Genomic DNA, 57,671 nt, shown 5'->3' on the forward strand with positions numbered 1-57,671 from the left:
CTCCATCATCTTTTGAATCTTTCAAAAACAGGTGATGCAAAATCTCTGAATCTACGGTAATCTGGTATTGAGCCATTGTGAAACCCTCCTTGTTTGGGGATGCTTGCCAACTACTATTCTAACCGAGGAATTTCACCATGGCTCAATTATTTTTCGCAGCTGCCATTTTTACACAATTATACGGACTTAACTCAAAGAATGAAAAGAGGAGATTGAAAAATAAATGAATTTCAGACCGAATGATTTGGTACCCCTGGAAGAGAGAATAACAATGAAAGTATTTAAAGAAAAAATTATCAATCAGTTGGAGTCGCATCGGCGATGGATCCAGTGTCACAGAAGTGTAAAAAATGGATTCACGGAGGGAGTCTCAGGCCGGCGAGCCTAGGGACTGAGGAGCAAACAGATGAAGCGGGCGAGGTTTGCCGTTTGATTGATAGCATGAAGATCTCCTTACAGAAAAACACGCATGGATGAGAAAGTCCCATGCATGTTTTGGTTTTAATAGACAAGGCCTCCGTAGATCCAGGAGGGGTGTCCAGAAACGTTCACGATTTTTATTTTATAGTAGCCGGTTGGGAGGCCGGTGGAATAGCTGAACCGTTTGTGGCCAACAGCTTCGGCCGAGTGGGATAACACGAGTTTTCCGTTTTGGTCATAAAAATCAAAGCGAATTTTTTCTTTTTGGCTCGGATCAATGGGGCTTTGGACGCCTTTCAGGTAATCGTCACCGGTCAGATAAAACGGATTGCCACCGTTGAGCCAAATGGAGTTGGAAAAGTTGTCGCTCCCAAATTCATAGGTTCTGCCATCCGGATGGGAAGAGGAGGCAGAGATGGCTGCACGGACGGCATCAGCAAATTTTTGCATCTTGGCAGAATCGTTCAGGAGCTCATCGCGCTGGGCTGTGGTGAGTTCCATCTGCGCTCCTTGGAGAATCCGATTCTTATTGGCGATGTTTTCCGGGTGGTTCCCGTTGAGATTGTCAGGGGCATTCTCGACACGGAAACCGGCGGCAGTCAACCGCTCTGAGAGATTGCTCATTAAATTTTGGTTGAGTCCTCCCATGTAAACGATTTTTTCCGTGCCCTTGGCTCCATGGAGAGAAACGATGCGGTTTTTTTGTGCCGTCATTTGCAGGGCGGTTGGTTCATCGTAGTGGGAAGCGGTTAAATGTAAATCGTTCCGGTCATCGTTATTGGTGTCTTTATAAATGTTTGCCTTAAATATGTAGTAACTGTAATCGTCCTGCGCGATTGCTTTTGCCAGTTGATCGGTTCCCTTCTCGATCCTTCCGCCATGAATGGCCAGAATCAGCACATCGTTTGGTTTCGACTGGGTTTCAATCGTATAATCCGTGCCCTGTTTATAGTGCGATGACAGTTCCGCATAATTGGCATAGATATCGGTTGCAGCCAGGGCTTGCGGGACTGATGGCCAGAAGACGGCCAATGAAGAAAGAAGAGGCAAAATGAATTTTTTCATCCGAATCTCCTTTCATTTATTTATGAATGATAAAAGTATAATATATTTTTTAATTCTGATAAATACATGTTGTTCAGTTGATGAAAAATGTTCAAAATTCATGCTGGCAGCGTTTTCGCCGCAAGTCGGCATGTTTGTGTTGAAAAATTCATGGCCGGCAGGAATGTCATCAAACAGACGAAAGGATGTTGGATGGCCGGAAATATCCTGGCCCCAACATCCCTTGAGGAAATGTCTGACCGATGGTTGAGAACTCGGCAGGAGGTTGTTTTTGAGTCACAAGTCCCGACTGATGCGGGAAATGTTTTTGAAGGAGGAAAAATGGGTCGCGACTTTGCAAATTGTGACAAAGATCGGCTTAATTCGGATTTGGCGTGGCTATTGCATGATACGGGAGGGAATCCGATGCGAAGTTCATTTGTGTAGCTGTTTTTCTAATTAACATCCAAATCCTCCGCAGATAAAGACAAAGATCGTGGCGATGACGAGCAGGAAGATCAGCAGGCTTCTCCAGCCAAATCCGTAACCGTAGCACGACCCGTAACAGGAACTGTAACACGAACCGCATGAAGCACCCATTCGTTTCACCCCCTAACGGTAATTTCGGTATATCATATTTGACCATGACAAAAAACGACTGTGCATTCTCCTATTTTTTGTAAAAAATGTCCTGGCAGGGGAAGAGGGAGGCTGTTCACAAGCTTAAAAGCAATTGGAGAAGTCCGGCGAGGAGGGGAAATGAAGGGGATCAGTGTGTGGGATGGAAAGACGGCGCCGGCGTTGCAAGTGTGGTTAAATGGTTTTGAAAACCTTGGGGCAATTTTCTGCCGGTTTGTCGTATGATTGAATTAAGCCAGCGGCGGTTGAGGATATCCATTGGATTTGGGGAGAAGAATATGAATTTTGTTCATTTGAACCTGATCTGTTGGGGAATCTTTATCCTGGCCTGGATCGGCGGAGCGATTTACAATCATTATCATGCTCCGGCCGTGCAGCAAAGGCGCCTCCGGTTTGACTGGATGATCCTTCTGCTTTTCTGGGGTGTGATCCAGTACATTGCTGTCCGGTATCCGGGAGCTTTGGCTTTTCACCTTCTCTGGTTGCAGGTTGTCGGCGCGGTTCTGCTGGCTGGGTCGACGTTGTTCACTTTATGGGCCAGATGGAAACTGGGGAAAATGTGGGCATCGGTCGCAGTGGTTAAAGAGGCTCACCGATTATGCACGGAAGGGCCGTACCGAATCACGAGGCATCCGATTTATACCGGAATTATCGGGATGGTGCTTGGCTCTGCGCTCTCGACCGGGGCTGGTGTCTTATTCCTGGGCTTTCTCGGGATTCTGATCCTTTTCCTGATCCGTATTCGTATTGAAGAGAGGTTGATGGTTCAAACGTTTGGTGAACAGTATCTGGAATACAAAAAACGTGTTCCCCGACTTATTCCCGGTTTAAAATGGAGAAAATGACCGCATCCGTTATCGAAGCAGTTCTTTAAAGCCGGAGATGACGGTCTCGATGGCTTCGATGATCGTATGAATGTCTTCGGAAGCGCGCGTTTTTTTCAGCCGGTCGCCGCAACTGACAAAACAGTCGGATAAATGGCTGATGGCAGTTGCCACCTCTTCTGCCATCGGGTCGGAGTCATCGAGGAAACCATTCTCCCATAACTGATCGAGCATGGCATCCAACTCCAGTACTTCCTCATATGCTTCGTCCACATAAGTCCGGTCCAGCAGCGCGTTGATCACTTCCCTCGTCACTTCATCCAATTCAAAACTGTTGATCTCCAGATCCATTTCCCCGAGCATGTGGCTCAATTGTTGCGCCGTTTTTAACACCTGCCCAGTCTCCGATTGATTTTCCCTCATGATTTGCAATGATTGTTCAAGTTTTTCGATCACCCATTGGACCCTGTCCGGCAAATCGGTCAGCTGTGCCCAATACCGTTTGTCCAAATGCACGGGTGGCAACGGATCGTTCACGGTGAATGCCTCCTCTCTCCTGCTTGGTTCCGCTTTTTGCCATGATCCTCAACTTACAAGACGGAGTCAGAACGGATCAGCATGGCAGGTGATACTGACAAATTGTGTTATAATGATTTTGGAATAGAATGACAATGTTTTGATTTCAAATGGGAAAGGTTGATCCGATGTTTGGAAAAGTTGCCGCCGATGTGTTGGGAATCAGTGATGTCGGAAGTGTGATCAAGCCGGAAAATTACGATAAGGTGGACACAGACGATTATGTGCTTCATGAAGATGGCGAGAAAATTTTCTTTCTCATCAAGTCAAAATCGGATGAGTACTGTTTTACGAACAAAGCCCTGATTCATTTGGATGGTACCAGTGCCACGAGCAAAAAGCGGATGCTTCATCGCTATGATTACCATGCTCACAAAATCGCCAATGTGATGCTGGAAACAGCCGGTTCGATTGATCTGGATGTTGAGATCAAGTTTACCATGGGTTCCAAACAATATACAATCGATGTGCACAAAAAGCATCTTGAGGAACTTAAGGATTTATACAAAGCGCTGGTGAAGATTGCGGAACTCTCGCGTGAAAACGAGATTCTTCTGGCATTTGCCAAACAGAGTCTGGAATTGGCCTCCACCACCTTAAGTTCGTTCAAGAATGATGATAACAATTTGGTCGAACAGTTTAAAGGGCTGAACCAGGCGGCATTTAACTGGCTCGTCGAGACCCGTGAGAAATACCATGTGAAAGACTTTGGCTTTGTGTTTGAACGCTATATCAACAACTGACACAGGCAGGCCCGCCGCATTTTGGCGGGTGGTTTTTATATCTTTTGCTCTCTTTGGCCCCTGTTTGTATGTGGGACAAATCCATATTTTAAAATGAATGAATTTTTTAAATAAATTTCCTTATTGGGCAGGAATTTTTGAATCTATTGCTAAATAATAATTATATTGTTGTTCAGCAGTTCATGGTTGGTTTGCAAAAAAAGCTGAGGGAGGAAGCCGCTGATGAGTGTGAAGTTATCCGGTTTTAAAGCGCCAAATACCGAAGGAAGCCTGCTTCATTACAAGCCGCGATACGAGAACTTTATCGGGGGAGAGTGGGTTCCGCCGCTCGGCGGGGAGTATTTTGACAATCCGTCTCCGATCAATGGCAAGGTGTTCACCAAAGTGCCGCGCTCTCAAAAGGAAGACATCGATCTGGCATTGGAAAAAGCGCACCAGGCAAAAGAAAAATGGGGAAACACTTCCGTCGCGGAACGAAGCAATATCCTTTTGAAAATTGCTGATCGTCTCGAAGAAAACCTGGAAAAGTTAGCGCTTTCAGAAACGTGGGATAACGGAAAACCGATCCGTGAAACACTGAATGCGGACCTTCCACTGGCAATTGATCATTTTCGCTATTTTGCCGGCGTGATTCGCGGGGAAGAGGGCGGCGTTTCCGAAATCGATGCCAATACGCTCTCCCTTCATATCAAAGAACCGGTCGGCGTTGTGGGCCAGATCATCCCTTGGAATTTTCCGCTGCTCATGGCGGCATGGAAACTGGCTCCCGCTCTGGCTGCCGGCAATTGCGTGGTGTTAAAGCCGGCCGAACAGACTCCGGCTACCGTCCTTCTGTTTGTGGAACTGATCGCTGATCTGCTGCCGCCCGGCGTGCTTAATGTGGTCAACGGATTTGGTCCCGAAGCCGGCCAGCCGCTCGCCACCTCGCCGAAAGTGGGGAAAGTGGCCTTTACGGGTGAGACGACCACCGGACGCCTGATTATGCAGTACGCTTCGGAAAATATTGTTCCGGTCACGCTGGAACTCGGGGGGAAATCGCCCAACATCTTCACGGAAAGCGTGCTGGCACAAGATGATGACTTCCTCGATAAAGCCCTGGAAGGATTTACGATGTTCGCCTTGAACCAGGGGGAAGTCTGCACCTGTCCGTCCCGGGCCCTGATTCAGGAGTCGATTTACGAAGAATTTATCGAACGGGCTATGGAACGCGTGAAGAAAATTAAAATGGGGGACCCGCTCGACCCCGAAACGATGATGGGAGCACAAGCTTCCAACGACCAGTATGAAAAGATCCTGAACTATATCCAGCTCGGCCGCGAAGAGGGAGCCAAATGCCTGACGGGTGGAAAGCCGTACAAGAACGACAAGTACCCCGACGGCTATTACATTGAGCCAACCGTGTTTGTCGGCCACAACAAAATGCGGATTTTCCAGGAGGAAATCTTTGGCCCCGTCGTTTCGGTGACGACGTTTAAGGATGAAAAGCAATTGCTCGAAATCGCCAATGACACGCTCTACGGCTTGGGTGCCGGTGTCTGGACACGGGATGCGCATCAAGCTTATCAGATTGCCAGACGGATTCAGGCCGGGCGCGTCTGGGTGAACTGCTACCATCTCTACCCGGCACACGCGGCCTTTGGCGGATACAAACAATCGGGAATCGGACGGGAAACGCATAAAATGATGCTGGAACATTATCGCCAAACGAAAAATCTCCTGATTTCCTATGATAAAAAGCCGATGGGCTTCTTTTAAGGACAGTGGAGGACATGGCAACAGTCAAACGCGTTCTGGTTACGCCCGAGGCGAAAAAGGTTATTGATCAGCTGAGCAAGCAGCATGGAAAGCTGGTGTTTCACCAGAGCGGCGGTTGTTGTGACGGCTCCTCTCCCATGTGTTTTAAAGAAGGAACTTTTCGGATCGGAAGCAGCGATGTCCGACTGGGCGAGATTGCCGGATGTCCTTTTTATATGTCCCGTTCCCAGTTTGAATACTGGAAACATACCCAGTTAACCGTTGATGTTGTCAAAGGGAGAGGGGCTTCCTTTTCATTGGAGATTCCGCTGGGGGTTCGGTTTGTCATCCGTTCGAGGCTGTTTACGGAGGAAGAGTTCGCCCGGTTGGAACCGATTCAAAATGGATAAAGCACTGTTGAAAAAAAGGCGATCTGCTCCTGATCAGGGCGGATCGCCTTTTTTCGGGAAAAGCCACCCGCGAGATGAGGAGGTGGCTTTGCAACTATAATGGAACTTTTTTTGTATAAGGTTTTTTCATCAGCATATCAAATTCAATCGGAACACTGTGGTAACCGATCGCATAAAGCCCTTCTGTCGGCTTCCAGATGTTATAGGCTTTGCACGCCCGAAGAAGAATGGCTTTATCGGCCGGATTGCGGAGAACAACCATCTGGCTTCCGGGAACCTTCACTTTCATGATCCGGTCAGTTGTGATCGAGAGATAGGCGACCCAGTGCTTGACGATGTGTTCCCGGAACAGATCATCCATAACCCGGCCGCACATGGCATGGTCAGGATGAACATCATAGCGGGACATCGTTTTAAAGGTTGCATCGGGGAACTTTTTGGCATATGACGCCATAATGGCTCTTACCTGACTGTACAGAAAATTATCGTTTACCACATTGTATACCCGAATTCTGTCCTTGGGAATGCCAAAAGCGGCAGCAGCCAGGTAAAATTCACGAAGGCGCGCATCCCCGAATTCTTTGCGGGTGAGCCATCCGTCTTTGTAATGTTCCTTATAGGGATCGTGATAGGATTTGTACAGATTGTCTTTTAATTTTTTTCCGGCCAATTCTGCACGATTGGATTCAATGTCGTAGGCTCCGTTGATCCGTTCACGTGCAAACGAATGGCTTCCCGGCGACATCAGCACCAGATATACTTCTTTTCCCGCCCGAATGTCGTTAATGAGCGGAACCCCCATGGTCAAAACTTCATCATCAGCATGGGGAGAGAAGTAGATCACAACATTCTTGGAAGGCACCGGTTTTGGCGCAGCAGGTTTTACTGCTTCCATCGCCCGCGTTGCGGCTGCTTGTTCCCCGTAGGTTTTGTATTTGTGCATTGACATCACGGCGACGACCAGTCCTGCTGCCACCAGGGGGATCGATAAAATGAAAAGCCATTTTTTCATCTGATCACCACACTTAAGTGAAATGTCTATCTAAAAAAACCGGCCTTTCCTTGTAGAAACCCATTCATTGCATTGTCGTGCCAAAAGATAGATTTAGACATTGGTCGGGTAAATCCCTATCAAATATTTTAGCGGGAAACCAATGAGATATATAGAATTTTATATGCCTAAATATGACAGATTCATGAATGATGGATTATAATTTTATTAAAGATAAAGATTTCAACCAAGAGCAGGGCGTGGGTTTTCTTCCGGTGAAACCTGAAGGCGGGAAGGAAACACCACGCCCCGCATTTTTGTCAGCCGGCCATATTATTGACTGCGGCCGGGGGATAGAAGACGGAATAATGATCCAGATGCGTCGAACCGGAGATTGGTTCATTAAAAATAAATTTTAATTGATATTTGGAATTCACCTTGTAAACGAGGATTTTTTGGTGGCTGATGCTGTTGACGGATGAAGGCCGGCCCAATGTTTCGGTGATGTCCCGGTACGTGAGCTTTTGGATTTCCGCAGAGTAGGAGCGAATGTCAAAAATCTGCAACCCGTGATTGAAGCCAAAAGCAAGGCCTTGTTTTTTATAAGTATCATAAATCCCTTTTCCCGCCGACTCGGTCGTGTCCGGATTTCCCAAATCTTGATGAACATCGGAATCGATGAGGGATTTGCCGCAAATAAAGCGGTAATGCAAAATCTTCCCCTGCTGGGCGCGCTGTTTGATCTCCAGAACGAGAGCTTTGTTTTTGGCATTGATCGGTGCGGGTTTGTCGCCCGGAGTGGATTGTTGAGGAGAGGGGGTCTGCTGGTGGGAGGGCGGGACGGATGAGGCAGGGGGAGCGGGCTTCGGTTCCGGGGTCGGGGCTTTTTCATGCCCGGTGCAGCCGGTGATAAGGAGAAAACTGATCACCGCCAGGGAGAAAACCTTTCTTTTAAAGGGCATCACAGAACATCTCCATTCATTTGAAAATGATGCATTACAACCCAATAATATCCCATTTTCCTTTTATTTACAATCTTTTGTCAATTTCAAAGGAGAAAAAATACCCCCGCGAACGAGGGCCGGATTCTTGGTTTATTGCACTTTTTTCTTCCAGATTCCGAGCATTGCCGCCGTAACGGCAGAGCCGATGAGAATCGCGAGAATATAGAGCAGTGGTTTGTTGACGAGCGGAATCACGAACAGTCCGCCGTGGGGGGCAGGCAGATGAATGCCGAACAACATGCTGAGCGCGCCGGCGATGGAAGAGCCGATGATACAGCTGGCGATGACGCGTACCGGATCGGCTGCGGCAAACGGGATTGCTCCTTCTGTAATAAAGGAAGCACCCAGCAAATAGTTGGTCAGGCCGGATTTACGCTCGGCATCGGTAAATTTGTGTTTAAAGAAAGTGGTTGCCAGCGCAATGCCCAGCGGCGGTACCATTCCGCCGGCCATGACGGCTGCATGCGGAAGCTGGTTTCCGGTCTGCAGTGCGGCCAGTCCGAAGGTGAAAGCCGCTTTATTGATCGGGCCGCCCATGTCCACGGCCATCATGCCGCCCAGAATCAAGCCGAGGATGGCCGCGTTGGTTCCGCTGAGGCTGCCCAGCCAGGAAGTGAGCGTTTTGTTGAGCAGAACCGCCGGTCCGTTAATGACAGTGATCATCAGGATACCTGTAATCATGATTCCAAATAAGGGATATAAGAGAACCGGCTTGATCCCTTCCAGTTGCTGAGGCAGGATCGAAAACACCTTTTTCAGGCCCACGACGACATAACCGGCCAAAAATCCGGCAATCAGGCCGCCGAGAAAGCCCGCACCCGCGTTTGCCGCCAGAAAACCGCCGACAGCACCAGGAGCAAAACCGGGACGGTCGGCTATGCTGGAGGCGATAAAACCAGCCAGAATCGGCACGATGAAATGAAAAGCTCCATCCGCCCCGCCGATTTGATTCAAGATTTGGGCGATCGGCCCATTCGCGTGAATTCCGCCAAATGCGAATGAAAGCGCAATCAAAATTCCTCCGCCGACAACAAAGGGAAGCATGTTGCTGACCCCGTTCATCAGGTGGCGGTAAAAGCCGAGCCGCTGTTTTCCCGCTGTTTCCTTTTCGACGTTTCCCCGCCCCTGATAAATGGGTGCATCCTGTTTCAAAGCTCGTTCAAGGAGCGCTTTTGCTTTGTGAATTCCATCAGCGACGGGTACCTGAAGTACGTGTTTTCCGGCGAACCGGTCCATTTCCACCTGCTTGTCCGCTGCGACGATAATGGCGGTGGCCTGTTCAATTTCCGCCGGGGTCAGGCGATTTTTGATCCCGGTGGATCCGTTGGTTTCCACTTTGATCCTGATGCCCATCTCCGCTGCTTTGGCCTTGAGGGCATCAGCCGCCATGTAGGTATGGGCGATTCCGGTCGGGCAAGCGGTGACGGCAAGGATCAGTTTTTCCGGTTCTGTTTGTTCTTCTATGCTGTCTTCCTCCTCCTGATCCGCTTCTTTGTTATTGATTAAAGCGATCACTTCCTTTGCTGTCCCGGCCTGATTCAGTTTTTCGCGGAAGTCATGATCCATCAGCAATACCGACAGGCGGGATAATGTTTCCAGATGAGTTTCATCAGCCCCTTCCGGAGCGGCGATCATAAAGAAGAGACGGGCAAGCTGTCCGTCCAGGGATTCATAGTCAATCCCTTTCAGGCTCCGTCCGAAACAGATGGCGGGAGTTTTTACCGCCTTGGTTTTGGCGTGCGGGATGGCAATGCCCTCGCCGATCCCCGTCGATCCTTGAGCTTCCCGTTTCAAAATGGCCTGCTTGTATTCTTCACGGTCATGCAAGCAGCCGGCTCCGGCCAGCTTTTCGACCAGTTCATCAATGACAGCGCTTTTATCGCCAGCCCGGAGTTCCATGATGATCGTATCCTCTTTTAGCAGATCCGTAATCTTCATCGCAGGGCACCTCCCTGAAAGTATCGGTTCCCGGTTTTATCAGCCGCTGAAGGGGATAAAACCGGGTGATTGGTCAGTTGCTAAATTGCTCCCAAATCAATGGGATGGACGACCGGCTTGATTTTCACTTGCGGAAGCAGCTGTTCCACTTGGTTTTTGGTGCACAAATCGGAAGAGAAAGCAGTTGCGCTTCCGGCAGCGATGCCGCATCGGAACGATTCCAGAAGATCCCCCGTCCGGACGTAGGTGGACAGAAAACCGGCAACCAGCGAATCGCCGGCCCCGACAGAATTGATCACTTTTCCTTGGGGGACAGTGGCTTGATAGGTTCCCTCTTCCGCAAAGAGGAGCGCACCCGCCCCGGCCATGGAGACGATCACGTGTCGGGCCCCCTGCTCAAGCAGTTGGTGTCCATAGGGAAGAATCTCCATGGCATTGGTCAGGGTAACGCCGAACAGTTCCCCCAGTTCATGATGATTCGGTTTGATCAAAAAAGGGCGATGGGCGATCACCTTGCCGAGTGCTTCACCGGAGGCATCGACAACCACTTTGACTCCCCGCGGGCTGAGGATCCCGGTCAGATCTTCATACAGACCGGCGGGCAGGGAGCGCGGAATGCTGCCGGCAAGAACGAGCACATCTCCTTCAGCGAGTGCGTTCAGTTTTTCCCGAAGCAGGGCAATCTGTTCTTCGCTGATGGAAGGCCCTTGCCCGTTGATTTCAGTTTCGCCGTCTTCCGTCTTCAGTTTGATGTTGATGCGCGAGTCACCGTCTACCCGGATAAAATCGGTTCCGATTCCTTCCTCGTGCAAAGTGTCGCGGATGAAAGCGCCCGTAAATCCGCCGATAAAGCCGAGGGCCGTTGTCTCCGCTCCCAGCCGGCTGAGGACGCGGGAGACGTTAATCCCTTTTCCTCCGGGAAATTTCTGCTCTTTCTGCATCCGGTTGAGTCCGTTCAGCTGAAAAGATGGTACGTTGACCACAAGATCGATTGATGGATTGAGGGTTACGGTATAAATCATGGCGTTCCAACCTCGATTACATAAGTTTTGTTTTCATAGGCTGCCCGGCTTTCTTCAGGAATCCGGCTTGTTACAAGAACAGCCTCTTCGATCTCGGCGAATTGGGCAAAGGAGATTTCGGCAAATTTGCTCTGATCAGCCAGGACATAGGTTTGGCCGGACAGGGTGCGGGCCAATCTTTTCAACCGGGCTTCCTCGGGATCGGGAGTGGTATACCCCATTTCCGGGTGAATTCCGTTTACCCCCAGAAAACAACGGTCAAAGCGAAAGTGGCGGAGTTGATCGAGTGCCATGCTTCCGATCACTGCCTTGGTAGACGCTTTTACCATTCCGCCCAGAATATGGCATTTGATGTTGGTGGCATCCATCCGGTCAAGATGGGAAAGACCGTTGGTGACCACAACGATTTGTTTGCCGGACAGATAAGGGATGAGCTCCCCGACCGTGCTTCCGGCGTCCAGATAGATGCAGTCTCCATCTTCCACCAAGGTGGCGGCATGCCGTGCGATCGCTTTCTTTTCTTCCAGGTTTTTCGCGAACTTTTCCGCGATGCTGGGCTCGGAACCTTTGCCCTGAAGCAGGGCAGCGCCGCCGTGGACGCGTTTTAACAGCTTGAGTTTTTCCAATTCAATCAGGTCGCGGCGAACCGTCGATTCAGAAGCCTGGGTAGCGTCTACCAACTCCTGCACTTTGACAACGCCCTGTTGTTTTAACATTGTCAGAATCAATTGATGCCGCTGTGGAGTCAACAATTTTGATCACCTCATGAGTTCACCTTTATAATAACGAAAACCCTTTCAAAAAACAATCATTATCTATCAAAATCATTCAATTTCATTCAAAAACATTCGCTGTAATTGCCGGGCTTGCATCACAGCAGGCTTGTTAAATTGCATGATTTTGGAGGGGATTTTTTGAGTTCCGGGCTCTTTCCGCCTTGCTTGCACTATTTCTGAAATGGGCAAATTGCTTTATTCTAGGAAGTGGAGAATTCCTGCATTAAAGCGAGTTAAAGGGGATTTTGAGAAAGATTATAAACACCAACAGCAAATGGCTGTAAAGGGGAAAATCGTGTGTTTTTTGTGCAGCTTACTTTAAATCTCATTTTATATTTGTCGGCCGGCGTGCTTTTTTATAAACAGCAATGGATGGCAGGGGGGATTTTGCTGGCGGCTGCCGTCTTGTTTTCGTTGTTTTGGGGTTACTGTTATTGTCGGAGGAGGAAGCGGAAAAAAGGAAAAAATGACTGCACTGTCTGTGATTCCTGTGATTGTTTACCGATGGATTGCCCTGATTGCAATTGCCATCATTTTCATAAAAATGTGCCGGAATGCAATTGCCATCATTTTAATTGTGATGGGCCGGATTGCGACTGCGATATGCCCAATTGCAGCTGTCATTAGCGGGGAGGGAAAAGGATGGGATGGTGGATGAAGTGGGCGGAATGCGTTCCTTGTCACCGGCGTCCGGAGCGCTGTTTGCGCATCAGGGGAAAACCGATGCCGATTTGTGCCCGCTGTTTCAGTATCCTGCTCGGGTATGGGCTGATCCCGGTGTTCTTCTTTATGCCGCTGCGGTTGCCATGGTATCTGGGAATCATCAGCCAGATTCCGATGCTGGTTGACGGTTTTACGCAAAAATGGGGTTGGCGCGAAAGCAACAATCTTCTCCGCGTGATCACGGGACTTATCAGCGGGGGAGGGTTGTCGCTGCTGGCGGTGGCGGGAGAGCGATTTGTGGTCACTGCCGCAGAACGGGTATTTTGAGCGGATCATGCATATCAATATCCTGATTTACTGTTCGGCAAATTTTACCGTTCAGCTCCAATCTTAAAAGTGGAAAAAACGCACCAAATCTTTGTTTTCGGGTTTGTTCAGTACTTGAAACGGGAGCACCTGGGCGATGGTAATCCAAAGAACGAATCATGTTGAAATTGTGAAAGATTGACCGGGATGTCCAGATGCACCCGGCTTTTTCTTTCAGGTTTTCGACTGGAAAAAATTACACTCCTATATATGGTAATTTTTATTTATTCATTTCTTTATAAAATAAAATAGATGAAGTAATATAGAAATAACAAGTATTCCGAAAGGGAGATCGCCGATGAATGTGATTGAAATGAGTGAAATTGGCAAATTCATCCGTAAAGTGCGCAAAGAACGTGGCTTGCGGCTCGAGGACCTGGCTGATGAGCATATTTCCACGGCGACGATCAGCAATATCGAACGCGGGGTTCCCCATGTAAATAAAGATAAAGTTTTGTATTTAATGAGTAAATTAGGTCTTGATTTAAGTGAAATTCCTGAAATGATCGAAAAAGACAGCGAAAGCTTGGAAAGTATGCAGGTAAAGTTTACGGCGATCGAGACGATGATCGGACTGGGCAATCCCGGACGGGCGCAAGTACTGTTATCCAATATTTCGGAGGAAACGTTTTCCCGGCACCAGGCGACCATTCATTATTTAAAGGGCAGAATTTACGCAGCCAAAAAGGATTGGCGCAAAGCCGAAAGGGAACTGAGCGAAGCGATTCGCCTTGCCTATCAGGACCCCTACTCTCCCAAAAGCAATCTGGAAGCGGTGAGCTATTGCGGTCTGGCACAGTGCCGCGCAACCCACAAGGATTATGAACAGGCGCTGAAATATGTGGAACGCGGTCTGGAAGCATGCCGGGAGCAAAACGAAAGCCCGGAGCAAATTCAGTTTCAGCTGTCCCTGAACCGCGTGATCTATCTGGAGAAACTAGGCCGGATTGATGAAGCGCTTAAGAATCTCGACGAGCTTTGGCAGTATCAATCCGAGATCCAGAACAAAGAGATGGTCATCCAGATGTATTCGCTGAAAGCCGGGCTGTTAAGACGGATGAAGATGTACCATGATGCCATCCGTTATGCCCGTGAAGGGGCGATGATGGCGATGTCCAGCAAAGATTATGATGAGATGTTCCGTCTGTGGAACATTTTGGGTACGTCGTACAAGGAGATTTCCCAGCTGGAGGATGCTGAATCCTGCTTTTTGTTTCTCCTTGAATTAAGTGATCATGTTTCCAATAAAGATGAGGTTGTCCGCGTTCATTGTTCCCTGGGCCATATATACATGTTGCAGGGCAAATTTAACGAGGCTCGCGAAGTGCTGGAGAAGGCGCTCGGCTGGACCGAAAAGTCGCATGATCCCTTTGAGAAGAGTACCGCCTTGCTGATGCTGGGGCAACTGATGAAGAAGATGAAGCACTATACGGATGCCGTTGAGTATTTTAAACGGGCAGTTCAAGTGGCAGTGAAATATAAATTTAAAAAGCGAATCTATCTGATTTATTATGAATTGGCCGATTGCTGTGAAGAAATGGGGGATCTTGAGGGATTCAAAGATGCGACCGAGAAAATGTATCGCGCCAAAAAAGAGATGGAGAAAGAAGAATTATTCTTTTAAATGAGTTGACATAAAACGAAATCATTTATATATTATTTAAATAATTAAAAAGATCTCTTATCCAGAGTGGCGGAGGGACTGGCCCGAAGAAGCCCGGCAACCTGTTGGTTAATCCAATGTGGTGCCAATTCCAGCAGAGAGGACCTTCTCTGAAAGATGAGAGCAATAACCTGGCAAACACACGCCTTCATCTTTCGGAGATGAAGGTGTTTTTATTTTTTACAGGGATGTGGACATTGTGGAAAAAACAGCGATTCACAAACGATTGCAAGAGAAGATTTTGATTCTTGACGGTGCGATGGGGACCATGTTGCAGCGGGCGAACCTGACAGCGCAAGACTTCGGCGGAGAGGAATGGGACGGTTGCAATGAGATGTTGAACCTGACGCGCCCCGATGTGATCCGCTCGATTCATGAAGCTTACTATGAAGCCGGAGCCGATATCGTCGAAACCAATACATTCGGAGCGACACCAACGGTTTTGTCCGAATACGGATTGGAGCAGCGCACGGAAGAGATCAATCTGGCTGCGGCCCGTCTCGCCGTGGAAGCGCGGGATCAATGGTCTACCCCGGATTGGCCGCGCTATGTGGCCGGAGCGATGGGGCCAACGACCAAAACATTGTCGGTTACCGGGGGAACAACCTTTGAGCAGCTGACGGAAGGGTATTATCTTCAGGCCAAGGCGTTGATCGAGGGCGGTGTTGATCTGCTTCTCCTGGAAACCTCGCAGGACACGCTTAATGTAAAGGCTGGCGGAATCGGCATTCAGCGGGCTTTTGCCGAGACGGGAAAACAGGTTCCGCTGATCATTTCCGGCACGATCGAACCGATGGGCACGATGCTGGCCGGGCAGAACATCGAAGCGTTTTACCTTTCGATCCAACATTTGAATCCATTGGCTGTCGGGTTGAATTGTGCGACCGGTCCCGAATTTATGACGGATCACATCCGTACGCTGTCCGGGTTGTCGCAGGCTGCGGTCAGCTGTTATCCCAATGCCGGGCTGCCGGATGAGAACGGCAACTATCTGGAAACGCCGGAACAGCTGGCCCGGAAGCTGGCGGAGTTTGCCGAGGCGGGCTGGCTCAATTTGGCAGGTGGTTGTTGCGGGACCACCCCCGATCATATCCGGGCGATTGCCGGGGCGCTGCGGGACAAGAAACCGCGCCGGCCTGTTCCTTCCTATCTTCCGGCAGTCTCGGGAATTGAACCCGTTTATCTGGAAGAGGACAACCGGCCGATACTCGTCGGGGAAAGAACCAATGTGATCGGTTCGCGCAAATTTAAGCAGTTGATCATTGAGGGCAAGTATGAAGAGGCATCGGAAATCGCCCGCAAGCAAGTGAAGGGCGGAGCACAGGTGATCGACGTTTGTCTGGCCGATCCCGACCGGGATGAACTTCAGGATATGGAGCGCTTTCTCTCTTTTGTGACGAAGAAGATCAAAGCCCCGCTCATGATCGATTCGACCGATGGACAAGTGGTTGAACGGGCGCTTCAATATTCTCAGGGAAAAGCGATCATCAACTCGATCAATCTGGAGGAAGGGGAAAAGCGGTTTAACGAAGTGGTTCCGCTGATTCATCGTTACGGCGCCGCGGTTGTCGTCGGCACGATTGATGAAGAGGGGATGGCGGTCACGGCAGAGCGAAAATTGGAGGTGGCCCGACGTTCCTTTGATTTGCTGGTCAAGCGGCATGGACTGCGGCCTGAGGATCTCATCTTTGACCCTCTCGTATTTCCGGTGGGGACGGGCGATGAACAATACATCGGATCGGCCAGGGAGACGGTGGAAGGAATCAGGCGGATTAAGGAAGCGATGCCGTCGTGTTCGACCATTCTCGGGATCTCCAATGTGTCGTTCGGGTTGCCGGCAGCCGGGCGCGAAGTGCTGAATGCCGTCTTTCTTTATGAGTGTACCAAAGCCGGACTTGACTATGCGATCGTCAATACGGAAAAGTTGGAACGCTACGCTTCGATCCCGGATGAAGAGAAGCGTCTGGCGGAGCGGTTGCTCTTTGAGACCAATCATGAAAACTATGATGCCGTTTTGGCTGAGTTCACCTCTTTTTACCGCTCGAAGAAAGTGGAAGCAAAACAACCCCTGGAACACTTCACCCTGGAAGAGCGGCTGGCCCGATATGTCGTCGAAGGGAGCAAAGACGGGTTGTTTGAGGATTTGGATCAGGCCTTGGCCAAATACTCCCCGCTCGATATTATCAACGGCCCATTGATGGCCGGCATGGATGAAGTGGGACGCCTTTTTAACGACAATCAGTTGATCGTCGCCGAAGTGCTGCAAAGCGCGGAAGTGATGAAAGCGTCGGTCGCCTATCTTGAGCCGCATATGGATCAGGTGGAAACGCACACCCGGGGGACGATCATGCTGGCCACTGTCAAAGGCGACGTGCACGATATCGGGAAAAACCTGGTGGAGATCATTCTGGCCAACAATGGTTACAAAGTGATCAATCTGGGGATCAAAGTGCCGCCACAGCAATTGATTGAGACCTATTGGAAAGAGAAACCCGATTTGATCGGGCTGTCCGGGCTGCTGGTAAAATCGGCTCAGCAGATGGTGGTCACAGCACAGGATTTGAAAAAGGCCAATATCAATGTGCCCATTTTGGTGGGAGGGGCCGCGCTCACCCGCAAGTTTACGGAAACGAGGATTGCCCCTGAATACGATGGGGCAGTTGTTTACGCCAAAGATGCCATGAACGGTCTGGAACTGGCCAATCGTTTGATGAATCCGGAAGAGCGGATTCGCCTCCGGTCGGAGTTAAACGAGAAGCAGCGGGCAGCACAGGCAAAAGCAGGCGAATCTGGAGCGGGAGCGGTTACCATGACGCTGGTGAAAAGCAGTGTTGACCGCAAGGCGCCGATTTTTGTCCCGCCGGATTTGGAGCAGCACATTTACCGTGATTACCCGCTTTCCCATTTGCGTCCGTATATCAATGAACAAATGCTTCTGGGCAAACACCTTGGCCTCAGCGGCAACGTCGAACAATTGCTCCGGTCGGGAAATGAGAAGGCGGTTGAATTAAAACAATATGTGGATCACCTGATTGATCGCTCTGCACGGGAAGGGCTTTTGAAACCGCAGGGGATGTACCGGTTTTTCCCGGCGCAATCGGTTGGCAATGATATTCTCATCTATGACCCGGCCGATCCCTCCCGTGTGCTTGAACGCTTTTCTTTCCCACGGCAGACAGCATCGCCCTATCTTTGTCTGGCTGATTACGTTCGCCCTGTTGAATCGGGAGAGATGGATTATGTCGGGTTTTTGGCAGTGACAGCCGGCGGCAATGTGCGTGAATTGGCCGAAAGATGGAAAGATCAAGGCAATTATCTCGATTCCCATCTTTTGCAGGTGCTCGCCCTGGAGATGGCAGAGGCGTTTGCCGAGCATTTGCATCAGGTGATGCGCAAGGTCTGGGGCTTTCCCGATCCTGCTTCGATGACAATGAAAGAGAGATTCGCCGCAAAATATCAAGGGATTCGCGTATCGTTCGGTTATCCGGCCTGCCCGGATCTGGAGGATCAGGCTAAGCTGTTCCGCTTGCTGAAACCGGAACAAATCGGTGTCGCTTTAACGGACGGTTTTATGATGGAACCGGAAGCTTCCGTCTCTGCCATGGTATTTGCCCATCCGGAAGCCAGATATTTTAATGCGAGGTAAGGAGGAAAAGAGAAATGCGCAAACCGGGGCTGCTGGAACAGCTGAAGTCTTCTTTGATCGTGGGGGATGGAGCCCTTACCACTTACCTGTACCAGCTGGGAGTTTCGATCGGCCATTGCTCTGAAGAGCTGGTGCTCAGTAACCCCTCCCTGATCAGCGAAGTGCATCAGGCTTATTACGAAGCGGGAGCGCGGGTGATTGAAACGCACACCTACGGGGCAAACCGTGAGCGGTTAACCCGCTATGGGCTGGACAACAAAGTGATTCGGATGAATCGGGAAGCTGTCAAGATCGCGCGCGATTCCGTCGGGGATGATGCTTATGTGATCGGGGCGATCGGTTCGATTTGCGCCGGGCGGGTTCCGGTGTTTGATGAAGAGGAATATCGCGCGATGTATGAAGAGCAGGCGACAGCGCTGCTGCTGGCCGGAGTGGACGGCATTTTGCTGGAAACCTTTTTGGATTTGAAGGAAATCTTGCTGGCGGTCGAGGTGATCCGTCCGCTCACCTCATTGCCGATCATCGCTCAACTCTCCATGCTGGAAGTAGGCAGAACCAGGGATGCCTATACGCTTACAGAGGCTTTCGGGCTTCTGGCGGAACGGGGGGCCGATGGAGTCGGGCTCAATTGCCGGCTCGGACCGATGGAGATTTTGCGCGCGCTGGAAAAAACGATCGTGCCTGAGGGGATGATCCTCACTTCCTTTCCCAACGCCGGACGGCTGGGCATGAGCGAAGGAAAGCTTCATTACAAGTCTTCGCCGGATTATTTTGAGGAAACTGCCCATCTTCTGGTGGATCAGGGTGTCAGTCTTCTCGGGGGATGTTGCGGGACGACTCCGGATCACATCCGCAAACTGGCGGCGGCTTTGGAGGGGAGAGAAAAGGTAAAACGGACAAACCCTTCTTCCGATGCCATTTATGACGGGGCGGTTGAATCGATTGCCGTTCGCGCACGGTCCAATCCCCATGTCGTCGATAAGGTGAAAAGCGGCCGGGCCATTATTTGCGAATTTGATCCGCCGAAAGATCTGGACATTTCTCAGTTTTTGCTTGGGGCTGAACGGCTCCACCGCGCCGGCGTGGATGCGATCACGATGGCCGACAATTCCCTGGCGACGGCAAGGATGAGCAATTTGGCTTTGGGCGCAATTTTACGGGATCGCCTTGGCATTGATCCGCTTCTGCATGTCGCCTGTCGCGATCGGAATCTGTTGGGCCAGCAGTCACATTTGATGGGCATTCATGCATTGGGGATCGATCAGATTCTGGTGATTACGGGGGACCCGACACGGATCGGCGATTTGCCGGGGGCCAGCTCCATTTATGACTTGTCTTCGATCGAACTGATCCGCATGGTGAAGCAGCTGAATGAAGGTATTTCTTTTTCGGGGAGAAAGCTGAAGCAGAAAGCGCGCTTTGTGGTGGGAGCAGCCTTTAATCCCCATGTGCGCAATCTGGATGCGGCAGTGAAGCGGCTGATGAAAAAGGTGGAGGCGGGTGCGGATTTTATCATGACCCAGCCGGTTTATGACGAGCAGGGGGCCCTTAATCTTTATGAAGCGACCAAGGGGATCGGCATCCCGGTATTCATCGGGGTGATGCCTTTAATCGGCTACCGCAATGCGCTTTTCCTCCATCATGAGGTGCCGGGAATCAAGATCCCGGAATCGGTGTTGAAACGGATGGAAGCGACGAAAGACAACAAAGAGGCGGGGAGAGAAGAAGGGATTCAGGTGGCGAAAGAGCTGCTGGAAGTGATTTTGGATAAGTTTCCCGGAATATATCTTATTACTCCCTTTTCATACTGGAGGATGACGGAAGAATTAACCCGGTTTATCCGCTTGAGAGATCAGCAGGCCCGGAGGAAACTCGCCAGCAGATAAAAATGGCCATGTCTTGCCGCCACAGCTTCAAAAAAAACTGCCGCCCGGAAGGGGAGGCAGTTCAGATTTCCAAAACCAAAATCAAAACGGAGAGAGAAAGGCAATGAAGCGATGCTGAAAAGCAGATGCTTCATCTATGCAAAGGGGGCGCAAATTTTGTGTCCCCTGTTTTCATGGAATGATGGAAAACAATAAAGAGCATTGGTTAAACGCTTAATCCTTCTTTTTGATGGAGACACCGCGGGAGAGCTGGTCGAGAAACATCTCTCTTGCGATCTTGAGAAAAGCTCGTTTCACCGCGGGACGAACCCGCCGTTGCAAGACACGGTATTTGTAACTCAGACGCCTTTCAGCGATTGTTTTTGCTTGCCCAACTCGGTTAGTCACCATCCGTCCCTCCTTTAAACAGGTTATTTGACAATCATGACCCTGATTTCCTCCCGGTCGACATAATCAGTCAAATTACCTGTTCATTAGACAAAATTATTCCCGGATCAGGACGGAACGGAGGGATTTTTGACATCGAGGAACCTCGGGTGCCGCAACGAGTGAAAGCATCCTGCTTTTTTCATGTAATTGTGCGAATATGGGAGCAACCCGGTGCCGATTTCCAGTAAGATTAAAGTGAAAACACATGTGGCGCAGGAGGGAGTTCAACCAATGTATAGTAACAGCTTGGAATCACCCGGACTGTTAATATTTTTCATGATTATTTCTTTTATTCTCGCTGCATTGTATATTCGCGAACGGATTAAGAATTCGGCAAAATAATCGCTTTCCCCGCATTTTGTGGGTTTTGTTCAATAAGCAAAACCTCCCCTGACGGGTATGGGGAGGGAGAACAGGAGTAAAATCTAGCTTGAGCTTTCCCAATACCGGCTGGATGAAGAGGATTCATAGTAGCCGGGATGGTGGTGAAAGGGAGAGTGGGGTCGGTGGTAGGATGAACCGAAAGCTGAAGATTCCCGGCAGGAGTCACAGGGGGCGCCGAAAAACGGACGGCGGCGAGTTCCCGCGCAATAGCGCATATACCATTTGAGCATTTCCCGTTCATATCGGTGGCAAATTTTCATTTGGTGATAGAGTTGGCGCAGCATCTGAGGATCGCAGTACATATGGGTTGGCAAGGTCACAGGTGGTTGCGGCAACGGCATGACCGGCGGCATCGGTGGCTTCGGCATCGGTTTGTATGGTTTGGCCGGTTCGGTGGGTGGAGCCGGGCGAGCGGATGATTCCGCCGGTGCCGGAGTAACGGGCTGCATCGGTTTGACTGGTCTTCTCTCCGTCATACACTCACATCCTCTCTTCATGATGACAGTGTATATTATGAATGGTCTGGTATAGATGTACCTGGTGTACCAGCCTATCTTTGAGCAGAGATGTGCGTCCCTTGGTCGAATTTTGATAATAAGCTATAATAGGAGAGACTAAACCTCGGGCCAGAAGGTGATACGGGGTCAGGAGGAATCAGCAATGGAAGTAGTAAAAATCACACCGCGCGGCTATTGTTACGGAGTGGTCGATGCGATGGTTCTGGCACGGCAAGCGGCAAAGAACCTTGATCTTCCGCGTCCGATTTATATTTTGGGAATGATTGTGCATAACAAGCATGTCGTTGAGGCGTTTGAAGAAGAAGGAATCATCACTTTAGACGGGGAAAACAGGTTGGAAATCTTGGAGAAAGTGGATAAAGGAACGGTTATCTTTACTGCTCACGGAGTTTCTCCGGAAGTTCGCCGCAGAGCGAGGGAAAAAGGCCTCACAATTGTCGATGCCACTTGTCCCGATGTCACTCGCACCCATGACCTGATTCGTGAGAAGGTTGCTGAAGGCTATGAAGTGATCTATATCGGCAAGCACGGACACCCGGAGCCGGAAGGGGCAATGGGGGTGGCACCCGGCCATGTCCATTTGATCGAGCGGGAAGAAGATATCGAAAAGCTTCATTTTGATACGGATAAACTGCTGGTGACGAATCAGACGACGATGAGCCAGTGGGATACGGCCAACCTTATGAATAAGGTGCGGGAACGATTCCCGACCGTTGAGATTCACAATGAGATCTGCCTGGCAACGCAGCTGCGGCAGGAAGCGGTGGCACAGCAGGCCAAAGGGACGGATTTGGTGCTGGTTGTCGGTGACCCGCGCAGCAACAACTCCAACCGTCTCGCCCAGGTCGCCGAGAAAATCGCCGGGGTGGAAGCGCACCGCATCTCCGATGTTTCCGAAATCGATATCAATTGGTTAAAAGGAAAAAAAATTGTTGGCGTAACCGCCGGTGCTTCGACGCCGACCCCAATCACACGTGAAGTGATCCAATTTCTCGAGCAGTTTGATGAAAATGATCCCATGACTTGGAAACCGGAACGAAAAGTGGATCTTCGCCGGATTCTTCCTCCGGTCCGGGAGAAAAAACATGGGAACAAAAAATAAACCGGGACAGAGGTCTCCGGTTTTTTTTAAAAACTCATGTTCCATTATTCTGTCAATTTTGTGAGTGGGAGAAATTCACCGCTTGGGATAGCGGGAAGCCATAAAATCATAGCACTGATTCATCGTGCCGCGAAATTCGACCCGATGGTCCTTTTTCATCGGGTTATACCATGCGAAGTAGTTATCCTCATGGATTATGGATGGTGGCAATTTGTCAGAATCCTTGATGACGTAATACATCTTGGAACACACCTCCTAGTTGTAGTATGTTCAAAAAAATAAAATTTAACCCATGTTTTAACAAAAAAACGGTTTGGATGAAGATGTCACCTCAGCCACCGGGGTTCAGCCAAAATGGTTGCAGCTTTTGTTACAATGACAGTACATGCTTTTTTGAATCGGAGGTGGAGACAAATCGCAGTCATTATGCTGTTTATTGATGGGGTTGGCTTGGGAGACGATGCGGATCATAATCCCTGGGCACAGCACGCTTTGCACATGCGTTCCCTGTTAGGCGGAAAGCCATTGACCGGGGAGGCGGTTGGTAAGCACGGGAGAGAGGTCAGGCTCCTGAAGACCGATGCGAAGCTGGGGGTTGACGGATTGCCGCAGAGCGCCACCGGTCAGGCGGCGATTTTTACCGGGAGAAACGCACCGGCGGCAATGGGAAAACATATGAGCGGTTATCCGTTTAAGCGTTTGCGGGAATGGGTCGAAGCGGACAATATTTACCTCCAATTTCAACGAAAAGGCTGGAAAGCGACCTTTGCCAATTCGTATACCAAAGAATATTTTGAGCGTCCGGCCACGAAAAGGGGATGGGTTTCCGTGACCACCGCGGCCATCCGTTCACTGGGAGAGCCGTTTCGCTATTTGGAGGATCTGAAATCAGGACGGGCGGTTTATCATGATCTCACCCGCCGCACGCTGAAATCGTTCATACCGGAAATTGAAGAGATTGCCCCGGAACAAGCGGCAAGGCATCTGTGGGGAATCGCGAGGGATTATGATCTGGTCATTCACGAATATTTTTTGAGCGATCGGGCCGGGCACAAACATGACGCTGACCTTGTTTCCTATGTGGTGGAAACCTATGACCGTTTTTTGGGGGAGCTGGTTCGCTTGCGCCCCGAAGGTGATACCATCGTCTTGGTCAGTGATCACGGGAACAGCGAAGATTTGCGCATTTCCGTCCATACCGAGAATCCGGTTCCCACCCTGATCATCGGCGATGTGGGAGCAGTCGATGAGGAGCAGGTACCCGGCTGGGATCTGACTTGCATTGTCCCGCTGCTGCACCGATTGGTGGAGAGGCAGAAGAACAGGGAAGGCATTTAACTCTTTAAGGGATGATTTCAGGATGCCGGTCTCACAGAAAACTTTCACAGATGGAGGATGATGATGAGCAAACGATATATTCCGAGAATAAGAGAAGCCGCGATCCCGGAGGACGGAGGATGGATGAAATTGCAGGAAGAGGGAGCGCCGGTGCTGGTGTTGTCGGTGCCGGAATGGTCGGATGAACTGAAGCAGTCCGTTTCCGGGTACGAACATACGTGGATGTACGATCGTGCCAACGATGCGTATCTTTTTTGTTTTCGTTTGGAGGAAGGCAGGGAATATGCGATTGCCTTTGCCAGGGAACATGCCGGAATCTTATTGAACGATGATCGGGCCCGTGGCAAATTTTCACTCCTCGTGACTGCGCAGCACCTGAAAGAGACGGAGGATCTGAAACCCTGTTTTTTATTTCGCGGGATTTCGCTGAAGCGCCATCCGCGAGCAGGCTGGTAACACCATTATATCTTCGGGGCAAGAAAATTCCTGCTTCAGCCTTGGAACGAGAGCGAGTGTCAGGCAAGGGAATGAGTTGCCTTCTCCCTCCTGTCAGCCTGACCGATTTTCGCTCTCTTTTTTTCACACTATCTAATCTTCATTGTAAAACTGGCAATGGACGATGAGTGTTCAGGAAACGTTTAAAGCAATCGAAATGGCAGTTCAAAGGGCCGCGGGTTCTCGGGCAGAAATTTCCGCATTTGAGATCACGGATCGGGGAAAATCTTGTTTCTTTTGTGATTCCCGACTGGAGGCATTGGGAGCGGTCAAGGGAGGATCATCACTTTTGTGCCGATTCCGACGTAGCGTGCCAAGTCTTCCACATCGCGGTTGTGCATGCGAATGCAGCCTTTGGAGACGCGTTTGCCGATGGAGGAAGGGCGGTTGGTGCCGTGAATGCCGTAGTGAGGGCGGGAAAGACCCATCCACAGCGTGCCGAACGGACTGAGGGGACCGCCGGGGTAGGAGTAAGGATAAGGAACTTTGTTGACAATCGTGTAAACACCTTGGGGGGTTTGGGTCGCCACCTTGCCGATGCCGATCGGATAGGACTTGATTAATTGAGAGTCTCTGTACAGGTAAAGGCGGAATCGGGACAACCTGATCACGATGTGAGCCATAGAAAAAATCACTCCTTCGCCATATCTTATGGAGAGAAAGAGTGACTGGTTCTCACGCGGTGTTATCCGTCATCCAGATTGAAATCAAATTCCAACAAAGTATCCTCATCCCGCTCTTGCGCACTTTTCAGCCGATCCAGCAATTTTTTGTATTCATCCGCCCGTGCATACGGGGGTTCCGTTTCCAAAACTTTCGTCAGAGCACGGATAATAAGGTTGCGCTCATGAGGTGTCAAATACATAGATTCCCCCCCTGGGAAGAGGTTTCTGCGAAAAAGCCCCGGTTATGGCATAAATGCTGTTCCGGGAAGAATCATGCCCCCCATGCGGGACCTTTAAAAAGAACATCTCGCTTCTATTCTACCCTGTGAAAATAAAAATTACACATAAGGAACAAATAAATTCTGGATTTTTTTATAATTTCGTTCGTATAACAAAGCTGGCTTTTTCGCATTTTAAGTTTGAAAAAAAGTTTTTTCTGCGTGAACCAGGGTAACAAGATAGTGTGGCATGGTGTTCGGATCAAAAAAATGGAGGATGGATGAATGACAGCAAAACAACCTGCCCCCCAAAGTGTTTCGTATGAAGTGGATGAGTACAACAGCCGTATTAAGCTCATGCAGTACAAGAAGGAACATGCAGAGGCGTTGGTACAGCATCTGGAGGATTTGGCGAAAATGGAGGGGATCGGGAAAGTGCTGATTTATGCCGCTCCCGAGGATGTTCCGTTATTCGAAAAGCTCGGTTTTCACCAGGAAGGTGAGATCAGCGGTTTTTTTGACGGCGACCCGGCCTGTATCCTGTCACGCTTTTTGCAAGAAGAGCGGGCGAACAGCAAAGATGAGGAGAAGAAAGACGAAATCGTCGAGATGGCGGAGCAAGTTGAGCAACTCGACGAGCCTCCGGAGCTGGAACCGGGATTTGAATTACGCCACGCCGATCACCGGGATGCGGAGCAATTGGCCGAGCTGTATCGATTGGTATTTAAAACCTATCCAACTCCGATTCACGACCCCGAATTTATCCTGGAATGCATGGATAACGAAGTTTATTTCTCCGTTATCACCCATCAGGGCAAAATCGTGAGTGCGGCATCTGCAGATGTGTTTGCCGAGTACAATTCTGCGGAGATCACGGATTGCGCCACGCATCCCGATTATCGCGGAAAAGGACTTTTAAGCGTTCTCATCTTTGATTTGGAAAAACGAATGAAAGAAAAAGGGGTGCCCAATCTGTTTTCCCTGACGCGGGCCGTTTCCACAGGGATGAATATGGTGATTTCCAAGCTGGGGTTTACCTATAAGGGAAGGCTCATTCAAAACAGCCAGATTGCCGGCGAGTTTGAGGACATGAACATATGGGTGAAAGAGATTTGAAACAAAAGAGTAAGGTTGCGGTTGGAGAGAGGAATTCTCTCTTTTTCCGCCACCTTATTTTTTAGTAAAGGCTGTACATCGTCACATCCCGTTTTAATTCTTTCAGATAATTAAACAATTGCGCGCGGTGATGAGCCATATGGGTGATGATTTCGATCAGCCATTTGGCTTGCGTTACAGGTTGTTGGTTGTAGTATGCCCTTGTTTTGCGATGGATAAAGAAGTCCTCGGAAAGGCTGTCCATATAGGCAGTAAGCTCGGCAAAGCCTTTCGTGAGAATGCGATGGTAGTCTTCACGCGTTTTTGGGGTCAGATTTTTTTCCAGCTTGCGGATCGCTATTTCATCGTTTTCCTGTAAGATTGCCAGGTCAGTGGCAGGAATTTGGACAAGGTGGGTGGCCAGCTCTTGCAGAGTGCGCATCGATTCGTGCGGACGGAATGACCAGTCATCCTCTTCGATTTGGTCGATGAGGCGATGGGTAGTGCGCACGAGAAGATCCAGTTCCTCCAGCAGCATCTGCCGAATCGGGTTTGTTGCCACAGGGTTAAGCCTCCTCTCGCAGCATAGATTTTGCAATATTCTACATATAGAGAAGAAAAACCTTCTAATAACATTCGCTTTTTGTAATATTTCGTGACACTGACCCTCCCAAGTGTTCCGCTTTACCGGAGAAAAAGGCGTAAAATCAACTTTTGTTCATTCAACTGAATTTTTAAAAATCTTCACGTTTCTTTCGGAAATTGGGGTAAAATAACTATTGCAGACATAAAAAGATTATGTTAAGTTAATCATTGTGACATTGAGCTAGTAGGATCCAGGATTCACTTAAAGGGTTGGGACCTCACTGGACTAACCTTCCCCCGTGGTGAACAAGCAGATCCTAGCGGAATTTGGCTCACACCAACTTTTTGCTAGGAAGGGGGCCGAAAGAGATGGAATTTTCTACTTTCGGAAGGCATGTAGCCATGGACGCATGGGGCGTTGAGTTCGATCTTCTCAATGACGTAAAGTTTTTGGAACAACGTTTAAAAGAGGCGGCAAGTGCTTGCGGGGCGACGATTTTATCTGTTCAATCCCATCAATTCGACCCACAGGGGGCCACGGTGCTGGTCATGTTGTCTGAGAGCCACCTGACCATTCACACCTATCCGGAAAAAGGCTTCGCCGCGCTTGATTGTTACACCTGCGGACATACCGTAGATCCCATGATTGCCATTGAGTACATGCTCGATGTCCTTAAACCGACCCAGGCATTTACCAAAATGCTGCGGAGAGGTACGGGACCCATTGAGGTCGTCCAACCGGGAATCGAGCTTAAAAAAGAAGAAGTGACCGTTTAGTGATACAACGACGAAAATGGAAAGAGTACGGATTTATTTATGATTGTTAGTGAAAAAGGAACCTGGGAGTACTAAGGTTCCTTTTTTATTTCAGTCAAAAAAAGATCCCGGGTTTTAGCGGAAAGCCCGGGATCTTTTTTATTAACCTTTTTTCGCCAGGTTTCGCACCTGATCGCCATCTTCCAGCAGAATGGCCTGTTCAGCCAGTTTTTTCGCTTCAGCAGTGTCGGTGCTCCGAACTTGCTGTTTCACTTCCGGGATCGTGCTGGCGCTCATCGACAATTCAGCCAGACCCAGTCCGATGAGAAGTTCCGTCATACTCGGGTCGCCGGCCAGTTCGCCGCACATTCCCACAAGAATATTTGCTTTTGCTGCGGCATCGCAGGTCATTTTCACCAGACGGAGAACGGCCGGATGAGCCGCATCGTACAGATGGGCCACCTGTTCGTTGCCGCGGTCTGCCGCCAGGGTATACTGAGTCAGATCGTTGGTTCCGATACTCATGAAGTCGACCTCTTTGGCCAGGAGATCGGCGGCGATGGCAGCTGCAGGGATTTCCACCATGATTCCCACCGGAATCTTGTCTGCCACCTGCACTCCTTCGCTGATCAGTTCCTCGCGGCATTCATTGAGGAGAGCTTTGGCATGACGGATTTCCGAGCAGTTTTCGATCATGGGGAACATGATCCAGAGATTTCCGTGAACGCTGGCTCTCAGCAAAGCGCGCAATTGCGTTTTGAACAGATCCGGGTTGGCCAGGCAGAAACGGATGGCCCGGTGGCCCAGGAAAGGATTTTCCTCTTTCGGCAATTTGGCGTAGGGAAGCTCTTTGTCTCCGCCGATATCCAACGTGCGAATCACAACGGGCCGCTCGCCGAAGGAAGACAGTACTTTCGCATAGGCTTGGTATTGCTCTTCCTCTGTCGGCCAGTGGTCATTTTCCAGGTAAAGAAATTCGGTGCGGAACAAGCCGACGCCCTCGGCGTGATTTTTCAGGGCAATCTCAATATCGCTGAGGCTGCCGATGTTGGCGAAAACCTGAATCCGTTTTCCGTCGGCCGTTTTTGCTTCCGCTTTTGCCTCTTTTAACGCCAGAGCGCGCGCTTTTTCCTGCTGTTCAATCTGCGTGCGCACCCGGTTGATCACATCCTGGTCGGGATTGATCTGAATCGTGCCTTTGTCCCCGTCGACGACGATGGTATCCCCGTCTTTGATTTGTTCGATCTTGGATCCCAGACCGAGTACAGCCGGAATTCCCAGCGTCCGGGCCATGATGGCGGCGTGGGCCGTTTTGCTTCCTTTGGCCGTCACCATGCCGGCGACCCCTTCCGGGAACTGGGCGGTGTCCGAAGGAGTCAGCTCCTCAGCGATGACCACGCTTCCCGGGGTCAGCAAAGAAGGATCAAACGGCTGTTTTCCGAGCAGGATCAAAAGCAACCGTGAACCCACGTCGCGAATGTCATCTGCGCGCGCTTTCATATATTCGTCATCCAAAGAAGCCATGAGTGCACCCATTTCTTCGGTAACATCCTGGCACACGGCTTCGGCATTTTTCTTTTGATTTTCAATACGGTTTTTCATTTCGCCGGTAAAGGCCGGGTCATCCAAAAAAGCGAAATGAGCATCAAATACGGCCGCCTCTTCTTCGCCCATCCGCTCCGCGGCGATTTCGCGCAGTTTTTCAATTTGTTCTTTTGCCTGCGCGATCGCTTGGTCTAATTTCTCGATTTCAGATTTTGGATCAGTGATGGTTCGGGAAGGAGCGACCGGCTTTTCCTTGCGCCACCAGACGGCTTGGCCCAACTTAAGGCCTGGAGCCGCTCCAACTCCTTGTAACGTTTGGCTCAACGCAAATCCCCCTTTTTAGGCTTCGGAAAGTTGTTCCAGGAAAGCGGCAATGTGGTTGACGGCAGCTTCTGCGTCTTCCCCTTCAGCGCGGACGGTAATCTGGTCATTCTGTTTCGCGGCAAGGGACATTACGCCGAGCAGGCTTTTTGCGTCAACTTCTTTTCCGTTTTTCACGAGCTTGATCGCACTTTTAAAGTTGCTGGCTTCTTTTACGAGAAGGGCTGCGGGGCGAGCGTGAAGTCCGCTTTGGTTGTTAATGGTAATCGTTTTTTCTGACATCGGGCATTTTCCTTTCTGTTTTGGGTTTCTATACCATTGTGTGAAGAATGATCACCAATAGGGTTCTCTTGATCTGCCTGCAAAAAGTGAATCCGGTTGAGTCTGGGTAATCGCTTACCTTTTGATTAGTGTTAACACTTGATCCAAAACTTTTTCGCCGCTCATGGTGGCAAATGCCACAGGATCGACCATTGCCAGCGGTATGCCTTCTTCGTCGGCGATCTTCGCCATTTCCGTTTTGAGGTGACTGATCTGCGGCTCGTAGAGGACGACATCTGCCCTGGACAATTGTTCTGCCCACCGGAGGGCGGAAGTTGATTCCGCGATCAGTTCCAATCCGCGTTTTCGAGCGGCTTCATTTATTTTTCGGCACAGCGCTCCGGAGCTCGCTCCCAGGCTGCACACGATCATTAACCGAATGGCGTGATTCATTTTGCTCCTCTGCCTTCTCTGACATCCATATCTTAACCCGAATGGCTCTTTCGAGATTCTTCGCAGGCCAAGAGAAATCCGAGAAAATATCATGCAAGATTTATGCCAAATGAAAAGAAGCCGATCATAAGCGGCAAACAAAAAAGTGTGTAAACAGGATTTTGCACACTTCAGTTTGTTGATGAAATCCCGAAACAGAAGTCTGTCGCGGATGGGTGCCTTCTCTTTGCTTCCGGTTCCTTCGTGCAAAGCCGCTGCGGAAAAGAACCAATTCCTTTCTGCTTGAGTTTGCCGTTACCCTAAGTGTGCAAATAAGGTATTCACTCTTTGCACGCGAACAGCGACTAAGAAGTGGTGGAAAGGCGGGCCATTTCGCTTGCGGCCGATGGTGGATAGCGCACGTGCAGAGCGGTAGATAGGGCGGATAAAAATTGCTCCCACAGCTTGATCCGGTCCGGTGGAAGATCGGTTTGCAGCACCCCCGCGGATTTCTCCATCCGTCTGTTCGCCAGCTGTACGGCCAGCAGCTGATCCGTGTAGATGCCCAGATGCATCCAGATACCGATTTCCCGTTCGGGTTCCCAGCTGAAAACACGCCGGAAGGTGTCAGCTTTGGTCTGGATCAATTGGACGAATTGTTTTGGATTGAAGTGAATGACCGTTTCGGACAAGCCTTGCTCGATGAGTGCGGGAATCTCCGACGGACGCAGGGTCAAGCCGTTTTCGGCAGTCATCCGGGAACGGCTGGCGGCGAGAATGGCTCGCAAGCGTTCAAAGCCTTGTTTTTGATAAAGTTCCCAGGCTGGAATATATGGAACACCGTCCAACTCCGGTGGAACGGTTCCTGCGACGGCAATCAGCCGAAACTCTCTTTGCAGGAGATCCAGCTTCTCTGATGTGCGCGTTTGCGGATCGATCTGAACTGAACGGATCTCCACATCCTGATCTTCTGCGGGAAGATGGTCTTCCAGCCATGATTGCAAGGCGACAGCTGCTCCCTCGCCGGTCAGGCAGACCGTGGCGATCAGTCTTTTCGGCTGCTCCTGCTCCTCTGGCCGTTGATTTAATGAGAGAAAAAGAGAAATCAGCTTGATCTCTTCGGGTGGCAGCCGGAGCGAGTGCTCCCGCTCGAGAAGCATGGCGATTTTTTGGGCCAAATGCTCATAGACGGATTCTGTTTCAACCTGTTCGAGTTCGTTCCGCGCGATGCGGGTACTGCCTGGATTGGACCGCCAAGCCTGGATGTGCAGGGCGATCGCGTAGAGCTGTTCATCGGAAATTCCTCCGATTTCGTTGGCGCCTCCCTCTTCCAGGGCCCGGGTCAGAACGCGGATGATCGCAGGGTCGACGGGCCGGCTTTCCTGTTGAAAGGACAGGCTGCGGACATAGCGATTCACCGTTTCCTGCAGTTGCTCCGCAAGTTCGGCAGGTGAAGCCTTTTTTTTAAGCAGGGACTCTTTCGTTACGGTGAGCTTCCGGTAAATATTTCCGGAAATTCCCTCCTGTCCGTCATTTCCTCCGGCAATCGCGTTTTTGACGGCAGAAGTAACCGGTCTTTGCGGCTGGAGATAGGTGGGCAGATCATGAAAATCGATGGTCACCTTCTTTTTACCGTCCGTTTCGAGGTTGCGCAAAAATGCGCGCGCACATGCGATTTGGATATCGCTTTTCAGCTGTCCGATATTGCCGGGACAGTCATATTGCAAAAGGAAGGAACGGCACCGGGCGGTGATGCTGAGGGGAACCCCCATCTGTTTGGCTTCGGCCTCCAGAAAGTGCTCAAGCAGTTGCTCACGAACCTCCCGCGGCCTTTTCCGCAAGGGTAAAATTTCCAGTCGGACGGGGAAGCGGCGCAGCAGAGTGGGAAGAAGGGCTTTTTCCGGAGCTTCCGTTGTTGCTCCGATCAGCCGGATATCGGCTTTGCGCTCAACGCCCGTTTCTCCCAGACGGCGATAAAACCCTTGATCGATCAAGTGGAAAAGCATTTCTTGTCCGGATGGAGGGAGACGATGGATTTCATCCAAAAACAAGATGCCGCCATTGGCCCGTTCCACAAGGCCAAACTTGTTCTCATCGGCGCCGGTGAATGCCCCTTTTTTGACTCCGAAGAGTTGGGCCAGCAAAAGCTCGGGGTTTTGTGCATATTCCGCGCAGTTAAAAGCGATAAATGGCGTTTTTTTCGATAAAAATTCCTTTTCTATGGCCGTTTCCACCAATTTTTGCGCCAAATGCGTCTTTCCCACCCCGGTCTCCCCGGTAAACAGGATCGGCAAACCATGTGGCGGATATAAAAGTGCGGCCATCGCTTCCTGCAAAAGTTCAGATTCCCCTGTGCAGGATTTGCGGCGCTGTGGTCCGCCGGCATCGGTATATGGTTCGAGCGGAAAATACCGAACAGGCCGTCCCGCCTTCTTCTGCGCCCGTCCGGTTTTCACCAGTTCGTTCAGATAACGGCTGACGGTAGAGCGATCCAATTGCAGCGCTTCGGCCAATTCCTGCGAAGTCACTCCGTTTCCTTCTTCTTGATAACGGGTTTGTAATGTTTGTTCAATCCAATCGATTTTTTTCATCTGTAACCGTTCCTCGCCCAAGATTCTTCTATTCCTTATCATACACACTTTGCACACTCGTTGTCGATAGAAGGAAAAATACGGATTATCCTTGGGGGATTTCGTTGAAAAAAGAAAGGATTTCGGAGCGAACGTGAATGGAAAAAACAGATCGTTCACAGAAACGAAATATTTCGGATCCGAAGTGCACCACACAAGAGGTGGTTAAATCTCAATATTGCCCCTCTCAACGATGCGTTGAACTGAAAAAGACATGAAAGTCTTTTGGGAAATCCGTTACAATGGGTTTAGGAAGGATATTGATACTCTGGGGTGGATGTAATGGAAAAGAAAATGGAAGAGCTGAGGAAGCGTTTGCGGGAAATCTATGATCTGGATTCGGTAATCGCTCTTTTGAATTGGGACCAAAATACATACATGCCGGAAGCGGCCGGAGATGCACGGGGCAGCCAGCTGGCCGTGATTGCCCGGATTCGGCATGACAGGATGGTTGACCCGGGCCTGGGCAGGTTGCTGGAAGAGTTGACTCCCTACGAACAGGAGTTGCCTTATGATGCCGATGATGCGGCTTTAATCCGTGTGGCCAAACGGCATTTTGTGACGGAATCCAAGGTCCCGGCCGATTTCGTTTCCCGTTTCTACCAGCATGTTTCGCAGACCTATGCCGCCTGGGTGGAGGCGCGGAAAGAAGATGATTTTTCCAAAGTTGAGCCTTACCTGGAAAAAACGCTGGAATTCAGCCGGGAGTATGCCTCGTTTTTCCCCGGTCACCAGCACCCGGCTGATCCGTTGATCGATCGATCTGATTATGGCATGAAAGCGGAAGAGATTCGCCGGCTGTTTGCAGAACTTCGCAGCCGCCTGGTTCCGTTGGTCGAGCAGGTCACATCGCTCCCGCCCACTGACCGTTCCTGTTTGACCAAGTTTTATCCGAAGGAACAGCAACTCGCCTTTGGAAAAAAGGTGATCGAAAAGCTCGGTTTTGATTTCAAGCGCGGTCGGCAGGATTTGTCCCCTCATCCCTTCATGATCCGTTTTGCCGATGGGGATGTGCGGATCACCACCCGGGTGAATGAACATGATTTGAGTGAGGCGCTGTTCAGCACCATTCACGAAACGGGCCATGCATTGTATGAACTGGGAATCAGTTCATGTTATGAAGGAACCCCGCTGCATACGGGAACGTCATCCGGTGTGCATGAAAGTCAGTCCCGCCTGTGGGAAAATATCGTCGGTCGCAGCCGTACCTTCTGGACTTATTTTTATCCCCGGCTGCAAGCGGAGTTTAAGGAACAGCTGGCCGGAGTGTCGCTGGATGAGTTTTACCGGGCAATTAACCATGTGAAGCGCTCCCTGATCCGGACGGAGGCCGATGAGCTAACCTACAACCTGCATGTGATCATCCGGTTTGACCTGGAGTTGGCCCTGCTGGAAGGCAGCTTGAGCGTCAAGGACCTCCCTGAAGCATGGCGGAGCCGTTATCAGTCCGATCTCGGGGTGGCTCCACAGAGCGATCAAAATGGCGTGCTGCAGGACATCCATTGGTATGCCGACTTTATCGGCGGCATGTTTCAGGGGTATACGCTCGGCAATATTTTGAGTGCCCAATTTTATCAGGCAGCCCTCAAAGCGCATCCCACGATCCCGGAAGAGATGGAGAGGGGAGAGTTTTCAACGTTGCGGGGGTGGCTGACTGAAAACATTTACCAATACGGTAGCAAATATACTGCAGCTGAAATTGTGAAAAAAGCGACGGGAACTGATTTGACGATTGAGCCGTATCTGGACTACCTGACTCAGAAATATACGGCATTAAATTGAGCGGCGGGAAAATTCGCTGTTTTTTCCATCAAAGAGTATACGACACTTTAGCAGTAAAAAAAGGTTTTCCTCTTCGGCAGGGGAAAGCCTTTTTTTATTTGCGAAGATCCGAAAGACAGGCAATGGTGCTTTGCTATATTTTTGCAGCGATTCCTGTTAAATGGATAACATAAAAAATTTATAAAATGGATTTATGTTTTTAAAATAGACATATTTTTTATACGCTAAATTCTCATCTCTCTTACGAATCTATTATTGCGGAGGTGATTTTCATGTTAAAAAAATATGTTTCAGGTTTAGCTGCTGGTTTTTTGGTTTTGGGAGTTCCTGCCATGGCTTTGGCATGCAACTGGGGCGCAAAGGCGGAAGGTGATTGCAATCAGATTTCTTTGAGCGTAGCAGTTGAGCGGGGAAAATCGGAAGCAGCCGGTACCTATGACTTGTATTGGTCGAAAGAGGGAAACCCGAAAAAAGGGGAGATTATCGAACATGGTGAGATCCCCGCTTTGAAAAAAGGGGAAACCCATCAAGTTGTTTACGATCTTGATAAAAACAAAAATGGTCATGAAGGGAACTACGCTTTTTACCTGAAAGAACCAAATGGTTCCATTTGGAGCAATCCGGTTAAGGTTACCGGATGCAGCCAAGCCGAGCAACCGGCTCAGCCGGAACAACCGAATAAACCGGAGCAACCGGCTCAGCCAGAACAACCGAATAAGCCAGAGCAACCTGCTCAACCGGAGCAACCCAATAAACCAGAGCAACCGGCTCAACCGGAGCAACCAACTAAGCCGGAGCAGCCTGCTCAGCCAGGGCAACCGGCTCAGCCAGAGCAACCGGCTAAGGGCGGACAACTGCCAAAAACGGCTACTAGCTATCCGCTTGCTATTGCCTGGAGCGGTGCATTGTTGGCAACCGGCCTGGGAATCCTCGTTTTCAGCAAACGCCATGCATAGGTGATTTTTTTCGGCGAAAGTGATTCAACGGGTGGGGTGTCTCCCTGATCTCTCGATGTTCTCATTGGGAGGCGGGGAGGCACCTCACCCGATTTTGTTGTGCTTGGAAAGCAAGGATGTTGCCTCGATTTCGGAATGGTCCGCCCTGTCCGGATGAACCAATTCCCAACACCTCGTGATCCCGTTTTCCATTTAATCTGATCAGCAAGGGAACGGATGAGCATATAACCTTTGCTGATTTTTTTATCCAGTCTTCCGTAAGCGAAAAATTGTACTGTTTTGTTTGTAGTTAATCAATTTGTAAGATAAACTATTTATTATAGAAACTAAATTTTCTGTCCGAATCCAGATCAGTCGGGGAACCGGATACCGGATTGGAACGGAGTATTCGATGCCAAGTCACTGCCGCTTTCATGGGAGATGTCCGGCACCGTGGTTACAAAGTTTCCTTTCGATTGGCATGATAATCAGGCTGACCGTACACAGCCAGACCGTTTATTATCTTCCGGACAGTAGAAAGGATTTTCAAATGAATAGAAATGAAAAGTTAAAGATGATCGTCTTGACTCTGTTTGTTGATGTCGCTTTGCCTTCCGTGGTTTATTTTATTCTGCGACAATTTGGCATGTCCGATGTGCTGGCATTAGCCTTCGGCAGCGGGGTTTCCGTTATCCGGATTATTCTCGAATTTGTGCGCAACCGGAAAATAGATGCTCTGGCTTTCTTGATGTTTCTCTTTTTCCTGGTCGGAATTGCCACTTCGTTTTTTACGGGCAATGCGCGGTTCATGATTGCGAAGGACTCTCTCTTTACAGGGATTTTCGCCTTGGTGATGATCGCATCTGCATTTGTCGGCCGGCGTCCGTTGATTTTTTATTTGGGACGTCAATTTGCCGGCAGTGAAAGCTTTGAGCAGAAGTGGAATGAGTTGGAGCGGTTTCGCCATAACCTGCGGGTGATGACAGTGGTGTGGGGAATCGGGTACCTCATCGAAGCGATCGTACGAGTCATAGTTGTGTTCACGCTGTCCATAAGTATGTCGGTATTGGTTTCTCCGTTGCTGTTGGCCTTCACCACACTGGTGCTGATCGTTTGGACCCGCCTCTTTGTGCGGCATGCCCGTTCCAAGGGAAAGAAAACCCATGACACGAAAGAGGAGCTGTCGTGAAAAAGATGGCGCTCATCCCGGGGCAGGACGCGGGATCGGTTCAGATGCCGTCCGAATTGCCAGGGGAATGGGATTGGGCATGTTATGAGACGGTTTCTTCTGTCTGAATTATTTGAAACCGGCAAAATTGGTGGAAAAAAGTGTTGAAATCCTCTGTCCGGTTCGCTATACTGTCTCCAACAAAGAAACAAATGTATTTGTGGAAGGGACAGAAGAGATGAGGAATGAGAGAGAAGAGAGAAAAGTAAAAGTCGGTTTGTTGGGGTTGGGCACTGTCGGAACGGGTGTGGCGCGGATTATTGCCGGCCATCAGGAAGAACTTCGCAACCAGACAAGCTCACAAATCGAAATCGCGAAGGTATTGGTGCGGGAACCGGAGAAAAAGCGACAGATCGAATTGGACAGAAATCTGATCACCACCAGGGCGGATGACTTGTTGATGGATCCGGAAATCGACGTCATTGTCGAGGTGATGGGAGGAATCCATCCGACCAAGCAATACCTGCTCAAAGCCCTGGAGCAGGGGAAACATGTGGTGACTGCCAATAAGGATTTGATGGCGCTTCATGGGGCGGAGATCTTGCACAAGGCGAGGGAAATGAATTGCGATGTTTATTATGAAGCAAGTGTAGCCGGGGGCATCCCGATTTTGCGCGCGCTGATGGACAGCTTCTCTTCAGATCGCGTCACCCGCATCATGGGAATTGTAAACGGAACGACCAATTACATCCTTTCAAAGATGAGCCGCGAAGGAGCCGGTTATGAAGAAGTTTTGAAGGAAGCGCAAGCTTTGGGGTATGCGGAGGCGGACCCTTCCTCCGATGTCGGGGGACTTGATGCCGCGCGTAAAATGGTTATCTTGTCGACCCTGGGTTTTCATTCCCCGGTCAGTCTGGAAGATGTTGATGTGCAAGGGATTGAGTCGGTCAGCCGGGAAGATATCGCCTATGCGAAAAAAATGGGCTATGAGATGAAGCTTTTGGGTGTGGCCGCCCATGATCAGGATGGAATCGAGATTTGTGTACAGCCGGCTCTCGTCGCCCGCTCCCATCCCCTCGCATCTGTGCATGGTGTGTTCAATGCTGTCTATGTATACGGGGAAGCGGTGGGGGAGACCATGTTTTACGGACCAGGGGCGGGTGAGCTGCCCACAGCCACTTCCGTCGTCTCGGATCTGGTCTCGGTCGTGAAAAATATGAATCTGGGTGTAAACGGGCGAAGCGTCGTCAAACCCTATCGGGAGAAAAAGCTGAAAGGGGATGCACAGAAGCGCTTTAAAACCTTTTTGCGCCTGATTGCGGCCGATGAATGCGGCGTGTTGGCGCAAATCACCCGGCTGATGTCCGATTACAACATCTCGCTGGAGCAGGTGCTGCAACAGCCGAGAACCAATCAAAAAGAAGCGGAAATCGTCCTAGTTACCCATCATGTGAGCAAACAGGATTTGGATCAGGTGCTCGCCCGTTTGAAAGAAATGGACGTGATTCGAACCGTCAAAAGCTGTTATCGCGTGGAAGACGGGGAGATGCCTCAGGCAAAACCGGATCGGAAGGAAGAGGGAAACGAGCTGATCATGGCTGTCAACGGGTAAAAGTACATGGCCTTTTTCCTCAATTTGAGGGAAAAGGCCATTTTTTAATAGGCAATATTCTGATGCAGGTGATAAAAGGGATCTCCAAGTTGCGTTTAATCCATTTTGTTTGCATTCTCCCCGGGTTACCGGGGGATGTTTCGATGATTTAGTTTAGAAGCCGAATCCTCCACCAACAAAGACAAAGATGGTTGCGATGACAAGGAGGAAGATTAACAGCCTTCTCCAGCCGAAACCAAAACCGCCACAACTACCGAAACAACTGAAGCCCATTTTTTCACCTCCCGGTCAAGGTTCTCTATATCCTATTGACTCAGGGATAAAAAGGTATGTGCATTCTCCTATTTCCGGTCAAAGATGGGCTGTGGTTGTTTCATTTCATCAGGGTAAATCCGGGTATTCTGCCGGATGGCCGGTATGTTATACTTTGATTGTAAACCTTGAAAAAATATAGGTTTACAAATAAGGAGGGAGGGGTTTTGCTTGGCCGGATTCTCCTATCAAGAGTTATTGGAGAAGAATCGACGTTATTTGTGGAATCCGTTTACCCAGATGAAAGAGTATCTCCAGGATGAACCGCTGATCATCGAGCGGGCGGACGGGGTGAAGCTGTACGATGTGCAGGGTCGGGAATATTATGACGGCAATGCCTCCGTCTGGTTGAATGTACATGGTCACAACCATCCGGCGCTGAATGAAGCGATTAAGGTGCAGTTGGAAAAAGTGGCGCACAGCACGCTGTTGGGAATGGGGAACATTCCGGCCATCCTGTTGGCGGAGCGATTGGTGAAGATTACTCCGACCCGGCTGCAAAAAGTATTTTATTCTGACAGCGGGGCGGAGGCAGTGGAAATCGGGTTGAAAATGGCGTTCCAGTACTGGAAAAACCGCGGATTCCCGGAGAAAAACACGTTTCTCTCCATGAAAAACGGTTATCACGGGGATACTGTCGGCGCTGTCAGTGTCGGGGGGATGGATCTGTTCCATGCCACCTTTGATCGCTTGCTCTTTTCCACAATTAAGCTTCCTTACCCCTATCCTTACCGGTTTGATGGGACAGCTGAAGAATGCAAGCAAGCCTGTTTGCATGAATTGGAGTCGGTCTTGAAGAGCCAGGGAGAACGTATTGCCGGCCTGATTGTGGAGCCGATGGTTCAGGGAGCCGGCGGGATGATCATGATGCCCCCGGGCTATTTGTCAGAAGTGGAAAAGATGTGCCGCCAATATGATGTTTTATTGTTGGCCGATGAAGTGGCGACGGGATTTGGACGTACCGGCAAAATGTTTGCCTGTGAGCATGAAGGCGTACAACCGGACATTATGATGGTCGGGAAAAAATTGACTGGGGGTTATTTGCCGGTTGCCGCAACACTTACTTCAGATGAAGTGTATGATGCCTTTTTCGCGGACCACAGTGAAGCGAAAACCTTCTTCCACGGTCATTCCTATACGGGAAATCAGCTTGGCTGTGCGGTGGCGCTTGCCAACCTGGATTTGTATGAGCGGGAGCATCTGTTGGATCATGTGCAGGAAGCGAGCCGATGCCTTGCTGATCATCTGGAAGCGCTGAAAGATTTGCCGGCTGTCGGCGAAGTGCGTCAGCTGGGAATGATGGTGGGCATTGAACTGGTAAAAGAGAAAGAGACCAAAGAGCCCTATCCGTTTGCCGAAGCCATCGGAGCGAAGGTATGCCGCAAGGCTCGGGAACTGGGACTGGTGACACGGCCGCTGGATCACGTGGTTACACTGATGCCGCCGCTGGCCACTCCGCTTCCCGACTTGCAAGCGATGGTGTCCATCCTGCATGAGGCGATTCGCGAGGTGACGGCCAAGTGAGCGGAAACGGGCTTTTTATCACGGCGACCGGAACCGGAATCGGAAAGACGATGGTAACTGCCGGCCTGGCTTTGGCCTTGGCAGATCAGGGGATTGATGTCGGCGTAATGAAACCAGTGCAGAGCGGAGGAGAGCCGGACGACCCCGGGAGCGACGGCATGCGCCTGAAAGCATGGACGGGTGTCACTGACCGCTTGCAGGAGATTGTGGTTTACAACTTTTCCTTGCCGGTGGCTCCCGGACTGGCAGCGGAACTGGCCGGAGAGGAGATCGAAGTTGACAGGATTCTTGCCGCTTTGAAGATGTTGCAGCAAAAGCATGAAGTGATTCTTGTCGAAGGTGCCGGCGGCTGGGTGGTACCTCTGGGAAAGGAATGGACAATGGCTGACCTCGCGGTGCAAATCGGGTGGCCGGTGTTGATTGTCGCCCATCCGCAGCTCGGCACCATCAATCATACAGCGTTGACGGCGAGCGCCATCCGGCAGCGGGGATTGCGGATCGCAGGGGTTGTTTTAAATGGTCTCAAGCCGGGTGTGGATGACCCGAGCATTCCGCATAATCCGCGTTTGATCGAACGGTTTGCCGGTGTTCCCGTCTGGGGGACCGTTCCGTGGATTGAAGGGGGACTGACTGCAACGAAAATTAAAAAGGTGTTTCTTCAGCATGTCGACATAAAAAAATGGATTTCAACCTTAAAAACAGGAGGCTGAGGAATATGGGGAAATCGCGATGGGAAACTCTGGCTGATCGGGCGCTCGCCGGAGAACGGTTGTCAATGGAAGAGGGATTGTCTGTGCTGGATGCGCCCGATGACGAGCTGTTGCCGCTTTTGCAGGCGGCGTTTCGGGTGCGGAAAGCTTATTTTGGCAAGAAAGTAAAGCTGAATATGATCATCAATGCGAAAAGCGGTTTGTGTCCCGAGGACTGCGGCTATTGCTCCCAATCAATTGTTTCGCAGGCGCCGGTCGAGAAATATACGCTGCTCAAAAAAGATGTCCTGGTCGCCGGGGCCAGAGAGGCACTGAGCCGCAAGGCCGGAACCTATTGTATCGTGGCCAGCGGTCGCGGACCGACGGAGAAGGAACTGGATGAAGTGGTTGAAGCAGTCAAGGTGATTAAAGAGGAGTTAAACATGAAAATCTGCGCCTGCCTGGGAATTTTGACGGAAAGCCAGGCCAAACGGTTAAAGGAAGCAGGGGTTGACCGTTACAATCACAATTTGAACACGAGCAGGGAACATTACGGGCGGATCACGACCACTCATACATACGATGACCGTGTGCAAACGGTGGAAGCGGCCAAAAAAGCGGGTCTGTCCCCTTGTTCAGGGTGTATCATCGGTATGGGAGAGACGCGTGAACAAGTGGTGGAGATGGCTTATGAGCTGCGCAATTTGGATGCTGATTCCATCCCCGTCAATTTTCTCAATGCGATTCCCGGAACCCCGCTGGAGGGTTTGAAAGAATTGAACCCGCGCTACTGTTTGAAAGTGCTTGCCCTGTTCCGGTTTGTCTGTCCGACGAAGGAGATTCGCGTCTCAGGGGGGAGAGAAGTGAATTTGCGCCAATTGCAGCCTCTGGCCTTATACCCGGCCAACTCCATTTTTGTGGGGGATTATCTGACGACGGAAGGACAGGCGTCTTCATTGGATCATCAAATGATACGCGATCTCGGTTTTGAGATTGAAGTGGAGACGGCATGAGTTCACTCTGGAACCGTACGATCCGGGAAGAATTGCAGGCCCTTTCCGCAGATCACCTGAACCGGCATTTGATTCCGACAGCGGATGCGCACCGCCCCGTTTTGCACAGAAAAGGGAAGAGGCTGGTCAATTTTTCCTCCAACAACTACCTCGGTCTGGCCGGGCATCCCCGCATGATTCAGGCGATGCGTGAAGCGGCGGAAAAAGGAAGCGGTGCCGGTTCCTCGCGTCTGATTATCGGGCATAGCGAGGAGGCGGAGGCGCTGGAACAGGAATTGGCTGCTTTTAAAGGAACAGAGTCCGCTGTCCTGTTTCCCAATGGTTATATGGCCAATGCAGGATTGCTCTCCGCCTTTCTCAAGCCGTCGGATGCCGTTTTCAGCGATCAGTGGAATCATGCCAGCATTGTGGATGGCATCCGCATGAGCAAAGCACGAAAATACATTTACCGGCATTTGGATCCGGATCATCTGGAGAGTCTGCTGAAAACGGCGGATCAGCAGGGAGCCGGACGGAAACTAATTGTGACGGATACTGTTTTCAGCATGGATGGCGATGTCGCCCCGCTGAGAGATCTGGTGGAGCTGAAAAAACGTTATGATGCCGCCCTGGTGGTGGATGATGCGCATGGCGGGGGCGTGTTCGGAGACGAGGGAAAAGGGATGGCGCATGAATTGGGGGTTGACCGGGAAATTGATCTTTACATGGGCACCTTCAGCAAAGCTTTTGGCGTATACGGGGCGTATGTGGCGGGGAAACGCGACTGGATTCGCTATCTGATCAATAAATGTCGTCCCTTCATCTATACCACCGCCTTGCCACCGGTCATTATTGCGGGCATTCGTGCTTCATTGAGATTGGTGCGTGATGCAGACCGGTTGCGCCGGGAATTGCGGCAAAAAAGCGGCTGGTTTCGCCGGCAGCTGACCGGTTTGGGGCTCGATGTGGCTGGTTCGGCCACGCAGATCATTCCCGTTGTGGTCGGGGAAAATGAACAGGCGCTTCTTTTCAGTCACCGGCTTCAGGAGCAGGGAGTCCTGTCTGTCGCGATTCGCCCGCCCACTGTTCCTGCCGGAACCGCCCGCCTGCGTTTCTCCCTGATGGCCAACCATCGGGAGGAAGATTTAAGACAGGCGATCGAGGCAATCAAGTTGTGTTGTTTTGCCTGATCGGACAAACTCAATCGTCCGGTGAGATTCGGAATTTTGGAATATCCCCTGAAAACAAAAAACGAAACGCTTGCGAGAGAGGGAAGTATGTTTGCGGATCTGGAATGAAATCAGTTATTTGAAACGGGATTCTGTGATACGATATATGGGCTATCAATTTTCCAACTGATTTATTCCAGCGACTGAAAGGATGAGCCTCGTGATCAAAAATTTTCTGGCTTCCCTTGGCTTTGGAGCGGCCCAGGTCGATTTGGTGCTGGACCGGGAGAACTTGACGATGGGAGAACCGGTGACGGGAAAGATCGTCCTCAAGGGGGGTGAAGTAAAACAAGTCATGGAAGGGCTGAGGGTGCATTTTTGCCTTGCATCTGCCTATCCGAGCGGAGGACAGCGGGTTGATGTCAATGAAGTGGTGGCAAAGATCACCGTATTTGAAGAAGATGTGGTGATCAAGCCGGAGGAATTAAGAGAATACCCCTTTGAATTTGTCTGTCCCCGCCACCTCCCCGTTTCTTCCGTGAATACGCGCTTTTTCTTCCAAACGGATCTGGAAATCAAAAGCGGTGTCGATGCTGAAGATCGCGATATAGTCGATGTCTATGCTTCGGGGCTTCAGGGCCATTTCCTTGATGGATTTGCCCGTCTGGGATTTAAACATCATAATGAGGCTTATACGGGAAAGGAAAAGGACGGTTTCCAAATCATTCACTTCCGGCCCACTTCCTGGCTTTCCGGTGAGATCGAAACTCTGGGGATCAAGTACCAGCCGGCCGCTGTTGACCATTGGATCAGCGGTACATATGAATTAAAGGGCAAAGAAGGCAGATTTCATTTCTCCGCCGAGGAATTGGCCACGCTGGAACACGCCGCCGAAACGTTGCGCCAGTTTTTCCAGCGCAAACTATAAAGCATTTTCGGGATAAAAAAGATTTTTTGTGCAAAAGGTGCATTGCTGGTCAGGCCGTGGTGCCCCACGCATGATCTTCCCCGTTTTGAATGGCGGTCAGCGGGGCGCCACGACCCTCTGATTTCACTTCGCTTTCATTTTCAGCTTGTACCCGCAAATCATGATCATTTTTATTGAACCAGGGCAGGAGTTTGATTACTGATTGGAGAAAAAAAGGCCGTGATAAAATAAGTACGTGATATGGAGGGCGAAAGGGCTTGAAAATCAATAAAAAACAATTCATTCGCCAGATGAACCGAACTATTTCATATGACGAATTCCTGGTTGTTTACAAAAGGATGGCCCATCGCCTTCTGTTCAGTTTAAAAGATTGGGTGTTTGATCCGGGCCGCATCCTGGATCTCGGTTGCGGGACAGGCTATTTTACCGAATTGTTGCTTGAATATTTCCCCCGGGCAGAGCTGGTTGCGCTCGATTTGTCCCCCCGGCGAATCGAGATGGCTCGGGAACGGGTTGCTTCTGCACGCGTTCAGTTTGTTGCGGCTGATGTGGAAGAAGATGATCTTTCCGGTCTCGGTATGTTTGACCTGGTTATCACCAATCTGATGGGTCACTGGCTGCAAGCTCCGGAAAGGGTGCTGGCAAAAGTGAGAGAGATGCTGAACGGAGAAGGCTGGTACGGCATGACCGTTTTTGGCCCCGAAACGTGTCAGGAGCTGCAGGCGACGTTCAGGCAAGTGGAGCTTGAATGGGAGTTGCCCCCGCAAAGGCATTTTCTCCCGTTTCGCACTGCGGAGGAATGGGTGCAGTTGCTTGACGGGGCCGGTTTGTCGGATGTGACACCGGAAGAGTGCTGGCAGCGGATCGAATACGAAGATTGCCGCACCTTGCTGGAGCGGATCAAAGCTGCTGGGGAAAGTTACAGCGAAAGCAAACAAAATTTTATTTTGCAGCGAAATGTGCTGACGGAAGTGATGAGGCGGTATAATCGGGCGTATCGCTCGAAATCGGGAATTTATGCGACTTTTCATATCCTCACGCTTTGGGGAAAAAAACGGGATCAAAGAAAATGTTCTTTCACTTATAAATAGTAATAAGAAGGATGAAGGACTCAATCGGGTTTGGTGTAAATATCGGGCTGAAGGGGAAGGATCTGCAAACGAATGGAGTGGCAAAAAATCCTGACATTCCTGCAATCGAGTGATTCAGGAAGACGAAAAGCAAGCGTCGCGGTGAATTTAACCGTTATTGCTGAATAAACGAACTTTCTCCCAATCAAAACATGTGTTAAAATCTGAATGTTACCAAATGAAGATGAATACATAGGAAGGAAATCCATTGCCTCAAAGGAACAATGGATTTTTTCTGTTTCCCTTGCCCGGAATCGATCATCTTGTCAAACACAACCAGGGAATAAATGTATCACCAATTCGGGAGGGTAACAGTACCCGGCGACCGCCCTGGAACACATTTTCACGGAAGACACAAGCGGATTTTGGGTATTTTTAGCGAATTTTGTCAGTTCCTTTGAAGGAAGGGGGATCGGGACAAAGAATAATAACATGGACAAGGCATTTTGATGAATCGTGAAATCAAGGATGAAAGCGGGAAATCCCATTGTCCGGGAAGGGCTCTTTCCCTACCGCGTTTGGAGCTGGTCGGGTAATGGAATGAGGAATCTTCAATCGCATGCAAATTGAGTACTGCTTTTTCATTTGCCTACTTATCGGTGGTGTAGCAACGGGGGGATCACATGGCCTATCTTTTACTTCTGATTGCGACCTATATCTTTATGTCGATCAACCGTCGGTTGTTAGGGATTCCCGGCTTTTTCTATTATTCCAGCGTTCGCCCGATAGTAGGGATCTATTTTCGGGACAAATTGCTGAAGGTGGAGGAAGTATATTATTGGGAATTAGCTGAAACATTGGGAGATCGGGCCCAGTTAGCAATTCTTCCGGCATATTTTGTCGCGTTTGATCTGCTGTCTTTTTTGGAGATCTGGCAAAAATGGCTTGTTTTTTTGTTCCTTAATTATCTTTGGTGGGTTGTTTTTGCGGCATATCTGGTGAAGGGATTTATTCCGCAGACGCCGGCGTTGCGTCCCCGGACCACCCGGACGCCACATGCATAACCTCAACGCAAAATCGGATTTTCATTAATTGTGGAAGTGCTCACCGGCACTTCTTTTTTTTGGAATCATTTCCCTTAAACAGGTTTCATTTAATCATTAAGTAGAATAACATGGTATAATAAATATAATATATAAAATATTCTGAATAAAAATCGGGGAGGCGGATCGATGAAATGGAAACTGGCCGGATGGTTCTTTGCTGTGTTGATGCTCCTTTGCTGTTTGGTTTTGGGCAGTTGGCCTCCGGTACTGGCTGAGACACGGCCAGCCGGGATCAAAGTGACGATTGCCGGTTCAAAGCCGGGCCCGGGGGTCGTGGTTCGCTCCGAACTGACTAATGTCGGGCAAGATGCTGAAATAAACGGAACTTGGACGTATGTCATTGACGGTGTTGGCAAACAGACAGTGTCGACTTGCCAGTGGATCAGCTGTGAAGCGGTGTTTAACCAACATTTATTTACCGTGGGCAAAAAATATGTGGCAAAGGTGACCTTTGATGCTGCCGGCCCGGGTGACGTGCCGAAACATGCCGAAGCGGAACAGCCTTTTGCCGCTCCTCCGCCCTATGGACAAAGACAAAGTTATCCGATCCGCTGCAGTGTGGCGTATGATTTGGCTGCAGAGCGCTTTTACCTCTATGCCCGGCTGGACGTGCCAAACGGGTTAAATGTGGAAGGAAGTTGGACTTATGTTGATCTTGTCACCAAAGAGGCCTTTCGTTATGCCGCCGATCGCGATGTGGCATTTGCCAAAATCGGCAATCAGCCGGGCAGGGTGAAATCGACCGTTCAATTTGACGGGATCATCGGACCGGGCCATTATCTCTTGCAGGCCTCATGTCCTTTTACCCGCGAAGGGATTAAGGCGGCTGTTTCTCCTGACAATGATGCAATCATAGTGACCGGAAGACTGCTCTACGGGAATTCGGCCAAAGGAGACTGGTTGTTTACCCTGGTTGACAGCAAAGGGAAACCGGCTGCTTCTGCGCTGGTATCCCGTCAGAGTACACCGGAAGTATCCTATGTTTTTCACGATCTCGCCCCGGGGCAGTATAAGGCTTTGATTCGTTTTGCAGGAACGGTTGACGGAAAGAAACGGATTTTAAAGGACTCGCTTGGCTTCCAGGCCGGGCAAAGCCCATCGCCGAACCCGGAGCCGGATGATCCCGGAATGACAGAACCCGATGATACGGTTACTCCCCCTGCTGCTTCTCCAGTGTCTCCCGACCCGTTTTTCAATGCCCAAGTGCGCCTTCTCATCGCTCTCGCAGTGGCGATTGTCGTCGGTGTCGTGGTCTGGGTGTGGGTATACAAGAAATTATGAACGTCCGGTACTCCGGAGTTGAGATTGAATTTGCAATTGTGTAAAAGAGACAAAAAAGTATGAAGCAACCCCTTGACGAAGAGAGAAAACAGAGAAATAATATTATTGAAATTAATTTCAAACAAAATAAAATTTCTGATGTTGTAAACATTTTTCTCCAAAATAAGCCGATCCGCCCAGGAGAGGTTTTTTTCTCACCTTTTTATGAATGACTATTCATTCAGATGAACAGGAATGGCTGGGTGTAAACCGCAGAGAGGAGGAGCTCGATTGAAACGAATAAAAAAAGCTGCCGTGCTGGGCGCCGGGGTGATGGGTGCAGCCATCGCCGGACATCTGGCCAATGTGGGGATTCCGACATTGCTTCTCGATATCGTTCCCCGCGATTTGACCGAGGAGGAGAAGGCCAAAGGGCTGACGCTGGGAGACCGGGTGGTTCGCAACCGGTTGGCGCAAAAGGGAAAAGAGCGATTGTTTAAGGAAAAGCCTTCACCATTGTATACAAAGGAAGCGGCAGACCTGATCCAGGTGGGCAATCTGGAGGATGACTTTGATTCCTTGAAGGATGTGGACTGGATTATTGAGGTCGTGGTGGAAAATCTGAAAATCAAACAAGATTTGTTCGCCCGCATAGAAAGCGTTTGGAAACCGGGTACGGTGGTCAGCTCCAATACATCCGGGATTTCTATCAACAAGATGGTGGAAGGCCGGTCGGAAGCGTTCCGAAAACATTTTCTCGGCACCCATTTCTTCAACCCGCCGCGCTATATGAAATTATTGGAGATCATCCCCAACGAGCTGACTGACGTCAACATCCTGCGGGAGATGAAGGCATTTGCCGAAGAGGTGCTCGGGAAAGGGGTTGTAATCTGCAAAGACACGCCGAACTTTATCGCCAACCGGATCGGCACGTATGGTTTGCAGGTTACGCTAAAAGCGATGGAAGAGCTGGGACTGGGACCTGATGAAGTGGACGATGTAACAGGGCGTGCCATGGGTCGACCCAAGAGTGCAACTTTCCGCACACTGGATTTGGTCGGATTGGATACCTTTGTCCATGTGGCTGACAACGTGCGTGAAAATGTGACGAACCCGGAAGAACAAGAAGCATTCCAAGTCTCCCCGCTGCTGGTGAAAATGGTGGAAAACAAATGGCTGGGCGAGAAGACAGGACAGGGATTCTACAAGCGAGTCAAGACGGAAAAAGGGAAAGAGATTCTCGTCCTGGACCCGGCGACGCTCGATTATCGCCCGCGCAAAAAATTGAAAGCGCGTTCACTAGAGCAGGCGAAGCGGGGAAAAACGCAAGCCGAAAAGTTACGGGCACTGGTTTATGCCAATGATCCTGCCGGCAAATTGGCCTGGATTATTACGAAAAAAGCGCTCCTTTATACGGCTGAGCACCTGGAGGAGATCGCCGACGATATCGTGAGCGTGGATCGGGCGATGCGCTGGGGATTCAACTGGGATTTGGGGCCGTTTGAACTCTGGGATGCCATCGGGGTTGAAAAATCGGTGGCGCGCATGCGGGAAGAAGGGGAGACGATTCCGCCGCTGGTAGAAAAATTGCTCGCCTCCGGAGCGACTTCCTTCTACCAGACGGAAGAGGGTCGCGTCCAATCTTTCAACATCGGCGGCAAGTTTGGTGATGTCGATGAAAGCGAAAAGGTGATCTCTCTCTCCCGTCTCAAAGAGCAGGGCAAAAAGATTGCCGGCAACAAGGGGGCGAGTCTGATCGATATCGGCGATGATATCGCCTGCCTGGAATTCCACTCGCCCAAACAGGCGATCGGGGCTGATATCATCAGCATGATTAGGAAAGCGGTTAAAGAAGTGAGCGCCAATTACCGCGGTTTGGTGATCAGTGCTGAAGCTCCGAACTTCTGCGTAGGTGCAAACCTGATGCTGATGCTGATGGAGGCGCAAGATTACAACTGGCCGGAAATCGATCTGATGGTGCGCCAGTTCCAGGATGCGATGGGTTCCCTCCGGTATCTGGATCGCCCCGTGGTGGCCGCTCCCTATGGAATGACCTTGGGCGGAGGTGTCGAGGTGTGCATGCCCTGTGACAGGATACAGGCTGCTGCCGAGACCTATATGGGTCTGGTGGAAGTCGGGGTAGGATTGATCCCGGGAGGAGGCGGCAACAAGGAAATGCTGCTCCGCTGGACCGAAGGGATTGACCCCGGTGACCGCGTCGCGTTGCAGCCGTTGGTAAACCACGTTTTTGAGACGATCGCGCAAGCCAAAGTGTCCACGAGCGGGCCTGATGCCCAAAAATACAAATACCTGCGACCTTATGACGGAATCACCATCAATCGCGACCACTTGCTTTACGAGGCCAAACAGGTGGCACTGGGGCTGTATAAAGCCGGCTACAAAGCGCCGAAACCGCGCAAAATCCCAGTTGTCGGTGAAACGGGTTACAATGTGTTGCGACTCGGTGCGTACGGTTTCCTGAAATCCGGCTATATCACGGAGCACGATTACAAAATCGCCGGCAAACTGGCTTATGTCTTGGCCGGGGGTGCGGTTCCGGAAGGAACGCTCGTCAGCGAGCAATACCTGTTGGATCTGGAACGGGAAGCGTTTTTGAGCCTGATCGGTGAACCAAAAACACAGGCGCGGATGCAATACATGCTTGCCAAAGGAAAACCGCTCCGCAACTGACCGGAGAAAAATCCATATCCTGTAAACCCCTGACCGACCATTGGGAACGCAGGGAGGGTGGGTACCACAACCTGGCCTGCAACAGCAACGCATTATCACAGAAAAGGGAGGAGAGAACATGCGCGAAGCAGTGATTGTGGCCGGCGCCCGGACCGCAGTCGGCAAGGCCCACAAAGGGACGCTGAAAACGACCCGTCCCGATGATCTGGCCGCTCAAGTGGTCAAAGACCTCATGCGGCGGGTTCCTCAGGTAGACCCGAAAGAAGTGGAAGACGTGATTTTGGGGTGTGCTTTTCCCGAAGGGGAGCAAGGGATGAACATGGCCCGCCTGGTAGCGCTGCGAGCCGGGCTGCCCACGGATGTTCCGGGAATGACGGTGAACCGTTTCTGTTCGTCCGGATTGCAGACAATTGCCATCGCCGCGGAGAAAATTATGTGCAACTTTGCTGATATCATCATCGCCGGCGGCGTGGAGAGCATGAGCATGGTGCCGATGGGGGGCTATAAGCCGGCGCCCAATCCCTGGCTGATGGATCATCTGCCGGAAGCCTACATGTCCATGGGGCATACCGCGGAAGAGGTGGCGAAGCGCTACAATGTCTCCCGTGAAGATCAGGACCGGTTTGCCCTCGCCAGCCATCAAAAAGCTTATGCGGCCATTCAAGAGGGCAAATTCAAGGATGAAATCGTCCCGGTTACGGTCAAGACACATGTTTTTGATGAAAAAGGCAAGTTGCGGGTGGAAGAACGGGTTTTTGATACAGATGAAGGCGTTCGGCCTGATACGTCCCTGGAGGTTCTGGGCAAATTGCGCCCCGCCTTTCAATCGGGCGGAACCGTAACGGCCGGAAACTCTTCGCAAACGAGCGACGGAGCGGCAGCTGTGATGGTGATGTCCCGCGAGAAGGCGGAGGAACTGGGAGTAGAGCCTTTGGCCGTCTTCCGCGGCTTTGTTCTCGGCGGGGTAGACCCGGATGTGATGGGGATCGGGCCCGTGGCAGCCGTGCCCAAATTGTTAAAGAAAACGGGAGTCAGCCTGGATGAGATCGATTTGGTTGAGTTAAACGAAGCTTTTGCTTCCCAGGCGATCGCCGTGATCCGGGAACTTGGATTGAATCCGGATATCGTCAACGTGAACGGCGGGGCGATTGCCCTCGGTCATCCGCTCGGCTGCACCGGGGCGAAATTGACGGTTTCGATTTTGAATGAGTTAAAACGGCGCAATAAACGGTATGGTCTGGTGACGATGTGCATTGGCGGCGGCATGGGAGCGGCCGGGCTCATCGAACGCGTCTGAAGGTGACCAAATCGAATTTGGAGGGATAGATATGGCAGAAAATAAGAAAGTCAAAGGCGGCGCTTATCTGCTTTCCCAAACCGAACCGGAAGAGGTATTTACCCCTGAAGAATTTACCGAAGAGCAGAAAATGATTGCGAAAATGACGGAGGATTTTGTCAGGGATCAGGTTTTGCCCGTGCTTCCGGAAATTGAAGAGCATCGTTTTGAACATACGGTCCGCTTGTTGAAAGAAGCCGGCGAACTGGGGTTGCTCGGCGCCGACGTTCCTGAAAAGTACAACGGGCTCGGATTGGATAAAATCAGCTCCAGCCTGATTACGGAGAAATTATCCTTGGGACGTTCCTTTGCACTCTCCCACGGGGCTCATGTGGGAATCGGTTCCTTGCCGATTGTCTTCTTTGGCAATGAAGAACAAAAGAAAAAATATCTGCCTGACCTGGCAACGGGTGCGAAGATTGCTGCATACGCCCTGACGGAGCCGGGATCCGGTTCAGACGCTTTGGGAGCGAAAACCACCGCTGTTTTGAGCGATGACGGAAAATATTACATTTTGAACGGAGAAAAGCAGTGGATCACCAACTCCGGCTTTGCCGACGTCTTTATCGTTTACGCGAAAATTGACGGGGATCAATTCACCGCGTTTATCGTCGAACGCGACTTCCCCGGCGTTTCCGTCGGCCCGGAAGAGAAAAAGATGGGGATCAAAGGATCATCCACCCGAACACTGATATTGCAGGATGCAAAAGTTCCGGTGGAAAACCTTTTGGGCGAAGCGGGGAAAGGACATAAAATCGCCTTCAATATCCTGAATATCGGCCGTTACAAACTGGCGGTGGGAACTTGCGGTTCTTCCAAACGGGCGCTTGAAATCTCCGCAAACTACGCCAAACAGCGCAAACAGTTTAAGATTCCGATCGCCAAATTCGGACTGATCCGTGAAAAATTGGCCAACATGGCCATAAAAACCTACGCGTTGGAAAGCTTGGTCTACCGCATTGCCGGCATGTTTGAGGCGGGACTGGAAGGGGTGGAAGACGCCGAAGGTGCCGTTGCGGCCAAAGCGATCGGGGAATTGGCGATTGAATGTTCCATCGCCAAGGTATTCGGATCGGAAGTGCTCGATTATGTGGTGGACGAAGGGGTACAAATCCACGGCGGATACGGTTTCATGCAAGAGTACGAGATCGAAAACATGTACCGTGACTCCCGCATTAACCGGATCTTTGAAGGAACCAATGAAATTAACCGCCTGATCATTCCGGCCACGCTGATGCGCAAAACGTTAAAAGGCGAATTGCCCTTCCTCCAAAAAGCGCAGGAGTTGCAGGAAGATTTGCTCACACTGATGCCGTACCTCCCGGATGAAGAGGCACCGGTGTTGGAAGCGGAAGAAAATTATGTAGAAAATGCGAAGAAAATCTTCCTGATGGTTGCCGGGCTGGCTGTGCAAAAATATGAACAAGAATTGCAAAAAGAGCAGGAGATCTTGCGGGATATCGCGGACATCGCAATTGAGACCTTTGCCATGGAAAGCGTTCTTCTCCGTACCAAAAAAGCGGTCGCCAAAAATGGCGAAGAAAAAGAGCAGCTCAAAATCGATTATACCCGTGCCTTTGTCTATGATTCGATGCAAAAAGTGGATGCCCTTGCCCGCCACACATTGGCTGCCTTGGAAGAAGGGGATACACTGAGAACCCAACTTTCCATCCTCAAAAAATTCACCCGCATCCAGCCGATCAATGAAGTGGCTGTCAAACGGAACATCGCCGCCCGGATTATCGATGCCGAGAAGTATGTTTGTTAATCACCGACTCCCCCTGCCCACGACGGCCGGGGGATTTTTTATCGCGAAAAAACTTCTTTTCTCCCCATATATTTAAACAGCCACCGGTGGTAAAACCAATCAACAACGGTATATACGATCGCGATCACCAGAGAGATTTGGAACAGCGGAACGAGATTGGTTTGGTAATCCTGCGTACCGATGTCCCTGTCAAACAGCCAGGTTCCCAACGCCCAGACAACGATAAAAGAAAGGATTAAGTCTGACACGGTCGTAAAAACGTTTCCCATGCGCGGAAGCAGAAAGAGATCTCCAAAATAGCCGATCAGGGTCAAAATTACGCTGGTCAACAACACGGTGGAAGAATCGATGCCATAGATAAAGCCGAGGATGGCATATAAAATCATACTGGTCAGCAGAAATTTGATGATGAGGTGCATGACATGATTCAAATCAATCGCCTCCCTGTTTTTTCTTAGTGTGCCATTGCCTCGTCGCCTTATGCGTCAACCTGGAAGCGCTGAAAGAGAAGAACACATAAAGAAAGTGAAGCAAAATGGGGGGAGCGTGGGGGGTTACCGGGCGATCATCCGGAACATGAGGAGGCGAGCAGGGAGACATGGCCCGGCCTGCAACGCATTTTCGCCGGAAAATCCCGGTTTACCCTGCCCGCTTTCGCATTTCCAGAATATGTTGGTGTTCTGCGTCGCCTAAGTTTTTGAAAACGAGGGTTCCGGGATGGACATTGATTTCGTAAATCCATAAATGCCCCTCCTGATCGATTCCGATATCCAGCCCGAATTCGGACCATTTGGGATAGACCGAACTGATCCGCTTGGTTGCCCGGCGGGAAAGATGCATCATTTGATCGATCAGAAAGCGGGCTTCCATTTCGCCATAGCCCAGTTTTTCGACCAGGAGCGGAAACACGTGGTATGACTTGCCACCGCTGTAGGCGTTGGTGACAAATCCCTTTTCGCGGGCAATCCGCGCCACGATGCCGACGACAACCCAGCGGCCGTCGATGCGCATGAGATGAGTGCGGATGTCAAACATCCGACCGCCCAGTGTTTTGCTGTTGATTCCCTGCTGGACGATATAGTGTCGGCGGTTCATTTTTTTGCGGTGAATCGCCTGCAGAAGGGAAGCATGCGATGCGTGAACGGACCGGGTTCCGTCATCCCGTACGCGGAGTGCAAAATGTCCGCTTTCCAGCCGGTCGATGCGCATCAGCCCCTTTCCCTGGCAGGAATTGTCGGGCTTCAGATAGACAAAGGGAAAAAACTGAAGCATGTGCTTCAGGGTATCCGAACTCAGCCGGTGGGTGATCGGGATATGCGGAGCCACATATTCGTCTTGCCGCATGAGAAGAGCGTTTTCCCATTTACTGATGACGCTGCCCATCGCAGACTCCTCCTGTTTGTTTTCAATAAAATATGTCCGGTCGGCCTTTCTTGATTGGATGCGTCTCATTCTTTGGGAAAAGGGGAGCATTTGGGTTGCCTGGCGGCAGAAACTTGTGCCAGTTTGTGCAGATAATAGCATTCTTCCCGATACATATGGTCGGCCATCAGCGGAGCAATCGTCCCCAGCACTTCTTTGGTCAGTCCCATTTCCACCAGCTCTTTTAAAAAAGACTGAAACAGGATGATTTCCAGTTCAACTTCTTTATTGAAACGGGCCAGGGACGGGAAATGATGGAGACGGGTGCGCAGATATCCGGTTAACTCAACCGCCTTAATATAAAAAGATTCAAAGGTTTTGATAAAGTGGTGCTGCTTTTCCTTGATTTTCTTTTCCACTCCGTCCGTGTTGATTTGCAGTCCTTCGGCGTGTCCGGCCGCGTCCGGCAGCCACAACAGGTGATGATGCAGCGGGTGCAGGGGCGGAGGGGTTTGACCGCGGCGAAGGCTGGACAGGATGCGCATATATTCTTCCAGCTCATTTACCATGTGATTGATGAACGTAGGGGGAAGATGAAAGGAAAACTGGTCGGTAAGCAACCGGCATAAAAGATGCAATTTAAATTCTCTCAGCTCCTCGGCTGCTTTCTGGCACACTTCCAAATCAGCTGTTTCCGCCCGTTTCGCCAGTTGCAAGAAGGTTTGCAGCAGGGCAGAAGCCTTTTGAATTTCCTCTTGTTCTCCGGGGGAAAGGGCATCAAGGATAAACTGGCAGTGGTCTTTTAAGACCGGAAGCCAAAAGCGCTGTTCAAACGCATGTGAATCAGGGTGGTGCATACGATCACTCCTTTTGGAAAAGTTGCTAAATTTTATGAAAGGAGTCGATCGGTTAGAATCGAAAAGGGGCGCAAAAGGAGGAGTTTGCGGCAAACCAGCCGATCTGTGTTGCTTTTTTATGGAAAAAATGCTTCTGTCCTTGGGGTTCGGGTGACAGGAAGGAGGAAAAGTCACTCGACCCCGTTCCCAGGATAGCGACAAAAGGAACAGAAGCAGAAAAAGTGATCAATTTTGGAAGAAGCTCTTTAACACGAAAAAGGCGTTGGCCGGGCGCTCGGCGATCCGGCGTGTGAAATAGGGATACCAGTCCTTGCCGTACGGAGTGTAGACACGAACTTTATAGCCTTCGCTGACAAGTTGTCGCTGCAAGCCGTTACGCACTCCGTAGAGCATTTGAAATTCATAGAGATTGTCAGGAATCCGGTTTTCTTTCAACCATGCTTTCAGTTCATGAATGATCGCTTCGTCATGGGTGGCGATTGCCGTATAGTTTCCGTTTTGCAAGTGAAGCTGAACCAGTTTTACATAGTTGCGATCCACATCTTTTTTGTTCGGAAAAGCGACGCTGGCAGGCTCTTTGTATGCCCCTTTCACAATGCGCAAATTCACATTTTTCTTACCCAGATTGATAACATCCTGCTCAGATCGGTAGAGATAGGATTGAATCACCAATCCGATATGGTCTTTTCCGTATTTGTCCACCAGTGTGTTAAAGATGTCGATGGTCACATCCAAACGCGGGGTATCTTCCATGTCGATGCGGACAAAATTTTGGGTTTCTTTTGCTTTTTGGGCAATCCGGTTCATGTTCTCCAAACAGAATGCATGATCGATATCCAAACCGAGTTGCGTCAATTTGACTGATACGTTGGAGTTGACACCGTTTTCTTTGATGGCATCGAAAATGTCGATGGCGGCCTGGGTTGCTTCGAGGGCTTCTTCACGGCTGGTAACGCTTTCGCCGAGGTGATCCAAAGTGACGATCAATCCTTCGTCATTCAAATGCTTGACCCTGTCCATTGCAGCACGCAAGCTTTCTCCGGCGACAAAACGGGCGGCTCCCAGTTTCATGCCATAGTTGGAGACAAACGATGTAACCGCTTTATTTCCAGCCAACGTTAGCACCACTTTGCGCGAAAGGGACATTTCCCATTCCTCCACTTCGAGAAAATTAATTGATTACATATTATTTAGGTGAAAAAGACCATTTTCATTATATGTTCATAAATGAAATTAAACAATAGGTATATAATTCCCTCATTGATGAACCTAATGACAATAAGGTAAAATGGAAACGTCCGGGAATGGTCCAATCGATTTATCCTGTTGCGCAAAGGTTTTTGCCTAAAAAGGAGGTACCTCTGATGATCGAATTTAAAAACGAACCCTTTACAGATTTCTCCAAAGAGGAAAACCGGAAAGCTTTTGAAACCGCTTTATTGAAAGTAAAGGCGGAGATGGGCAAAGAGTATGACATTATTATCGGCGGGGAACGGATCAAAACCGGCCGCAAGGTAAAATCAATCAACCCGTCCAATGTGGATGAAGTGATCGGGATTGTTAACGAAGCAGATACCGAATTGGCCGAAAAAGCGATGCAAACGGCATATGAAACTTTTAAAAGCTGGAAAAAAGTAAAACCGGAGGCACGGGCGTCTCTGCTGTTTAAGGCGGCTGCCATTCTCCGCCGCAAAAAGCATGAGTTTTCCGCCTGGATGGTGCTCGAAGCGGGAAAAAGCTGGGTGGAAGCAGATGCGGATACCGCTGAGGCCATCGATTTCATGGAGTTTTATGGTCGGGAAATGATCCGTTTAAGCGAGCGGCAACCGTTGGTGCGCATTCCAGGTGAAGACAACCATCTTTATTACCGGCCGCTCGGAGTTGGCGCCATCATTCCGCCGTGGAACTTCCCGCTTGCCATCTTGGTGGGAATGACCACGTCGGCCATTGTCACCGGAAACACCGTTGTCCTGAAACCGGCCACTCCGACC

The 57,671-nt window shown here is 50.3% G+C and carries 53 protein-coding genes and 1 riboswitch (1 of these 54 running past the window's edge); of the genes, 31 read left to right on the forward strand and 22 right to left on the reverse strand.

Features of this window, described 5'->3' with window-relative positions; genetic code table 11:
- Positions 1-501: 501 nt before the first annotated feature.
- A complete protein-coding gene (locus I8U19_RS09990) occupies positions 502-1,485 on the reverse strand; it encodes a poly-gamma-glutamate hydrolase family protein (RefSeq protein WP_033100021.1) in 984 nt (327 codons plus the stop codon).
- A 438-nt stretch (positions 1,486-1,923) separates the two neighbouring features.
- Entirely contained in the window at positions 1,924-2,064 is a 141-nt protein-coding gene (locus I8U19_RS09995; protein WP_152568486.1) for a sporulation protein YjcZ, read from the reverse strand.
- Between the two features lie 317 nt (positions 2,065-2,381).
- Between I8U19_RS09995 and I8U19_RS10000 the strand changes: the two genes are divergently transcribed.
- Complete coding sequence (locus I8U19_RS10000; RefSeq protein ID WP_198055824.1) at positions 2,382-2,948, forward strand: methyltransferase family protein; 567 nt, start codon at positions 2,382-2,384, stop codon at positions 2,946-2,948.
- A 9-nt stretch (positions 2,949-2,957) separates the two neighbouring features.
- Here the strand turns inward: I8U19_RS10000 and I8U19_RS10005 are convergent, their stop codons facing one another.
- The gene (locus I8U19_RS10005; protein WP_198055825.1) at positions 2,958-3,464 is read right to left on the reverse strand and encodes a hypothetical protein; all 507 of its coding nucleotides are present in this window, start codon (positions 3,462-3,464) and stop codon (positions 2,958-2,960) included.
- 167 nt (positions 3,465-3,631) lie between these two features.
- On the opposite strand from I8U19_RS10005, the gene I8U19_RS10010 reads away from it, so the two are divergent.
- The 3 genes from I8U19_RS10010 to I8U19_RS10020 all read left to right on the forward strand — a co-directional run bounded on the left by I8U19_RS10010 (position 3,632) and on the right by I8U19_RS10020 (position 6,390).
- Positions 3,632-4,246: a PH domain-containing protein gene (locus tag I8U19_RS10010; protein WP_198055826.1), complete on the forward strand. Its 615-nt coding sequence runs from the start codon at positions 3,632-3,634 to the stop codon at positions 4,244-4,246.
- Between the two features lie 222 nt (positions 4,247-4,468).
- Positions 4,469-6,001, forward strand: a complete 1,533-nt coding sequence (gene exaC, locus I8U19_RS10015; RefSeq protein ID WP_052154015.1) for an acetaldehyde dehydrogenase ExaC — start codon at positions 4,469-4,471, stop codon at positions 5,999-6,001.
- A gap of 14 nt (positions 6,002-6,015) precedes the next feature.
- Positions 6,016-6,390: a DUF779 domain-containing protein gene (locus tag I8U19_RS10020; RefSeq protein ID WP_198055827.1), complete on the forward strand. Its 375-nt coding sequence runs from the start codon at positions 6,016-6,018 to the stop codon at positions 6,388-6,390.
- Positions 6,391-6,484: 94 nt separating this feature from the next.
- On the opposite strand, the gene I8U19_RS10025 is transcribed toward I8U19_RS10020, so the two are convergent.
- From I8U19_RS10025 to I8U19_RS10045, 5 genes are all read right to left on the reverse strand, one after another.
- Positions 6,485-7,402, reverse strand: coding sequence for a PIG-L deacetylase family protein (locus I8U19_RS10025; RefSeq protein ID WP_033100025.1), 918 nt, complete (start codon positions 7,400-7,402; stop codon positions 6,485-6,487).
- Positions 7,403-7,701: 299 nt separating this feature from the next.
- On the reverse strand, positions 7,702-8,343 hold the full coding sequence (locus tag I8U19_RS10030; RefSeq protein WP_198055828.1) for a YjgB family protein: 642 nt from the start codon (positions 8,341-8,343) through the stop codon (positions 7,702-7,704).
- 132 nt (positions 8,344-8,475) lie between these two features.
- The gene (locus I8U19_RS10035; RefSeq protein WP_198055829.1) at positions 8,476-10,323 is read right to left on the reverse strand and encodes a PTS fructose transporter subunit IIABC; all 1,848 of its coding nucleotides are present in this window, start codon (positions 10,321-10,323) and stop codon (positions 8,476-8,478) included.
- Between the two features lie 80 nt (positions 10,324-10,403).
- Complete coding sequence (gene pfkB, locus I8U19_RS10040) at positions 10,404-11,345, reverse strand: 1-phosphofructokinase (RefSeq protein WP_033100027.1); 942 nt, start codon at positions 11,343-11,345, stop codon at positions 10,404-10,406.
- On the reverse strand, positions 11,342-12,097 hold the full coding sequence (locus tag I8U19_RS10045) for a DeoR/GlpR family DNA-binding transcription regulator (RefSeq protein WP_033100028.1): 756 nt from the start codon (positions 12,095-12,097) through the stop codon (positions 11,342-11,344). Before I8U19_RS10045 ends, pfkB begins: the two co-directional genes overlap by 4 nt.
- A 490-nt stretch (positions 12,098-12,587) precedes the next feature.
- Between I8U19_RS10045 and I8U19_RS10050 the strand changes: the two genes are divergently transcribed.
- From I8U19_RS10050 to I8U19_RS10070, 5 genes are all read left to right on the forward strand, one after another.
- Positions 12,588-12,779, forward strand: coding sequence for a hypothetical protein (locus tag I8U19_RS10050; RefSeq protein WP_033100029.1), 192 nt, complete (start codon positions 12,588-12,590; stop codon positions 12,777-12,779).
- Positions 12,764-13,111: a DUF2085 domain-containing protein gene (locus tag I8U19_RS10055; RefSeq protein WP_232330906.1), complete on the forward strand. Its 348-nt coding sequence runs from the start codon at positions 12,764-12,766 to the stop codon at positions 13,109-13,111. Before I8U19_RS10050 ends, I8U19_RS10055 begins: the two co-directional genes overlap by 16 nt.
- Positions 13,112-13,448: 337 nt before the next feature.
- Entirely contained in the window at positions 13,449-14,774 is a 1,326-nt protein-coding gene (locus I8U19_RS10060; RefSeq protein WP_198055830.1) for a helix-turn-helix domain-containing protein, read from the forward strand.
- Between the two features lie 54 nt (positions 14,775-14,828).
- Positions 14,829-14,937, forward strand: a riboswitch (SAM riboswitch).
- A gap of 135 nt (positions 14,938-15,072) precedes the next feature.
- Entirely contained in the window at positions 15,073-18,459 is a 3,387-nt protein-coding gene (metH, locus tag I8U19_RS10065) for a methionine synthase (RefSeq protein ID WP_232337256.1), read from the forward strand.
- 14 nt (positions 18,460-18,473) lie between these two features.
- A complete protein-coding gene (locus I8U19_RS10070) occupies positions 18,474-20,345 on the forward strand; it encodes a bifunctional homocysteine S-methyltransferase/methylenetetrahydrofolate reductase (RefSeq protein ID WP_198055832.1) in 1,872 nt (623 codons plus the stop codon).
- A 213-nt stretch (positions 20,346-20,558) separates the two neighbouring features.
- Here the strand turns inward: I8U19_RS10070 and I8U19_RS10075 are convergent, their stop codons facing one another.
- On the reverse strand, positions 20,559-20,732 hold the full coding sequence (locus I8U19_RS10075) for a hypothetical protein (protein WP_160173812.1): 174 nt from the start codon (positions 20,730-20,732) through the stop codon (positions 20,559-20,561).
- Positions 20,733-21,199: 467 nt separating this feature from the next.
- Complete coding sequence (locus tag I8U19_RS10080; RefSeq protein WP_198055833.1) at positions 21,200-21,634, reverse strand: hypothetical protein; 435 nt, start codon at positions 21,632-21,634, stop codon at positions 21,200-21,202.
- 184 nt (positions 21,635-21,818) lie between these two features.
- Between I8U19_RS10080 and I8U19_RS10085 the strand changes: the two genes are divergently transcribed.
- Positions 21,819-22,778, forward strand: a complete 960-nt coding sequence (locus tag I8U19_RS10085; RefSeq protein ID WP_033100035.1) for a 4-hydroxy-3-methylbut-2-enyl diphosphate reductase — start codon at positions 21,819-21,821, stop codon at positions 22,776-22,778.
- A 75-nt stretch (positions 22,779-22,853) separates the two neighbouring features.
- On the opposite strand, the gene I8U19_RS10090 is transcribed toward I8U19_RS10085, so the two are convergent.
- On the reverse strand, positions 22,854-23,018 hold the full coding sequence (locus I8U19_RS10090; RefSeq protein WP_160173813.1) for a hypothetical protein: 165 nt from the start codon (positions 23,016-23,018) through the stop codon (positions 22,854-22,856).
- Between the two features lie 114 nt (positions 23,019-23,132).
- Here I8U19_RS10090 and I8U19_RS10095 point away from each other — a divergent pair, with 114 nt between their 5' ends.
- Together I8U19_RS10095 and I8U19_RS10100 are read left to right on the forward strand one after the other, a co-directional pair.
- A complete protein-coding gene (locus tag I8U19_RS10095; protein WP_198055834.1) occupies positions 23,133-24,116 on the forward strand; it encodes an alkaline phosphatase family protein in 984 nt (327 codons plus the stop codon).
- 63 nt (positions 24,117-24,179) lie between these two features.
- Positions 24,180-24,572 (forward strand): hypothetical protein, encoded by a 393-nt coding sequence (locus tag I8U19_RS10100; RefSeq protein ID WP_033100036.1) that lies wholly within the window; start codon positions 24,180-24,182, stop codon positions 24,570-24,572.
- 308 nt (positions 24,573-24,880) lie between these two features.
- Here the strand turns inward: I8U19_RS10100 and I8U19_RS10105 are convergent, their stop codons facing one another.
- Entirely contained in the window at positions 24,881-25,234 is a 354-nt protein-coding gene (locus I8U19_RS10105; protein WP_198055835.1) for a L,D-transpeptidase, read from the reverse strand.
- Positions 25,235-25,296: 62 nt separating this feature from the next.
- A complete protein-coding gene (locus tag I8U19_RS10110; RefSeq protein WP_033100038.1) occupies positions 25,297-25,476 on the reverse strand; it encodes a hypothetical protein in 180 nt (59 codons plus the stop codon).
- 303 nt (positions 25,477-25,779) lie between these two features.
- On the opposite strand from I8U19_RS10110, the gene ablB reads away from it, so the two are divergent.
- Complete coding sequence (ablB, locus tag I8U19_RS10115) at positions 25,780-26,610, forward strand: putative beta-lysine N-acetyltransferase (RefSeq protein WP_033100040.1); 831 nt, start codon at positions 25,780-25,782, stop codon at positions 26,608-26,610.
- Positions 26,611-26,671: 61 nt separating this feature from the next.
- Here ablB and I8U19_RS10120 read toward each other — a convergent pair whose 3' ends face one another.
- Positions 26,672-27,151: a DinB family protein gene (locus I8U19_RS10120; protein WP_235281611.1), complete on the reverse strand. Its 480-nt coding sequence runs from the start codon at positions 27,149-27,151 to the stop codon at positions 26,672-26,674.
- 392 nt (positions 27,152-27,543) lie between these two features.
- On the opposite strand from I8U19_RS10120, the gene speD reads away from it, so the two are divergent.
- Positions 27,544-27,951 carry an adenosylmethionine decarboxylase gene (speD, locus tag I8U19_RS10125; RefSeq protein ID WP_198055836.1) on the forward strand — a complete coding sequence of 136 codons (408 nt, stop codon included), beginning with the start codon at positions 27,544-27,546 and terminating at the stop codon, positions 27,949-27,951.
- Positions 27,952-28,092: 141 nt separating this feature from the next.
- On the opposite strand, the gene ptsP is transcribed toward speD, so the two are convergent.
- The 4 genes from ptsP to I8U19_RS10145 all read right to left on the reverse strand — a co-directional run bounded on the left by ptsP (position 28,093) and on the right by I8U19_RS10145 (position 33,080).
- On the reverse strand, positions 28,093-29,799 hold the full coding sequence (gene ptsP, locus I8U19_RS10130; protein ID WP_198055837.1) for a phosphoenolpyruvate--protein phosphotransferase: 1,707 nt from the start codon (positions 29,797-29,799) through the stop codon (positions 28,093-28,095).
- 15 nt (positions 29,800-29,814) lie between these two features.
- Complete coding sequence (locus tag I8U19_RS10135; protein WP_198055838.1) at positions 29,815-30,078, reverse strand: HPr family phosphocarrier protein; 264 nt, start codon at positions 30,076-30,078, stop codon at positions 29,815-29,817.
- Positions 30,079-30,192: 114 nt separating this feature from the next.
- The gene (locus tag I8U19_RS10140; RefSeq protein ID WP_198055839.1) at positions 30,193-30,510 is read right to left on the reverse strand and encodes a PTS sugar transporter subunit IIB; all 318 of its coding nucleotides are present in this window, start codon (positions 30,508-30,510) and stop codon (positions 30,193-30,195) included.
- Positions 30,511-30,854: 344 nt separating this feature from the next.
- Positions 30,855-33,080 (reverse strand): sigma 54-interacting transcriptional regulator, encoded by a 2,226-nt coding sequence (locus I8U19_RS10145; protein WP_198055840.1) that lies wholly within the window; start codon positions 33,078-33,080, stop codon positions 30,855-30,857.
- A 321-nt stretch (positions 33,081-33,401) separates the two neighbouring features.
- On the opposite strand from I8U19_RS10145, the gene I8U19_RS10150 reads away from it, so the two are divergent.
- The 16 genes from I8U19_RS10150 (at position 33,402) to I8U19_RS10225 (ending at position 53,461) form a co-directional block, all read left to right on the forward strand.
- On the forward strand, positions 33,402-34,901 hold the full coding sequence (locus tag I8U19_RS10150; protein WP_198055841.1) for a carboxypeptidase M32: 1,500 nt from the start codon (positions 33,402-33,404) through the stop codon (positions 34,899-34,901).
- Positions 34,902-35,173: 272 nt separating this feature from the next.
- A complete protein-coding gene (locus I8U19_RS10155) occupies positions 35,174-35,857 on the forward strand; it encodes an LPXTG cell wall anchor domain-containing protein (protein ID WP_198055842.1) in 684 nt (227 codons plus the stop codon).
- A 529-nt stretch (positions 35,858-36,386) separates the two neighbouring features.
- Positions 36,387-37,025 carry a VC0807 family protein gene (locus tag I8U19_RS10160; RefSeq protein WP_198055843.1) on the forward strand — a complete coding sequence of 213 codons (639 nt, stop codon included), beginning with the start codon at positions 36,387-36,389 and terminating at the stop codon, positions 37,023-37,025.
- 217 nt (positions 37,026-37,242) lie between these two features.
- On the forward strand, positions 37,243-38,616 hold the full coding sequence (locus I8U19_RS10165) for a homoserine dehydrogenase (RefSeq protein ID WP_052154048.1): 1,374 nt from the start codon (positions 37,243-37,245) through the stop codon (positions 38,614-38,616).
- A gap of 483 nt (positions 38,617-39,099) precedes the next feature.
- On the forward strand, positions 39,100-40,452 hold the full coding sequence (gene bioA, locus I8U19_RS10170; RefSeq protein WP_033100048.1) for an adenosylmethionine--8-amino-7-oxononanoate transaminase: 1,353 nt from the start codon (positions 39,100-39,102) through the stop codon (positions 40,450-40,452).
- Positions 40,449-41,162, forward strand: a complete 714-nt coding sequence (gene bioD / locus I8U19_RS10175; RefSeq protein ID WP_198055844.1) for a dethiobiotin synthase — start codon at positions 40,449-40,451, stop codon at positions 41,160-41,162. Before bioA ends, bioD begins: the two co-directional genes overlap by 4 nt.
- Positions 41,163-41,167: 5 nt before the next feature.
- A complete protein-coding gene (bioB, locus tag I8U19_RS10180) occupies positions 41,168-42,154 on the forward strand; it encodes a biotin synthase BioB (RefSeq protein ID WP_033100050.1) in 987 nt (328 codons plus the stop codon).
- Entirely contained in the window at positions 42,151-43,323 is a 1,173-nt protein-coding gene (bioF, locus tag I8U19_RS10185; RefSeq protein WP_198055845.1) for an 8-amino-7-oxononanoate synthase, read from the forward strand. Before bioB ends, bioF begins: the two co-directional genes overlap by 4 nt.
- A gap of 199 nt (positions 43,324-43,522) precedes the next feature.
- The gene (locus I8U19_RS10190) at positions 43,523-44,230 is read left to right on the forward strand and encodes a sporulation protein (protein WP_033100052.1); all 708 of its coding nucleotides are present in this window, start codon (positions 43,523-43,525) and stop codon (positions 44,228-44,230) included.
- A 257-nt stretch (positions 44,231-44,487) separates the two neighbouring features.
- Complete coding sequence (locus I8U19_RS10195; protein WP_198055846.1) at positions 44,488-45,321, forward strand: methyltransferase domain-containing protein; 834 nt, start codon at positions 44,488-44,490, stop codon at positions 45,319-45,321.
- A 662-nt stretch (positions 45,322-45,983) separates the two neighbouring features.
- Entirely contained in the window at positions 45,984-46,364 is a 381-nt protein-coding gene (locus tag I8U19_RS10200; protein ID WP_033100055.1) for a hypothetical protein, read from the forward strand.
- A gap of 168 nt (positions 46,365-46,532) precedes the next feature.
- Positions 46,533-47,687: a hypothetical protein gene (locus I8U19_RS10205; protein ID WP_198055847.1), complete on the forward strand. Its 1,155-nt coding sequence runs from the start codon at positions 46,533-46,535 to the stop codon at positions 47,685-47,687.
- Positions 47,688-47,746: 59 nt separating this feature from the next.
- Positions 47,747-47,899 carry a hypothetical protein gene (locus I8U19_RS10210; RefSeq protein ID WP_160173815.1) on the forward strand — a complete coding sequence of 51 codons (153 nt, stop codon included), beginning with the start codon at positions 47,747-47,749 and terminating at the stop codon, positions 47,897-47,899.
- Positions 47,900-47,921: 22 nt separating this feature from the next.
- Entirely contained in the window at positions 47,922-50,357 is a 2,436-nt protein-coding gene (locus I8U19_RS10215; protein ID WP_052154019.1) for a 3-hydroxyacyl-CoA dehydrogenase/enoyl-CoA hydratase family protein, read from the forward strand.
- A 118-nt stretch (positions 50,358-50,475) separates the two neighbouring features.
- Positions 50,476-51,654 (forward strand): acetyl-CoA C-acyltransferase, encoded by a 1,179-nt coding sequence (locus tag I8U19_RS10220; protein ID WP_198055848.1) that lies wholly within the window; start codon positions 50,476-50,478, stop codon positions 51,652-51,654.
- 31 nt (positions 51,655-51,685) lie between these two features.
- On the forward strand, positions 51,686-53,461 hold the full coding sequence (locus I8U19_RS10225; protein WP_033100060.1) for an acyl-CoA dehydrogenase family protein: 1,776 nt from the start codon (positions 51,686-51,688) through the stop codon (positions 53,459-53,461).
- A gap of 38 nt (positions 53,462-53,499) precedes the next feature.
- Here I8U19_RS10225 and I8U19_RS10230 read toward each other — a convergent pair whose 3' ends face one another.
- From I8U19_RS10230 to I8U19_RS10245, 4 genes are all read right to left on the reverse strand, one after another.
- Entirely contained in the window at positions 53,500-53,892 is a 393-nt protein-coding gene (locus I8U19_RS10230; protein ID WP_052154020.1) for a DUF2512 family protein, read from the reverse strand.
- Positions 53,893-54,100: 208 nt separating this feature from the next.
- Positions 54,101-54,844, reverse strand: coding sequence for a YheC/YheD family protein (locus I8U19_RS10235; RefSeq protein WP_198055849.1), 744 nt, complete (start codon positions 54,842-54,844; stop codon positions 54,101-54,103).
- Between the two features lie 65 nt (positions 54,845-54,909).
- The gene (locus I8U19_RS10240; RefSeq protein ID WP_033100062.1) at positions 54,910-55,680 is read right to left on the reverse strand and encodes a DUF2935 domain-containing protein; all 771 of its coding nucleotides are present in this window, start codon (positions 55,678-55,680) and stop codon (positions 54,910-54,912) included.
- Between the two features lie 225 nt (positions 55,681-55,905).
- Positions 55,906-56,826 (reverse strand): proline dehydrogenase family protein, encoded by a 921-nt coding sequence (locus tag I8U19_RS10245; protein ID WP_198055850.1) that lies wholly within the window; start codon positions 56,824-56,826, stop codon positions 55,906-55,908.
- A gap of 215 nt (positions 56,827-57,041) precedes the next feature.
- Here I8U19_RS10245 and pruA point away from each other — a divergent pair, with 215 nt between their 5' ends.
- Positions 57,042-57,671 carry the beginning of an L-glutamate gamma-semialdehyde dehydrogenase gene (gene pruA, locus I8U19_RS10250; RefSeq protein WP_033100165.1) on the forward strand. It continues 918 nt past the right edge of the window, so only the first 630 of its 1,548 coding nucleotides appear in the window; it begins with the start codon at positions 57,042-57,044; the stop codon falls past the right edge of the window.

Source organism: Thermoactinomyces sp. CICC 10523 (assembly GCF_016055105.1).
Lineage (GTDB): Bacteria > Bacillota > Bacilli > Thermoactinomycetales > Thermoactinomycetaceae > Thermoactinomyces_A > Thermoactinomyces_A daqus.

Coding starts and splice junctions, on each gene's coding strand:
- exaC (WP_052154015.1), top strand. CDS start 4,469: ATGAGTGTGAAGTTATCCGGTTTTAAAGCGCCAAATACCGAAGGAAGC.
- I8U19_RS10030 (WP_198055828.1), bottom strand. CDS start 8,343: ATGCCCTTTAAAAGAAAGGTTTTCTCCCTGGCGGTGATCAGTTTTCTC.
- I8U19_RS10110 (WP_033100038.1), bottom strand. CDS start 25,476: ATGTATTTGACACCTCATGAGCGCAACCTTATTATCCGTGCTCTGACG.
- metH (WP_232337256.1), top strand. CDS start 15,073: ATGGGGACCATGTTGCAGCGGGCGAACCTGACAGCGCAAGACTTCGGC.
- I8U19_RS10245 (WP_198055850.1), bottom strand. CDS start 56,826: ATGTCCCTTTCGCGCAAAGTGGTGCTAACGTTGGCTGGAAATAAAGCG.
- bioF (WP_198055845.1), top strand. CDS start 42,151: ATGAGTTCACTCTGGAACCGTACGATCCGGGAAGAATTGCAGGCCCTT.
- I8U19_RS10150 (WP_198055841.1), top strand. CDS start 33,402: ATGGAAAAGAAAATGGAAGAGCTGAGGAAGCGTTTGCGGGAAATCTAT.
- I8U19_RS10105 (WP_198055835.1), bottom strand. CDS start 25,234: ATGGCTCACATCGTGATCAGGTTGTCCCGATTCCGCCTTTACCTGTAC.
- I8U19_RS10140 (WP_198055839.1), bottom strand. CDS start 30,510: ATGAATCACGCCATTCGGTTAATGATCGTGTGCAGCCTGGGAGCGAGC.
- I8U19_RS10055 (WP_232330906.1), top strand. CDS start 12,764: ATGGGATGGTGGATGAAGTGGGCGGAATGCGTTCCTTGTCACCGGCGT.
- I8U19_RS09995 (WP_152568486.1), bottom strand. CDS start 2,064: ATGGGTGCTTCATGCGGTTCGTGTTACAGTTCCTGTTACGGGTCGTGC.
- I8U19_RS10095 (WP_198055834.1), top strand. CDS start 23,133: ATGGTTGCAGCTTTTGTTACAATGACAGTACATGCTTTTTTGAATCGG.
- ablB (WP_033100040.1), top strand. CDS start 25,780: ATGACAGCAAAACAACCTGCCCCCCAAAGTGTTTCGTATGAAGTGGAT.
- I8U19_RS10200 (WP_033100055.1), top strand. CDS start 45,984: ATGGCCTATCTTTTACTTCTGATTGCGACCTATATCTTTATGTCGATC.
- I8U19_RS10220 (WP_198055848.1), top strand. CDS start 50,476: ATGCGCGAAGCAGTGATTGTGGCCGGCGCCCGGACCGCAGTCGGCAAG.
- I8U19_RS10225 (WP_033100060.1), top strand. CDS start 51,686: ATGGCAGAAAATAAGAAAGTCAAAGGCGGCGCTTATCTGCTTTCCCAA.
- bioB (WP_033100050.1), top strand. CDS start 41,168: ATGGGGAAATCGCGATGGGAAACTCTGGCTGATCGGGCGCTCGCCGGA.
- I8U19_RS10020 (WP_198055827.1), top strand. CDS start 6,016: ATGGCAACAGTCAAACGCGTTCTGGTTACGCCCGAGGCGAAAAAGGTT.
- I8U19_RS10100 (WP_033100036.1), top strand. CDS start 24,180: ATGAGCAAACGATATATTCCGAGAATAAGAGAAGCCGCGATCCCGGAG.
- I8U19_RS10160 (WP_198055843.1), top strand. CDS start 36,387: ATGAATAGAAATGAAAAGTTAAAGATGATCGTCTTGACTCTGTTTGTT.
- I8U19_RS10060 (WP_198055830.1), top strand. CDS start 13,449: ATGAATGTGATTGAAATGAGTGAAATTGGCAAATTCATCCGTAAAGTG.
- I8U19_RS10090 (WP_160173813.1), bottom strand. CDS start 23,018: ATGTATTACGTCATCAAGGATTCTGACAAATTGCCACCATCCATAATC.
- I8U19_RS10210 (WP_160173815.1), top strand. CDS start 47,747: ATGAAGCAACCCCTTGACGAAGAGAGAAAACAGAGAAATAATATTATT.
- I8U19_RS10085 (WP_033100035.1), top strand. CDS start 21,819: ATGGAAGTAGTAAAAATCACACCGCGCGGCTATTGTTACGGAGTGGTC.
- I8U19_RS10050 (WP_033100029.1), top strand. CDS start 12,588: ATGACTGCACTGTCTGTGATTCCTGTGATTGTTTACCGATGGATTGCC.
- speD (WP_198055836.1), top strand. CDS start 27,544: ATGGAATTTTCTACTTTCGGAAGGCATGTAGCCATGGACGCATGGGGC.
- pfkB (WP_033100027.1), bottom strand. CDS start 11,345: ATGATTTATACCGTAACCCTCAATCCATCAATCGATCTTGTGGTCAAC.
- I8U19_RS10035 (WP_198055829.1), bottom strand. CDS start 10,323: ATGAAGATTACGGATCTGCTAAAAGAGGATACGATCATCATGGAACTC.
- I8U19_RS10080 (WP_198055833.1), bottom strand. CDS start 21,634: ATGACGGAGAGAAGACCAGTCAAACCGATGCAGCCCGTTACTCCGGCA.
- I8U19_RS10155 (WP_198055842.1), top strand. CDS start 35,174: ATGTTAAAAAAATATGTTTCAGGTTTAGCTGCTGGTTTTTTGGTTTTG.
- I8U19_RS10205 (WP_198055847.1), top strand. CDS start 46,533: ATGAAATGGAAACTGGCCGGATGGTTCTTTGCTGTGTTGATGCTCCTT.
- I8U19_RS10000 (WP_198055824.1), top strand. CDS start 2,382: ATGAATTTTGTTCATTTGAACCTGATCTGTTGGGGAATCTTTATCCTG.
- I8U19_RS10240 (WP_033100062.1), bottom strand. CDS start 55,680: ATGCACCACCCTGATTCACATGCGTTTGAACAGCGCTTTTGGCTTCCG.
- I8U19_RS10165 (WP_052154048.1), top strand. CDS start 37,243: ATGAGGAATGAGAGAGAAGAGAGAAAAGTAAAAGTCGGTTTGTTGGGG.
- I8U19_RS10145 (WP_198055840.1), bottom strand. CDS start 33,080: ATGAAAAAAATCGATTGGATTGAACAAACATTACAAACCCGTTATCAA.
- I8U19_RS10215 (WP_052154019.1), top strand. CDS start 47,922: ATGGCTGGGTGTAAACCGCAGAGAGGAGGAGCTCGATTGAAACGAATA.
- I8U19_RS10025 (WP_033100025.1), bottom strand. CDS start 7,402: ATGAAAAAATGGCTTTTCATTTTATCGATCCCCCTGGTGGCAGCAGGA.
- I8U19_RS09990 (WP_033100021.1), bottom strand. CDS start 1,485: ATGAAAAAATTCATTTTGCCTCTTCTTTCTTCATTGGCCGTCTTCTGG.
- I8U19_RS10235 (WP_198055849.1), bottom strand. CDS start 54,844: ATGGGCAGCGTCATCAGTAAATGGGAAAACGCTCTTCTCATGCGGCAA.
- I8U19_RS10070 (WP_198055832.1), top strand. CDS start 18,474: ATGCGCAAACCGGGGCTGCTGGAACAGCTGAAGTCTTCTTTGATCGTG.
- I8U19_RS10010 (WP_198055826.1), top strand. CDS start 3,632: ATGTTTGGAAAAGTTGCCGCCGATGTGTTGGGAATCAGTGATGTCGGA.
- I8U19_RS10135 (WP_198055838.1), bottom strand. CDS start 30,078: ATGTCAGAAAAAACGATTACCATTAACAACCAAAGCGGACTTCACGCT.